The following is a 55,212-nucleotide window of genomic DNA, read 5'->3' as shown; positions in this document are numbered from 1 at the left end:
TCGAGGCCTTCGCCCACGGCCTGCCGCTGCTCACCCGCGACGACCTGCTGGAAGTGGGCACCGGGCGGGCCGTGCCCGGCGCGCCCATGCTGCTCTGCGGGCCGGGGACCGGCCTCGGCACCGCCTTCATCCTGCCGCGCGAGGAAGGCTACGAGGTGATTCCGAGCGAGGCCGGCCACATGCGCCTCGGCGCGGTGACCACCGACGAGGCGCGCATCGTCGCCCACCTGGTGCGCGACCTGGGCCCGGTCTCGGTGGAGCACGTGCTCTCCGGCTCCGGCCTGGTGCGGCTCCACCGCATCCTCTCCGGCGAGCAGCTCTCCTCCCACGCCATCATCAAGGCCGCCCTCGACGGGCAGCGGCAGGAAAAGGAAAGCTGCCACGTCTTCCTGCGCCTGCTCGGCCGGGTTCTGGGCGACCTCGCCCTCGCCTTCGAGGCGAAGGGCGGCGTCTTCGTCGGCGGCGGCGTCGGCCGGGCCATGGCCCACCTGTTCGCCGAAAGCCCGTTCCGGGCGGCGTTCGAGGAGCATCCGCCCTATACCGACCGCCTCGCCCTCGTGCCGATCCATGTGGTGACGCACGCCACCCCCGGCCTCGTGGGCATCGGCGAGATCGGCCGGCGCCTGCTGGTGGATCAATAAAGCGGGCGGCGCCCCTGCCTCAGGCCGCCGCCGCGCAGCCGGCCTCCCGGTCGCAGAAGGCGGTGATGAGGCCGGCAAGGTCCCGCGTCGCGGCGCAGGCCCGCTGGTCCACGAGCAGGGCGAGCTCGGTGGGCGGAATCGGCGGCCACCGGTCGGGCTCGGCCAGCACGCGCAGGCGCGGGCTCACCGCCCACTGGCTCAGCACCGCCACGCCGAGGCCGCCGGCGAGGGCCGCCTCGATGCCGATGAGGCTGGCGCACTCATAGGCGATGCGCCAGGGTCGCCCGGCCGCCTCCAGCGCATGGACCGCCCGGTTGCGGTAGAGGCAGCCCTGGCGGAAGGCGACGAGGCCGGCGCAGGCCTCGTCCGGCTCCACGTCGCGCCCGGTCACCCAGAGCAGTTGCTCGGGCCAGACGGCGGCCGCCGGCCCGGATCCCGGCTCCCGCTTGTGCAGCACCAGATCCAGGTCGCCGCGGGCGAAGGCGGCGAAAAGCTCGCGGCTGAGCCCGCATTCCACCGCAAGGCGCACGCCGGGGCGGGCGCGGGCGAAATCGGCGATCACCGAGGTCAGGGCGGCGAGGGCGAAATCGTCGGGGATGCCGAGCCGCACCACCCGCGCCGGCATCGTCCCGGCGAGCGCGGCCTGCGCTTCCGCGCCCAAAGCGAGGATGCGGCGGGCATAGCCCAGCAGCCGCTCGCCCTCGGCGGTGAGGGCCACCCCGCGCGCCTCGCGCACCAGAAGCTGGTGGCCCAGCTGGTCCTCGAGCCGGCGGATCTGCTGGCTCACCGTGGACTGGGTGCGGTGGACGCGGGCACCGGCGCGGGTGAAGCCGCCGGCATCCACCACGCTCACGAAGGCCTTCAGGAGATCCATGTCCAGCATGGGAGATCCCTCATTCGATTTTCCACTATTAGACATCTAATCATTCAATTTTTCAATTGACATGCCGTGTGCTCTGGTGCGCCGGAACCGATCTGCCCCCGGACCGCCGCCATGCATGCCAGCTTCCCCCTCCCCGCCCGCCGTCTGGATGCGCTGCCGGTGCTCATCGGCCTGTTCTGCCTCATCTGGGCCTCGGCCTTCGCCGTGGCGAAGGTGGCTTTGGCGGATTGCCCGCCGCTGCTGCTCCTGTCCGGGCGCTTCCTCCTGGCCGGCGGGGCCATCCTCGCCGCCTGCGCGCTGCTGCTGCCGCGCGACGGCTTCACCCGGCTCGGCGCGCGGGACGTGGCGGCGCTCGCCCTCATGGGCATCCTCAACAACGCCTGCTATCTCGGCCTGAGCTATGTGGGGATGACCCACGTCTCCTCCGGCTTCACCGCCGTGGTCATCTCCGCCAATCCGCTGCTCACCGCCCTGATCGCCGCCCCGCTGCTGGGCGAGCGGCTGACGCCGCGCAAGCTCCTGGGGCTGTTCATGGGCATGGCTGGCGTGGCCCTGGTGGTGCGCTCGCGCATCGCCTCCGGCCACGAGGACCCGGTAGGCGTGCTCTATGTGCTGGCGGCGCTGGTGACCCTGTCGGCGGCGACGCTGCTGTTCAAGCGGGTGCGCACCCCGGCCTCGCTGTTCGTGGGCAGCGGCATCCAGTCCCTGGCCGGGGGCCTGGCGCTGCTTCCCGTCGCCCTGTGGCGGGAGGACCTCGCCGACATCCACCTCACCCCGTCGCTCGGCATCGCCTTCGCCTATCTCACCTTCGCCGGCTCGGTCGGGGCGTTCAGCCTGTGGTTCTTCATCCTTGGGCGCACCAGCGCCACCCGGGCGAGCGCCCTGCACTTCCTGATGCCGCCCCTCGGCCTCCTGTTCGGCTGGCTGCTGCTGGGGGAGAAGGTGCCGCCCCTCGACCTTGTGGGCATCATCCCCATCGCCCTCGGCATCCGCCTCGTCACCACCGGGAGCGAGCGGGCCGGCGCTCAGAAGCGGTAGAGCGCGCTCAGCACCACGCCGTTCTCCTGCGGCGCGTTGCGGGCGAACCAGGTGCCCACCACCGCCATCTGGACGGTCACCGCCGCGCTCCAGTCATAGGCGGCGCCGAGCTGGACCTTGTAATATTCATAGGAGGTTCCGAAGATCGGCCCCTCCCCCGCCCCTTCCGACACCACGTTGAAGGACTGCGCCAGCAGCTGCCAGCGCTCGGCCACGCGCACGCCCAGGGTGGCGTCGAGACGCAGTTCGTCCGGCGGCGGCCCGAACCGCAGGCGCTGCGCCAGCTGGAGGTCGAGGTAGGCGGACTTGCCGAACACGGTGAAACCGGTGCCGGCGAGCAGCCGCAGATCGAGCTCGGGATCCTCGTAGCCTACCGCCGCCGCGCTCTGGGAATTGCCGGTGCCGGGAAAGCGGCCCACCGCCTGGGCCGAGACCACCCAGTCGCTGGAGGCGAGAAGCCGCACCCGCGCGCCCACGTCCGAATAGCCGGCCCCCGCATAGGAGGACGGTGCCGGCTCGCCCAGGCTGACCGAGAGGAATTGCGGCGCGGCGATGAGGGTGAGCCAGTCGGTCGCGCCGTATTCGATGAAGAGGGTGACCTCCACCTTGCTGTAGGGCCGGCTGGTGTAAAGGTCCGAGGACGGGCCGAACTCCGAGCTGGAATAATAGGCGCCGGCCTGGGCGATGGCCTGCCCGTGCCCCGCCTCCAGGGTCCATGCGCCCGCATGCGCAGCGCCGGGCGCGACGGCGCGGAGGCCGGCGGGCGCCAGCAGGCAAAGCGCCAAGAGGCAAAGCGACAGGAGGGAAGGCCGGCGACGCAGAAGCGCGCGCGCCGCCGCTTGCGCCGCAAGGGCGCACGGCCTTCTCCCGCCAGATCCGACGTGCACCCCCGCGCCCATGTCCGCCCGCCCCGACCAGGTTGCAATTATACGCGGCCGCGCGCTTTGAGCATCCCCCTGACGTAAAGTGACCTTGCGTAAATTTCATCCACCGTCGTCTTGCCGCCCCTTTGCGAACCCACCATATTGAGCCTCGGATCGCCCTGCCCGGCTCAAGGCCGGAGGGGGATCACGGTTTTCTCGAAGGGGATCGACGATGTCCGATTATGATCGCAACGTCGCCGGGCGTTTTAACCCGTCGGTTGCACGCTCGCAGGCCGCGATCGACCAGGGCCTGCGCACGTATATGCTCAGCGTCTACAACTACATGGTGCTGGGCCTCGCCATCACGGGGGCGGCGGCGCTGGGCATCTTCATGCTGTCCACCAGCGCCACGCCCACGGGCCTGGCCCAGGTGGCGCCGGGCATGTACCTCACCCAGTTCGGCTACACGCTGTTCGCCAGCCCGCTGAAGTACGTGGTGATGTTCGCCCCGCTGGCGGCGGTGTTCTTCCTGAGCTTCCGCATCGAGCGCATGAGCGTCGCGACGGCGCAGATCACCTTCTGGGTCTATGCGGCGCTGGTGGGCATCTCGCTCTCCACGATCTTCCTCGTGTTCACCCACGCCAGCATCGTGCGGGTGTTCTTCATCACCGCCGCCTCGTTCGGTGCGCTGAGCCTCTACGGCTACACCACCAAGCGTGACCTGTCGGCGATGGGCACGTTCCTGATGATGGGCCTGTTCGGCATCATCATCGCGTCGCTGGTGAACATCTTCCTCGGCTCGACGATGCTGCAGTTCATCGTCTCCGTGGCGGGCGTTCTGGTGTTCGCGGGCCTCACCGCCTACGACACCCAGCGCATCAAGGAGATGTATTTCGCCGGCGACGACACCGCGGTGATGGGCAAGAAGGCCATCATGGGGGCGCTCGCCCTCTACCTGGACTTCATCAACCTGTTCATGATGCTGCTGCAGCTGTTCGGCAACCGCAACAGCAACTGACGCAGGCCGGATCCGCAGGCCAGATCCGAGGGCCCCGGCGCAAGCCGGGGCCTTTTCGTTTGCAGGGCCCTTCCGTTTGTTCGGCCTTTTCGTTTGTTCGGCCCTTTCGTTGGCGCCCGACCCTTTTCAGCTCCGCCCGCCATGCCGTAAAACGCCGCCATGCCGATCCGTCCCGCCACCCCCGCCGACCTTCCCGCCATCGCCGCCATCTATGACGAGGCCGTCCGCACCGGCACCGCCTCCTTCGAGCTGACGCCCCCGGGCGTCGCCGAGATGGCGCGGCGGCACGCCGCCATTGTCGAGGCGGGCTATCCCTATCTGGTCATGGAAGAGGCGGGGACGGTGCCCGGCTATGCCTATGCCAGCGCCTTCCGCCCGCGCATCGCCTATCACCACACGGTGGAGAATTCCATCTACGTCGCCCCGGCCGCCCAGGGCCGCGGCATCGGCCGCGCCCTGCTGGAGGCGCTCATCGCCGACTGCGAGGCCAGGGGTTTCCGCCAGATGGTGGCGGTGATCGGCGACAGCGCCAACCAGGGCTCCATCGGCCTGCACCGCGTCTGCGGCTTCCACCATGTGGGCGTGCTGGCCGACACCGGCCTCAAGTTCGGCCGGTGGATCGACACGGTGCTCATGCAGCGCCCCCTCGGGCCGGGCGCCGACGGCGTGCCCGAGGAGGCGGACCTGAGTTTCAGCGGGTGATCAGCGTGCCCGCGCCATGGTCGGTGAGGAGCTCCAGCAGCACCGCGTGGGGCACCTTGCCGTCGAGAATGACGACGCCCTCCACCCCCTTCTCCAGGGCGTAGATGCAGGTCTCCACCTTGGGGATCATGCCGCCCGAGATGGTGCCGTCGGCGATCAGCGCCCGCGATTCGGCGATGGTGAGGCGCGGGATGAGCTGCTTGTCCTTGTCCAGCACGCCCGGCACGTCGGTGAGCAGCAGCAGCCGCTTGGCCCCGAGCGCGCCGGCGATGGCGCCGGCGAAGGTATCGGCGTTCACGTTGTAGGTGCCCCCGTCCACCGCCGCCGCCACCGGGGCGAGGACCGGGATCAGCTCGCGGCCGAGGATCTGGTCGAGCACGGTGGTGTCCACCGTGTCCGGCTCGCCGACGAAGCCGAGGTCCACCACCTGCTCAATCTTGCTGTCCGGATCGACGATCACGCGGTTCGCCTTGCGGGCGAGCACCATGTTGCCGTCCTTGCCGCACAGGCCGATGGCCGTGCCGCCCGCCTCGTTGATGAAGCCGACGATCTGCTTGTTGATGGAGCCGGCGAGCACCATCTCGACGATCTCCACCGTGGCCTTGTCGGTGATGCGCAGGCCGGCCGCGAACTCGGACTTGATGCCTAGCTTGGCGAGCATGGCGCCGATCTGCGGCCCGCCGCCGTGCACCACCACCGGGTTCACCCCGGACTGCTCTAGCAGCACGATGTCCTGGGCGAAGTTGCGGGCCACGTCCTCGCTGCCCATGGCGTGGCCGCCATATTTCACCACCACGATGGCGTCGTCGTAGCGCTGCATGTGCGGCAGCGCCTTGGCCAGCAGCTCGGCCTGAAGCTGGGCCTGCAGCTGGGCTTCCGACACGGGAGAGGAAATGGGCTCGTTCATGAGGCGCTCGCTCGTGATCCGCCGCGGGTGGCCACGGCCCACCGCCGCGCCCGCCACCGTCCGGGCGGCGCCCTTCTAGCCGGTTCTCCCGCCGGGTAAAAGGGCGGCTGCCGGCGCCCCGCTCCCGGGCTTTTCCATGCGGGGCCTTTTCTCTGTCGCGGAAAGGTGATCAGAAGCAGCCTCCGGCCGAACACATTCGCACCGTCAACAGGCCGCGAGCGGGCGCAGTCCGCCCCGGCACCATGTCCGTTGCCCGAATCCGCCGACCCTCGAGCCATCGCCAGAGACCAGCCCGGCCATGACGTCCCTCTCCGCGTCCCCTTCCGCGCCCCATCCCGCCCCGCCGGTCCGCCGGCCGCACGATCTGCCGCCGCTCACCATCGCGCTGCTGTTCCTCGGCTGCCTGGCGCTGGTATCCATCCCGATCCTCACCCATCCGATCCCGCCTTTGTCGGATTACGTGAACCACCTGGCGCGCATGCACGTCATCGCCGTGCTGCCGCAGGACCCGGATATCGCCCGCTTCTACTACCTCTCCTGGTCGGTCCTGCCAAACCTGATGATGGACCTTCTGGTCCCCCTCATCGACAAGGTGGTGAACATCTACACGGCGGGCGAGATCTACACGCTGCTGTGCTTCGCGCTCATCACCGGCGGCACCCTCACCCTCAACCGGGCCCTGTTCGGGGTGTGGTCGGCGCTGCCGCTCATCGCCTTTCCGCTGCTCTACAACGGCATCTTCCTCATCGGGGTGATGAACTATTATTTCGGCATCGGCCTCGCCCTGTTCGCGCTGGCCGCGTGGAGCTTCCTGCGCGACAAGGCGTGGCCGTGGCGGTTCGCGGTCTCCACCGCCTTCGTGGTGGCGCTGTTCTTCTGCCATCTGTTCGCGGCGGGGGTCTATGGCGTCGGCCTGCTCGCCTTCGAGCTCGATCGGCTGCGCCAGAGCCGCGGCGCGCCGCTGCGCCCGCGCCTCGTCGCCTTCGTCGCGGCCGGCCTGCCGTTCCTGCCCATCGTGCCGCTGCTGCTCGTGAGCCCCACCTGGGGCCTGTCGGGCGACAATTACTGGGAGCCGCAGGGCAAGATCGACGGCGTCGAAATGGTCATGAACGTCTATTTCGACTACGTGGCCGTGCTTCTCACCGCCGTGGTGCTCGGCGCCGGCGTGTGGGCGGCGCGCCACCGCCTGCTCCAGGTGCACTCGCTGATGCTGCCGCTGCTGCTGGTCGCCGGCATCATCTATCTCGCCATGCCGCGCGTGTTCTTCGCCACCTACATGGCGGACCAGCGCCTGCCGGTGGCCATCGCCTTCTTCGTCATTGCGGCCATGCGCGCGGACCTGCGCCATCGCCTGGCGCGGCGCGGCTTCGCCGTGGTGCTCATCCTGCTGCTGGCGGTGCGCGTCGGCGAGGTGCAGGTGGTATGGGACCGGCTCACCCAGTGGACCGTGTCCTTCCGCCAGTCGGTGAACGAGATCAAGCCGGGCTCGCGCGTGCTGGTGGCCTATGCCGACATCCAGGGCGGCTCGGATCCGCGCGACCTCGGCCTGGTGCATGCCGCCTGCCTCGCCATGATCGAGAAGTCGTCCCTCGTCACCACTGCCTTCACGGTGAAGGGCAAGCAGATCCTGCGCGTGCACCCGCCCTATCGGAACCAGGTGGACACCGAGGACGGAACCCCGCCGCAGATCGAGCAGCTTCTGGTGACCGAGGAGGAGCCGACGGCCGACGGGCCGCGCTATTGGGACCTCTGGCCGCGCACCTTCGACTATGTCTACGTGCTGTTCACCGAGCGCGGCGCGCCCAATCCCGACGACGACCGGCTGAAGCTCGTCTACGAGGGCGAGCGCTTCCAGCTCTACAAGGTGATCCCGCCCGCCGCCCCGCCGTCCTGAGCGGGGAGGACGCGCGGGTTCCGTCACGGCGCCGTCACGGTTCGGTGCAAGGCAGCAGCGCCGACGCCCCGGGAGTTCCCATGGAAACCATCCTCACCAACGCCCGCCTCATCCTCGACGACGCCGTCGTCCTGGGCACGCTGGCGGTGCGCGACGCGCACATCGCCGCCGTGGAGGACGGCCTGTCGCGCCACGCCGCCGCGCAGGACTGCGACGGCGACTTCCTCGCCCCCGGCATCATCGATTTGCACACGGACGCGCTGGAAGGGCACTTCGTGCCGCGCCCCAAGGTGTTCTGGCCGGATGCCCGGGCCGCCGCCCTCGCCCATGACGGGCAGATGGTGGCCGGCGGCGTCACCACCGTGTTCGACGCCATCTGCGCCGGCGGCTTCGACCAGGCGAAGGCGGAGCGGCGCGACCTGTTCCAGGTGATGCTGGACGCGGTGGAGGCGGGCGCCGGCCTGTTCCGCGCCGACCACCGCATCCACCTGCGCTGCGAGATGACCGATCCGGACCTGCTGGACCTGGTGGAGCCGGCGCTGGGCCGGCGGGCGCTCGCCCTCGCCTCGCTCATGGACCACACGCCGGGGGCGCGGCAATGGCGCAACGTGGGGGTGCTGCGCAACTTCCTGCTCGGCATCGGCAAGGAGGCGGCGGAGGCCGAGCGGGAGATCACCGAGCGCACCGCCCGCGGCCGCGCCAACGTGGCGCGCAACTTCGCCCCCCTCGCGCAGATGCTGGGCGGTGCCGGCATCATCCGCGCCAGCCATGACGACACCACGCGCGAGCATGTGGCCATCGCCCGCGATGCCGGCTGCACGGTGAGCGAGTTTCCCACCACCCGCGAGGCCGCCGAGGCGGCGCGGCAGGCGGGGCTCGCCACCATCGGCGGCGCTCCCAACGTGGTGCGCGGCGGCTCCCATTCCGGCGGCGTCGCCATGGGGGAGCTTGCCGCCGCGGGCCTCTTGGATGCGCTGGCCTCCGACTACGTGCCGGCGAGCCTGCTCCAGGCGGCGACGCGCCTGCACCTCGCGGACGGCATGCCCCTGCCGCGCGCCTTCGCCCTCGTCACCCGCAATCCGGCGGAGATGGCGGGCCTCGCCGACCGGGGCCGGCTGGCGCTGGGCCTGCGCGCCGACCTCGTCCGCTTCCGCATCGTCGACGGCACGCCGGTGGTCCGGCAGGTGCTGGTGGAAGGCGAGCGGGTGTTCTGAACGGGCCGGGGCGGGCTCGGAGCCTGTTTGGGAATTCAAAAGGGCCTAACCGCCATCCCGCCCGTCATGCCCGGGCTGGTCCCGGGTATCCACGCCGACCCGCTTGAGGCAGCGTGCGAAAATCGCTCCAGGCCTCCCTGCGTGGATGGCCGGGGCACGCTTGGCCATGACGGCCACAAAGCGCCTGTGAGGGCCGGCCGCGCCCAACGGGGCGAATTTTCAAGCGGGCGCTCAGAACAGCCGGGGCACGATGCCGACCGGGAAGCCGCCGAGCTTCAGGGTGCCCGCCTCGAAGCCGAGGGCGAAGGTGGCGCCCTTGCGCCCCTCCACCGTGCCGGGCTTGCCCACCATGGCGAGCGCGCGGACGATGGGCGCCACCTCGCGCGGGATGGCCCCGGCCTTGTCGAGCCCCTGGACCAGGTCGTTGAGACCGGCGAAGCCGAGATCGAGCTTGCCGTTCAGGCGGCCCTGGGGATCGAGCGAGAGGATCCCGGCGGCGGTGATGGCGATGGCGGGCGCGGTAACCGCGAAGCGGTCGAGCCGGGCGAGGCCGCCCGCCTCCGCCCAGGCGCGCAGGCGCTGCGCCACCGGCATGGGCCGCAGGTCCGCCGAGGCCGTCACCGTGCCCTGGAGCGTCATGTCCACCGGCCCGGCAACGCCGAAATTCGACAACAGCGCGCTTTCCCCGCCGAGGAGGCCGGAGGCGTAGTCCACCCCGTCCGGCCTTCCCTCCACGTCCGGGGTTCGCCGGGCGTGGAACTCGAACAGGCGCGCCGCCAGCAGCGGGGTGGACCCGGAGAAGGAGGATCCCGGCTGCTCGAGCCGGAGGTCGTGGGCCTGCAGCGAGAAGCGCTGCGGCCGGCCGGACAGGTCGCCCACGCCGCTCATCTGCACCAGCGACCAGGTGGCGGCGTAGACCACGCCGGAATTGAGGTCCTCCACCCGGGCGGGCGCCGCGAACTCGGCGACGATGTGGTTCGGCGCCCACACCTGCGCCACCGCATGGACGGTGGCGGCGGTGAAGCGCAGGGCATCCCCGCCGCGCGTTTCCAGCGTCGGCTTCACGCAGCGCAGCTCGAATCGGAACGGAAAGCCGGCGAGGGTGCGCTCGCCGCAATTCCAGATGCGCCCGAGCCGCGCCTCGCGCCCGATCCAGGCGTCGATTTCCCGTTCCGCGCGGTTCGCGGCATAGAACCACAGCCCCGTCCAGACGACGCCGAGAGTCACCAGGAGCGCGAGGGGAACGATGACGAGCCAGGGTTTCGGGCGGGATGGCGGGGCATCGAGGGCAGTCATGCGCGTCCTTGAAGGCTGGGGCGGGAGCACGCCGTCGCTTGCAGCGGTCCGATCCGGCTGTTAGGCGACGGACGAAGGCATCTGTCAACGTCGAGGAGCGTCGCGCTCGGCCATGGTCGAGGAAGATGACATTCCCCCCCGATCGCGGGATGCGCAGGCCGGGCGCCGGCATCCGGCGCGCAGCCCGAGGTGCCGCGCGCGGCTTCCACGCACGGCACTTCGGCGCACGAAACTTCGGCGCGCGACACCCCCGGGCGCGACATCTCCGCGCACGACATCTCCACGCACGACACCTCCGCGCACGACACCTGGGTCTTCGCCTACGGCTCGCTCATGTGGAATCCCGGCTTCGCCTTCGCCGAACGCGCGGAGGCGCGGCTGGTGGGCGCGCACCGCTCCTTGTGCATCTATTCCTTCCACCATCGCGGCACGCCGGAAAAGCCCGGCCTCGTGCTCGGCCTCGACCTCGGCGGCTCGTGCCGCGGCATCGCCTACCGGGTGCGGGCGGAGGACTGGCCGCAGACCCACGCCTATCTCAACGAGCGGGAGCAGATTTCCGGTGTCTACCGGGAGGCGACGCGCCGCATCCGCCTGCTGGACGGCTCGGGCCGGTCGGCGCCGGCGGTGGCCTATGTGGCCAACCGGGGCCATTCCCAATATGCGCGGGGCCTGTCGCTGGAGGACCAGCTCCATCTGGTGCGGCGCTCGCACGGCTCTTCCGGCCCCAACACCGATTATGTGGTCGCCACGGTGGCCGCGCTCGAATCCCTGGGCATCATCGATCGCGACCTCGCCTGGCTCACCCGCCAGCTCCACGGCGAGCGGATCCACCCGCGCACGCCGCCTTCGGGCGAGGACGAGGATCCGCCGGTCTGAGCTGCCGGAAGCGGCCCGTGCGAGGGTCAGGCGGCGTGGCGGCGGTCGAGGCGCCGGTAGAGGCCGCCCCCGCACGACAGGGCCGGAACCCGCGCCGGGCGGTCGAACAGCCGCCGAAGCGCCGGCGCCTGCTGCTCGCCGAAGACGTGGATGTGGATTTCTTCCGCCTTGAGCCGCTCGGCGGCGGCCTTCGCGGCCTCCCCGGCCGGGCCCGCCCACATGGCGATGGACCCCGCCGGCGTGCGCCGCGCGACCACCGCGAGCGCGTCCGGATAGTCCGGTGCGCCGCCCGCCGAATAGACTGAAAACACATGACGCACGCCGTCTTCGTCGCGCCAGAACCGATAGCGCGCACCGAGGGCACCGTGCTTGAGGCCGTTGAGGCCGCCGGCATCCACAAGAGGGACAAGGAGCGAATCAGTTGCGTTCATGAGAACGAAACTAGAACGAGCCCCGGTCTGCGATCAAGAGTTTTCCACAGGGGTGGATAGCGGGGATGACGCGGCCGCCGCGGCGCGCTGCTTCAGCTCCTCCGGCGCGCGCTCGCCGAGCTCGGCGAGACCCTGCTCCAGGAGCCGGTCGCTAGCGCCCTCGATGTCGTGCTGCAGGCGGGCGAGGAACGCCGCCCGGCCGAGGCCCGCCGGTATGGGCGGCAGGATCTCCACGCGGATGGTGCCGGGCCGGAGCATCAGCGCCCGGCGCGGCCAGTAGAGCCCGGAATTGAGCGCGACGGGCAGGCACGGCACCCCGAGGCTGGAATAGATGTGCGCCACGCCGAACTTGTAGGCGGGCGGCGCCCCGGGCGGGCGGCGCGTTCCCTCGGGAAAGATCAGGATCTGCCGGCCTTCGGCGGCATCCTCGCGGGCGCGGCGGGTCATGGCGCGCAGGGCGCTCGACCCGCCCTTGCGGTCCACCGGGATCATCTGCGCCTTGGCCGCGAACCAGCCGAAGACGGGGATGCGCATCAGCTCCTGCTTCAGGATGAAGGTGGTGTCGGAGAACAGCGGCAGCAGCGCGAACGTCTCCCACGCCGACTGGTGCTTGGCGGCGATGAAGAACGGTCCCTCGGGAATGTTTTCCAGGCCCCGGAACTCCGCCCGCGTGCCGGCGATCACCCGCAGCAGCCAGCAATTGGTCGCGGCCCAGTTGAGCACTCCCACCCGCCAGAGCGTGCGGCGGGAGATGAACGGCAGCAGCGGCAGCAGGATGAGGAGGTAGAGCGTCGTCGCCACATAGAAGGCGATCTGGAACAGGATCGAACGCAGGACCGTCACCGCTTGCTCCTCGGATGGCCTCGCGCGCCCCGGACCGAATGGACCGCAAGCCGGGCGCCGGGTTGCGCCCGCCGGCATATCACGGCGCGATGCGCGCCTGAACCGGTCCGGGTGCGGCGCCGCGCGGCACCGGTGCCGGCGCGGGCGCCGGCATTTCGGCGGCGGGGGCTGCGGGGTCCGGCGCCGGCGCGCCGGCCACGGCGCGGGCCGGGCGGATCTTCGCCGCCGCCATGATGTATTTTGCATACTCCTTGACCAGCAGCCGTACCGTGGCGATGTCCTTCCACCACTCTTCCGCCTGCATCCGGTTGGTGACCACCGGATAGGCCACGAGCTCCACCTCCGGCAGCGCGCGGCCGAGCTCCATCATGGCCCGCGGCATGTGCCAGGCCGAGGTCACCACGACGAGCGAGCGGAACGAGCGGCTGCGCGCCCATTCCGCCGCCTCCAGCGCGTTGCCGCGGGTGTTGAGCGCCTTGTGGCCGAGATCGATGCAGCAGCCCATCAGGTGCTCGCCGTCGGGCAGCGCCCGGCGCATCTCGTCCGGCGAGGTGGTGGGATTGACGCCGGTGATGAGCAGCCGGCGGCCCCGGCCGTCCGCCAGCAGGCCCACGGCATCGATGATGCGCGAGGAGCCGCCGGTGAGCACCACGATGGCATCCGCCGGCTTCACGGCGGCGGGCTCGCGGGCCGGGATCTGGGCGGTGAAGGCGAGAAAGCCCGCCCCGCCGGCCACGCCCCCGAGGCCGGCAAGCAGCACCGCCGCCGTCAGGGCGCGGCGCACGCGGGTGCGGCGCCGGGCGAGGGGGTCTTCCCCCGACGCCCCGCCCTTCCTCCTCGGCGCAGCCTCGATCTGCCGCGCCGTTCTGCGATCGGCGTTCGACATGGTCATGTACGAGATCCTGCCGGTGGAATGCGGCGGAGGCGAGGACACCGCCCCGCCGCTTCCATCCGGCATGGATTTCATTGGATCGTCCTCAACGTCCGGTAAACGGTGACGCGGGAGGTGAACGCCGTGGCCAGAGCCACCACCGCCACGGCGGCGGCGATGCCGAGGAAGCCCCATAGTCCCGGATGCAGCCAGCCGAGCACCGTCGGCACCTCCGGATCGTCGCCGAGGCCGAGGGGCGGCAGCATCGCGACGGCGCCGAACACGGCGGCGGCGGCAAGCCCGCCGATGAGCCCGCCTTCCGCGCCGATCTTCAGGAAGTGGCGCTGAAACTGGGCGGCGATGAAGCCGTCGCGGGCGCCGACGAAATGCAGCACCTCCACCACCGCCCGGTTGGTGGCCACCGCCGCGCGGGTGGCGAACACCACCGAGAGCACCGTGGCGAGCCCCACCAGGGCCAGCAGCACCACGCTCACCAGCATCACCCCGTCGGTGACCGCCACCAGGCGGCGCGACCAGCCGCGATGGTCGTCGAGGGTCGCGGTGGGGATCTTGTCGGTGAGCGTGCGCCTGAGCCGGGCAAGGTCGGCGGCGCCCGCCCCGTCGAGCTTGAGCACCACCACCCGCGGCACCGGCAGGTCGCCGAGGTCGAGCCCGGCGCCAAGCCACGGCTCCAGCAGGCGCGCGGTCTCGTCGAAGCTGAGCACATGGACGTCGCCGATGCCGGGGGTCTTGCGGGCGATGTCGGCGGCGGCCTGCACCTGCCCGTCGGTGGTCTTCGGATCGCCGGCGCGGATCTGGATGGTCACCTCCCGCGTCACGTCCGAGCGCCACTGGCTGGCGGTGGCGCGCACGGCGAACGCGGTGCCGATGGTGAGGCCGGCAAGGAAGGTCATGATGGCGACCACCGCCACCAGCGCCCGCCCGGCGATGGTGGCGGACGGCACGATGGAGGTCTGCCCCCGCGCCTTGCCGGCGCGCGGCTCCTCCCCCGCGGTGGGCGCGGCGGGCTTCCGGGTGCTGGCGGGGTCAGTCGTAGACATAGAGGCGGCCGTCGGCGATCACGAGGCGGCGGGCGTCGTACTGGTCCATAAGCGCGATGTCGTGGGTGGCCAGCAGCACCGACGTGCCGGACTTGTTGAGTTCGATGAACAGGCGCAGCAGGCGGCGCGCCAAAGTGGGGTCCACATTGCCGGTGGGCTCGTCCGCCAGCAGGAATTCCGGCCGGCCGATGAGGGCGCGGGCGATGGCGGCGCGCTGCTTCTCCCCGCCCGAGAGCACCGGCGGCAGCGAGTGCATGCGGTCGCCGAGGCCGACCCATTGCAGGATCTCCGTCACCTCGGCGCGGTAGCTCGCCTCGTCCTTGCCCAGCACCCGCAGGGGCAGCGCCACGTTCTCGTAGGTGGTGAGGTGGTCGAGCAGGCGGAAATCCTGGAACACGATGCCGATGCGCCGGCGCAGCACCGCCACCTCGTCCGGGTCGAGGGACGACACGTCGCGCCCGAACAGGGTGATGAGCCCCCGCGTCGGCTTCAGCGAGAGGAACAGCAGGCGCATGAGCGTGGTCTTGCCCGCGCCCGAGGGCCCGGTCAGGAACTGGAACGAGTTCGGCTCGATGCCGAAGGACACGTCCTTCAGCACCTCTGGCCCCATGCCATATCTCAGGCCGACATTCTCGAACCGGACCAACGCCCCACCCTTTGGCCGAATCGCGCCCCAGCGCGCCGGCCAAACATAAACGAAGCGCGACAACCTGCCACCGCCGAGGCTGGCGCGGCGTCCCGGCGCGCCGGGCTCGCTGGACGCCCCGCCCCGGAGGGTCCATTCTCCGCCCGCCCTGCGACGAGGACCCATGCACCCGCCGAACATCACCATTCTCTTCGACGAGAGCCGCATCAGCGCCCGCAACCACGCCTTGGCCGCCGAGATCGCGGCCGCGGCACCCGAGCGGCTGCTGGCCGTGGCGGTGCTCAAGGGCTCGTTCATGTTCGCCGCCGACCTGCTGCGCGCCCTGCACAGCACCGGCCTCGAGCCGGAGGTGGAGTTCGTGCACATCTCCTCCTACCGCGAGGCCACCGTCTCCTCGGGACAGGTGGAGATCCTGAAGGACGTGGAGAGCGACGTGCGCGACCGCGACGTGCTGCTCATCGACGACATCCTGGAATCCGGCCGCACCCTCGCCTTCGCCAAGGATCTGCTGATGGCGCGCGGGGCGCGGCGGGTGCTGGTCTGCGTGCTGCTGGAAAAGCCCGGAAAGCGCGCGGTGCAGATCGAGGCCGACTTCGTCGGCTTCACCTGCCCCGATCTGTTCGTGGTGGGCTACGGCATGGATGTCGCCCACGCCTTCCGGCAATTGCCGTTCATCGGGCACATCCAGGGGCTGGAATAGGCCCCGTCCCGACCGCCGGCCGGTCTCAGGCCAGATCCGCGCCGTTGGCCGCCAGCACCGCCCCCGCCAGGTAGAGCGAGCCGCAGATGAGCACGCGCGGCGGCGGCACCTGCGACGCCCGGGCGATGGAGCCGAGCGCGCTGCCGACATCGGAGGCCACGCGGGCGGGAATGCCGAGGCCGGCGGCGGCGGCGGCCACGTCCTCCGGCTTCAGGCCGGCGTGCTCGCCCGGCACCGGCACGGCGATGGCTTCGCGCACGAGGCCGGCGAACGGCGCCAGAAAGCCGGTGACGTCCTTGGTGCCGAGCATGCCGAGCACCAGCACCAGCGGCCGCGAATAGCGTTCTTCCAGCTCGCACAAAGCGTGGGCGAGGGCGGCGCCGCCGGCGGCGTTGTGGCCGCCGTCCAGCCACACCTCGACCCCGGCCGGGGCGCGCGACAGCAAGGGCCCGGCGGGCAGCCGCTGCAGCCGGGCCGGCCAGTCGGCGCGCAGGATGCCGGCCTCGTGGGCCGCCGGCAGGCGCACGGCCCGAAGGGCGGCGACGGCGAGCCCCGCATTGTCGATCTGGTGCGGCCCCACGAGGCGCGGCCGCGGCAGGTCGAGCAGGCCGTCCTCGTCGGCATAGACGAGGCGGCCGCCTTCTTCCTGCACGTGCCAGTGCTCGCCGCGGACGAACAGCGGAGCGAGCTTCCGCGCCGCCGCGCGCTCGATGACGGCGAGGGCGTCCGCCGGCTGCGTGCCCACCACCACCGGACGGCGCGGCTTGATGATGCCGGCCTTCTCCCCGGCGATGGCCTCTATGGTGGTACCGAGATAATCCACATGGTCGATGGAAACGGGGGTGATGACGCTGGCGAGGGGCTGGTCGACCACGTTGGTGGCGTCGAGCCGCCCGCCGAGGCCCACCTCCAGCAGCAGCACGTCCGCCGGGTGCTCGCAGAACAGCAGGAACGCCGCCGCCGTGGTGATCTCGAACAGGGTGATCGGCGCGCCCGCATTGGCCGCCTCCACCCGGTCGAGGGCATCGGCGAGAGCCGCGTCGGACACCAGCACGCCGCCGCCCGGCGCGCCGAGGCGGATGCGTTCGTTGAAGCGCACCAGATGCGGCGAGGTATAGACATGCACCCGCTTGCCCGCCGCCTCCAGCATGGCGCGCATGAAGGCGATGGTGGAGCCCTTGCCGTTGGTGCCCGCCACGTGGATCACCGCCGGCAGGCGCCGCTCGGGATGGGCCAGGGCCGCAAGCAGCCGCTCCATCCGGGCGAGGGAGAGGTCGATCTTCTTCGGGTGGAGCGCGGCGAGGCGGGACAGGATCTCGTCGGTGGCGCGGGCGGGCTGGGGCAGGGCCATGGTCGATCTTCGGCTCGGGGCCGAGGCCCCGTGGAGCCGCCTCTTCAGGCGGCCTGCGGGCGCGGCAGGCGGCCCTTGGGCGGCAATGCGGGGGCCTTCACCAGCATCCGGCACAGGCGGCCCAGCGTGTCACGCATCTGGTGGCGGTGCACCACCATGTCGAGCATGCCGTGGTCGCGCAGATATTCGGCGCGCTGGAATCCGTCCGGCAGCTTCTCGCGGATGGTCTGCTCGATCACCCGCGGGCCGGCGAAGCCGATGAGGGCGCCGGGCTCGGCGATCTGCACGTCGCCCAGCATGGCGTAGGAGGCGGTCACCCCGCCGGTGGTGGGGTTGGTGAGCACCACGATGTAGGGCTTTTTCGCCTCGCGCAGCTCCTGGATGGCCGCCGTGGTGCGGGGCATCTGCATCAGGGAGAGGATGCCTTCCTGCATGCGCGCGCCGCCGGAGGCGGCGAACATGATGAAGGGCGTGCCCTTCTGCGCCGCCGTCTGCAGACCCTTTACCACCGCCTCGCCGGCGGCCATGCCGAGCGAGCCGCCCATGAAGCCGAAATCCTGGACGGCGATGGTCACCGGCAGCTCGGTGAGGAGGCCGGTGGCCACCTTCACCGCATCCTGGTAGCCGGTCTTGGTGCGGGCGTCCTTCAGGCGATCGATATAGCGGCGCTCGTCGCGGAACTTGAGCGGGTCGGTGGCCACGTCCGGCAGCGCCACTTCCTCGTAGGCGCCATCGTCGAAGGTGGCCTTGAGCCGCATCACCGCGTCCATGCGCATGTGATAGCCGGAGGCCGGGATGACGTAGAGGTTCGCCTCCAGGTCCTTGTGGAACACCATCTGCCCGGTCTCGGGGCACTTCACCCAGAGGTTCTCCGGAACTTCGCGGCGGGCCAGGAAGTCGCGGATCTTCGGACGGACGACGTTGGAAATCCAGTTCACGGGACCATCTCCGGGACGCGCGGGCGGCATCGCGCTGCAGCGCACATATGCCCCGACCTGCTCTAATGGCAAGTCCGTCGCGGCAAAAGTGCGGCGAAGCGGCCGCGACCGACCATTTGCCTCACCGGATGCCTCATCGGTCCTGCCGCGCGCCGGCGCACCGGCACGGGCGGGCGCCGGATGCCCCGGTCAGGCGCGCACGCCGCGCACCGCCTCGGCCAGCTCGTTCACCAGCGCCTCCACGCCCGCCAGGGTGTTGGCGGTGGCATTGCCATCCTGGTCCAGCGTCCGCCGCACCACCTCCACCAAAGCCGAGCCCACCACCACGGCGTCGGCGCCGGCGGCGATGGCCTTGGCCTGCTCCGGCGTCCGCACGCCGAAGCCCACCGCCACCGGCAGCTCGGTGTGGGTCTTGATGCGCGCCACCGCCGCCGAGACCAGGCCCGCATCCGGGGTGGCGGAGCCGGTGATGCCGGTGATGGACACGTAATAGACGAAGCCCGCCGTGTGCTTCAGCACCGCCGGCAGGCGCTTGTCGTCGGTGGTCGGAGTGGCGAGGCGGATGAAGTCGAGGCCGGCCGACAGCGCCGGCAGGCACAGCTCCTCGTCCTCTTCCGGCGGCAGGTCGACGACGATGAGGCCGTCCACCCCCGCCACCTTGGCGTCGGTGAGGAAGCGCTCCACGCCATAGACGTAGATGGGATTGAAATAGCCCATCAGGACCACCGGCGTGGTGTGATCCTCGGCGCGGAAGGCGCGGACCATGTCGATGGTCTTGGCCAGGGTCTGCCCGGCCTTCAGCGCCCGGAGGCCGGCGGCCTGGATCGCCGGGCCGTCGGCCATGGGATCGGTGAAGGGAACGCCGAGCTCGATCACGTCCGCGCCCGCGCCCGGCAGCGCCTTGAGGATGGCGAGGGAGGTCTCGCCGTCCGGATCGCCCGCGGTGACGAAGGTGACGAGGCCGGGCCGGCCTTCCTCTTTCAGCGCGGCGAAACGGTCGGAGATGCGGGTGGTCATGGGCCTGCCTGGATGGGGGAGCGGGAGGGCGAAGCGCCCTATTTCTGGCCGGTGATCGCGCACGCGGCGCGGGTGGCGCGGGAGGCGCCGAGCATGCGCACCTGATCCGATCCGGTCATCCCGCCGACGATGGAGAAGACCGTGGTGGCCGCCTTGCCGAGGGTGCGGTTGCCGGCGAAGAACTCGCAGGCGACGTAGGCCTCCGCCACCGTGGCCGTGCCGGCATTCTTCACCGACACGGAGATGTAGGCCCCGGCGGCGTCGGTGAAGACCTTGCCCGTGGAGAGCACCAGGCCGGGAGCCTGGGTCTGGGTCTGGGCGGACGCGGGCAGCGCGGCGCCGGCGAGAAGGACGGCGAACAGTGCGACGGAAAAAGGCTTCATAGGCGCGCCCCCAAGCTTGTCCCGAGAATTTCGGCCACCTGGGGCACGTCCTTGTCCCCCCGGCCGGAGAGGTTCACCACCATCAGGTGATCCCTCGGCCGCTGCGGCGCGAGCTCGATCACCTTGGCCACGGCATGGGCGGATTCGAGCGCCGGAATGATGCCCTCGAGCTTGGTCAGCAGCTGGAAGGCGTCCAGCGCCTCCTGGTCGGTGCAGGACAGGTAGGTCACGCGGCCCACGTCGTGCAGCCAGGAATGCTCCGGCCCGATGCCGGGATAATCGAGGCCGGCGGAGATGGAATGGGCTTCGGTGATCTGCCCGTCGCCGTCCATCAGCAGATAGGTGCGGTTGCCGTGCAGCACCCCCGGCCGGCCACCGGCGATGGAGGCGGCATGCTCGTGCGTGTCGAGGCCGTGGCCGGCCGCCTCCACCCCGAAGATCTCCACCGAGGGATCGTCGAGGAACGGATGGAACAGGCCCATGGCGTTGGAGCCGCCGCCGACGCAGGCCACGAGGCTGTCCGGCAGGCGGCCCTCCATCTCCTGCATCTGCTCGCGCGTCTCGCGGCCGATGATGGACTGGAAGTCGCGCACCATGGCCGGATAGGGGTGCGGGCCCGCCACCGTGCCGATGCAGTAGAAGGTGTCGTGCACGTTGGTCACCCAGTCGCGCAGCGCCTCGTTCATGGCGTCCTTCAGGGTGCGCGAGCCGGACTGCACCGGCACCACCTCGGCGCCCAAAAGCTTCATGCGGAACACGTTCGGCGCCTGCCGCTCCACGTCCACCGCGCCCATGTAGACCACGCACTTCAGGCCGAAGCGCGCGCACAGGGTGGCGGTGGCCACCCCGTGCTGGCCGGCGCCGGTCTCGGCGATGATCCGCTGCTTGCCCATGCGGCGGGCGAGCATGATCTGGCCGAGCACGTTGTTCACCTTGTGGGAGCCGGTGTGGTTCAGCTCCTCGCGCTTCAGGTAGACCCTGGCGCCCCCCTCGCGGCCGGAGGCCGCGGCCACGCCGCGCAGATGCTCGGTCAGGCGCTCGGCGTAATAGAGCGGCGAGGGCCGGCCCACATAATGGGTGAGGTAGCCCGACATCTCCGCATAAAAGGCGGGATCGGCCTTCGCCGCCTCGTAGGCCTGCTCCAGCTCCAGGATCAGCGGCATCAGCGTCTCGGCGACGAACCGCCCGCCATGGATGCCGAAATGGCCGCGGTGATCGGGGCCGGTGCGATAGGAATTGAGAGCGGTCACGACGCGCGGACTTTCGGTGAGAGATCCTCTGGCCCATCCGCCTTGAAGGCGCGGGCCGACGGGTCGGGGAAGCCGGCCGCGGCGCGGCGGGCCGCCGCGACGAAAGCCCGGATCTTCGCCGGGGATTTCACGCCCGGCGCGTCTTCCACGCCGGACGATACGTCGACCCCGTCCATCCGGACCTCGGACAGGGCCTGCGACACATTGTCGGCCGTGAGGCCTCCGGAAAGCATGAGAGGCCGGCCGACGTCAAGACCGGCCACCAGATGCCAGTCGAAGGGGCGGCCGTTGCCGCCGGGCAGCAGGGCCCCGGGATCGGGCTTGGCATCGAACAGGATGCGGTCGGCCACCTCGGCGTAAGCCGGCAGATTGTCGAGGTCCGCCCGGCTCGCCACCGGCAGCGCCTTCATCACCTCCCGGCCGAAGCGGGCGCGGATGGCGGCGACGCGCGCGGGCGTCTCCTTGCCGTGGAGCTGGAGCAGGTCGGGGGAGAACGCCGCCACCACCTCGGCGAGGAGGGCCTCGTCCGGATCGACGAGGAGCGCCACCGTCCGCGCCCGGCCGCCGACGCGCGCCACCAGGGCCGGCGCCTCGGCCAGGGCGAGATGGCGCGGGCTCTTGGGGAAATGGACGAAGCCGACGAGATCGGCGCCCGCATCGAGGGCCGCATCCAGGGCCTCGGCGGTCTTCAGGCCGCAGATCTTCACCTCGAGACGCCGGTCGTCGCTTCCCATCACTTTGCCCCTTGCGGCTGCCGCCCGCCCGGCGGGCGGCGCGGCGTCGGCGGGACGCAAGGCGTCCCGGTCACGTCTCCACGCGGGTGAACTGCCCCGCCTTGCGGAAGCGCCAGAGATAGGTGGGCAGGACCACCGCGAGCGCCGTGGGCGTGATGTCGAGGCCGCCGAAGGTACGGCCTTCCGCCTGGGCGGCGTCCGAGACCACGTTGTCCGCGCGCAGCATGGCCACCTGGTCGGTGGTGAGCGGCGCGCCCGGCGCCCACTGGGTGAGCCGGGCCATGAGGTTGGCGAGGCCGAACGGCAGGTCCACGAGCAGGCGGCTGTGGCCGATCTCGCGCAGCATCAGCTCCATCAGCTCGCGGAAGGTGCGCACCTCGGGACCGCCCAGCTCGTAGGTGGTCGCCGCCCTGGCCTTGCCGTCCACCGCCCGCAGGACGGCGGCGGCGACATCGCCCACGAAGACCGGCTGGAAGCGGGTCGCGCCACCGCCGATCAGCGGCAGCACCGGGGACAGGCGCGCCATGGCGGCGAAGCGGTTGAAGAAGTCGTCCTCGGGCCCGAACACCAGCGAGGGGCGCAGGATGACGGCCTCGGGTACGGCGGCGCGCACGGCGGCCTCGGCCTCGGCCTTGCTGCGGCCGTAGCCGGAGGGGGAGGCGGCGTCGGCGCCGATGGCGGAGACGTGCACCAGCGGCGCGCCCTGCGCCGCGGCGGCCGCCGCCACGGCGCGGGCGCCGAACACATGGACCGCATCGAACGTCTGGCGGCCGCCCTGCGCGAGCACGCCGACGAGGTTCACCACCGCCTCGGCGCCGTCCACCGCGCGGGCGACGCTGTCGGGATAGCGCACATTGGCCTGGCTGACCTGGATCTGGCCGACGAAGCCGATGGGCTGGAGGAAGCCGGCGAGCTCGGGGCGCCGCACCGCGACACGCACGCGGTAGCCGCGCATGGCCAGCGCCCGCACCACATGGCGCCCGAGAAAGCCCGAGCCGCCGAACACCGTCACCAGGCTGTCGCTCACCGGACGATCGGTCACCGTCACATCGCTCATGCCGAACCCCCGCCTTGCCGGCTCCGCGCCGGCACGCATCGGTGGCGCCGGCCCGCTCATATATAGAGTGCGCGCAGCACATACGCGATGCCGCCCCGCTCCGTAAAGCCGGCTGTTGCCGGCGGCCCGCCCCGCCCGGCGGACACCGGGCCGGAACACGGGGTCCCGCACACATGTATTGACGCGGACGCGCGCCACCCCTATAAGCCCGGCACTTCGCTGGCGGCGATAGCTGCCGGCTTGTTCACCCATTCATGCGCGACGCGGGCTGGCCAAAGGGCCGATCTGCACGGCGCGAACCAGCAAGGACGGCCGATGGCCAATACGCCTTCCGCCAAGAAAGCGGTGCGCAAGATCGAGCGCCGCACTGAAGTGAACCGGTCGCGCCGGTCCCGCGTGCGCACCTACCTGCGCAAGCTGGAGGATGCGCTCGCCGCCGGTGACGCCACCGCCGCCGCAACCGCCTTCCAGGCCGCCGAGCCGGAGATCATGCGCGCGGTGACCAAGGGCGTGATCCACAAGAATACCGCTTCGCGCAAGGTTTCCCGCCTTGCTGCGCGCGTGAAGAAGCTCAGCGCTTGATTTAGATCAATCAATCTTGCTGACCGAATGTAAAGGCCCGGTATTACCGGGCCTTTTTGTTTGCGCGCGCTCCCGGCGCACGCCGCCCGCCGCATCCGGCCGGTCCGTGGTCGCGGCACGCCGTGGGTCGCCGGCGCCGCGCGCGGCGGCAGAACGTCGCAAAGCCGATTCTCGCACGCCGTCAAGAGGCGGATTCCGAGGGTCGTTAGCCGACAATTTTCGCCTGTCGCAAACCGCTCAGAAAAACAACATCCCGGTGAAGAGGTTAGGAGCAAAGGCTCAGTTAGGCCCCAAGGCGGCCCCTTTTCCACGGTACCAGAAGACCCCTCCCCAAAGCGGCGGCTCCGCCCGTCCGGGCCGCGGCGCACGGCGGATTCTCGTTGCAGCGACAGAGGTTTGCCGGCTGATGGAAAGCTCCCGGGGTCGCCCCCGAAAACCTGTCTTGCCCCCGTTATCCCATGGCGCGGGGGAAAGGCGTTGCACCCCCAAGGGGCCCTGTGTATGTTCAATCTCACTCCGGGAGCGACACCGGGTTTACCGACAGATTGAAGATTTCACGGCCTTCGTGGATGAGGAGGGGGCGCAACGTGTCTGTATTCGTTCACGAGCCCCCGTTGACCAGCAGTATTTGGCGTACCTGGAACCCTCTTCCGTCGGAGCTATGCTGAGAGTGGACATCAGGTCCGACTCTCGGCGCGTGTGAGAACAAGCAAAAATCTGCTTCAATCCAAAGGCTGCCGGTGTTTTCCATCGGCGGAAATGGGGCGGCTATGACTTCTGGGATACAAGCGGCAGCGGACATGGCGCACTTCACCTTCATTTCGGCCCGCCCGCGTCCTGTCCGGGCGGCCGGGACGGGAAGCCCGCCGCTCGCGTGTCCCACGGTGGCGACCCCGCCGGCGGCCCAGGCGGGTCGCCCCCTCGGCAGCAGGGACCGCGCATGAAGCTGCGCTGACGCTGCCCGCGTCGAGACAGGCGCCCCGTTTCGTTTCAACCAGATCCGCATGAAGCCGCGCAGCCCGCGAGGGCGCGGGAGGCTTTTGCGCCACAACCAGGGAACCGCCTTGCGGGCGGTCGGAGCTTCTATGCTCAAGCCACATTCGTCGGCCGCCACACGTGCCGGAACCGCTGCCTTTCAGCCCGCCCTTGCGGAGACCGCCGGCATGGATTGCGCTTCATCACCCTGGGAGCGCGTGCGCCAACGCCTGCGCGAAGAGATCGGCGAGGAGAAGTTCTCGAGCTGGTTCGCCCGCATGGACCTCGACGCCCTCACCGGCGAGGCGGTGCGCCTGTCGGTGCCCACCCGATTCCTCAAGTCCTGGATTCAGGACAACTACCTGCCCCGCATCACCGAGATCTGGGCCGAGGAGAGCGGCGCGCGCCGCCGCATCGACCTGTCCGTGCGCAATGCCTTTGCCCGCCCGGTGGCGCTGAAGACCAACGGCGGCCGCGAGGTGGTGAGCGAGCGTCCCGACGCGCGAGCCCCCCAGGCCCGTGCGCCGGAGAACCGCTCCCAGGATGCCCGCGGGCAGGAGACATCGCGCCAGGATCAGCGGGCGCAGCCGCCCCGGACCCAGGAGCAGCGGAACCAGGACGCGCGCAGCGCGGCGGAGAGCCGTGACGCCGCGGCGCTGCCGGCGGCCGGCGACGTCTCCTCCGGCTCGCCGCTGGATCCGCGCCTGACCTTCGAGAGCTTCGTGGTGGGCAAGTCCAACTCGCTCGCCTTCGCCGCCGCGCGGCAGGTGGCCGAGACGGCGCCCGGCGCCGCCCCCGTCTTCAATCCGCTCTATCTCCATGCGGCGGTCGGCCTCGGCAAGACCCATCTCCTGCAGGCGGTGGCCCGGGCCGGCGCGGCGCATGGCCGGCGCACCACCTACCTCACCGCCGAGCGCTTCATGTACGGCTTCGTGGCCGCCCTGAAGACCCATTCGTCCATCGCCTTCAAGGACACGCTGCGCACCATCGACACCCTGGTGATCGACGATCTGCAATTCCTGAAGGGCAACAATCTGCAGCAGGAATTCTGCCACACCCTCAACGCCTTGCTGGATGGCGGGCGGCAGGTGGTGGTGGCCGCGGACTGCATGCCCGGCGAGCTCGAGCACCTCGACGAGCGCGTGCGCTCGCGCCTTGCCGGCGGCCTCGTGGTGGAGCTCGGCGCGCTGGAGGAGGACCTGCGCCTGGAGATCCTGAAATCGCGCTACCAGGCACTCACCGAGCAGCACCGCAGCTTCGCCGTGCCCGCACCGGTGCTCGAATTCCTCGCCCGCTGCGTCGGCCAGAGCGGGCGCGACCTCGACGGCGCGCTCAACAAGCTGCTGGCGTTCAACCAGCTCACCGGCGAGCCGGTGACGCTGGAGATGGCGGAGAATGCGGTCAAGGACCTCATCCGCCCCACCGATCCCAAGCGCGTGCGGGTGGACGACATCCTGCGCGTGGTGGCCAAACACTACAACGTCACCCGCGCCGACCTGCTCTCCCAGCGGCGCACCGCGACCGTGGTGAAGCCGCGCCAGATCGCCATGTACCTGGCCAAGACCCTCACCCTGCGCTCGCTGCCGGAGATCGGCCGGCGCTTCGGCGGCCGCGACCACACCACCGTGCTGCACGCGGTGCGCAAGATCGACGGCCTCGTCGCCACCGACCGGGCGCTGGCCGAGGAGATCGAGGTGCTGAAGCGGCTCGTGCTCGAGCCCTGAGCCCGGTTTTCAACCGCGCCGCCCCCCTGCGCGGCGCATGTTGTTTCTAAAATCGCATCCGACCCTTGCCTTGGCGCGGCTTGAACGGCAATGTCTGCGGCCCGGTGCCCGCCCGTGCGGGCGCCCTGCGCGGCAATGCTTGCGTCGCCGCGTGGCTGCCACCCTGGAGCACGTTCCGTCTGGCCGCGACGGCGGTCGGGCGAGCAACGTTCTCCATTCCCGAATGTCGAGGCGGACCCCGGCGGTGCAAAGCATCTGCCCGCGCGGGTCCGGCTCCGAGCGAAGAGTGAACGGGCCAGGACCATGAAGGTCACCGTCGAGCGCGCCGAGCTTCTCAAATCGCTCAGCCACGTGCACCGTGTCGTGGAGCGGCGCAACACCATCCCGATCCTGGCCAACGTGCTGATCAAGGCCGGCAAGAACGGGCTGGAGCTGAAGGCCACCGACCTCGATCTCGAGGTGGTGGAGAGCGTGCCGGCGGAAGTCGGGCAGGCGGGCGCCACCACCGTGCCCGCCCACGTGCTCTACGACATCGTGCGCAAGCTCCCCGAGGGCGCGCAGGTGCAGCTGGAGGCCGGCGGCGAGCGCGGCACGCTCACGGTGCGCGCCTCCCGCGCCCGCTTCTCCCTCCAGACCCTGCCCGAGGCCGATTTCCCGGACCTGGCGGCGGGCGAATTCTCCCACACCTTCAAGGTGAAGGGCGCGGACTTCCGGCGCCTGGTGGACAAGACCCAGTTCGCCATCTCCACCGAGGAGACGCGCTATTACCTCAACGGCATCTACCTGCACGTGACCGACGGCGCCGCCGGCAAGCCCATGCTGCGCGCGGTGGCCACCGACGGCCACCGCCTCGCCCAGGCGGAGCTGGAAGCCCCGGCCGGGGCCCAGGGCCTGCCCGGCGTCATCGTCCCGCGCAAGACCGTGGCCGAGATCCAGAAGCTGCTGGAGGACAAGGAGGCGGAGGTCACCATCTCCCTCTCCACCACCAAGATCCGGGTGCAGGTGGGCGGCATCGTGCTCACCTCCAAGCTCATCGACGGCACCTTCCCCGACTATGGCCGGGTGATCCCGCAGGGCAACGACAAGACCCTCATCGTCGACAAGGACGAGTTCGCCGCCGCGGTGGACCGCGTCTCCACGGTGTCGAGCGAGCGCGGCCGGGCGGTCAAGCTTTCGCTGGCCGACGGCAAGATGACGCTCTCCGTCACCAATCCCGATTCGGGCAGCGCCACCGAGGAGCTGGAGGTGGACTATGCCGCCGAGCCCCTCGATATCGGCTTCAACTCCCGCTATCTGCTGGACATCACCTCGCAGCTCGAAGGCGACACGGCGGAGCTGAAGCTCGCCGATCCCGGCTCGCCGACCCTGGTGCGCGATTCCACCAAGACCGACGCGCTCTACGTGCTCATGCCCATGCGGGTGTGAGGCGTTGCGGGGGCAGGGCGAGGCCGCGCATCCAGAATCCGGCCCGAGCCCGTCCGCCCGCATGCCCCGCGCCGCCATCGTCAAGCTCACCCTCACCGGCTTCCGCTCCTACGCGGCGGCGCAGCTGGGCGCGGGCGACGGGCCGGTGGTGCTCACCGGGCCGAACGGGGCCGGCAAGACCAACATCCTCGAAGCCCTCTCCTTCCTCTCCCCCGGCCGCGGGCTCCGGCGTGCCCAGCTCGGCGACGTGGGCCGCCGGGCATCGGACCCCACCGGCGAGACCGGCCCCGGCGCCGCCTGGGCGGTGTCCGCCCTTGTGGACGGCGCCCTGGGCGAGGCGCGGCTGGGCACCGGCTTCGACCCGGCCCAGGATGGCGGGCAGCGGCGCTGCCGCATCGACGGCGAGCCCGTCCCCTCCGCCAATGCCTTCCTCGACCATCTCAAGGTGCTCTGGCTGACGCCGGAGATGGACGGCCTGTTCCTCGGCCCGCCCGGCGACCGCCGGCGCTATCTCGACCGCCTGGTGCTGGCGGTGGACGGCGCCCACGGCACGCGGGTGAACGGGCTCGAACGCGCCTTGCGCTCGCGCAACCGGCTGCTGGAGGAGAACGGCTCCGCCCGCTTCCTCGACGCGGTGGAGCACGAGGTGGCCGAGCTCGCCGTGGCGGTGGCCGCCGCGCGGCTGGAAACCGTGGGGCGGCTCGGCGCCGAGATCGCCGCCCATCGCGACGAGGCCTCCCCCTTTCCCTTCGCCGAGCTGGCCCTGGACGGGGAGGTGGAGCGGCTCATCGCCGCCTGTCCGGCGCTGGAGGTGGAGGACCGCTACCGCGCCGTCCTGCGCGAGGGCCGCCCGCGCGACAAGGCGGCCGGGCGCACGCTGGCGGGGCCGCACCTCACCGACCTCGCGGTGAGCCACGGCGAGAAGCGCCTGCCGGCTGCGCGCTGCTCCACCGGGGAGCAGAAATCCCTGCTCATCGGACTGACCCTGTCCCATGCGCGCCTGGTGGCGGCCATGCAGGGGCTGTCGCCGGTGCTGCTGCTGGACGACGTGGCGGCCTATCTCGACGCGGCGCGCCGGGCCGGCCTGTTCGACGCCCTGCGCCGCCTGGGCGCCCAGGTCTGGATGACCGGGGCCGACCCTTCCGCCTTCGCCGCCCTCGACGGGGCCGAGCGTTTCGACGTGACGCCCGGCCGCGTGGCACGGGCCTGACAGCCGCGCCCGAGACCGCCTCAGCCGCGGCCGACGAGGGGCATCTTGGTGGCCATCACCGTCATGAACTGCACGTTGGCCTCCAGCGGCAGGCTCGCCATGTAGACCACGGCGCTCGCCACATGGGCCACGTCCATCACCGGCTCCACCTTGATGGAGCCGTCCGCCTGCGGCACGCCGGCTTTCATCTTCTGGGCCATGGGCGTGTCGGCATTGCCGATGTCGATCTGGCCGCAGGCGATGTCATGGGCGCGCCCGTCCAGCGAGGTCGACTTGGTGAGGCCGGTCATGGCGTGCTTGGTGGCGGTGTAGGGGGCGGAGAACGGGCGCGGGGCGGTGGCGGAGATGGAGCCGTTGTTGATGATCCGCCCGCCGCGCGGCGTCTGCGCCTTCATCACGCGGAAGGCCTCCTGGGTGCACAGGAAGGGGCCGGTGAGGTTGGTGTCCACCACCTGCTTCCACTGGGCGAAGGTGAGGTCCTCCATGGGCACGGCGGGGGCGCCGGTGCCGGCATTGTTGAACACCAGGTCGAGCCGGCCGAACTTCTCCACCGTCGCGGTGAACAGCGCCCGCACCGAATCGGGATCGGTCACGTCGGTCGGCACGCAGAGGACGTCGCCGCCGGAAATGGCGGCGGCGGTCTCCTCCAGGGCTTCCAGGCGGCGGCCGGCCAGGGCGACGGAGAAGCCGGCGCCGGCCAGCGCCACCGCCACCGCGCGTCCCACCCCCGAGCCGGCGCCGGTGATGATGGCGATCTTCCTGCCCTTGCTGCTCATGCTCGCTCTCCCCGCGTCTTGCCGTGCGTTGCCGGAGCGTTTTAAATCGTTTTGAGCCCGCCCGACAACCGCCGCGGCGCAGCTTTGTCCCCGCGGCCGAGCGCCGGCAGCCGGATGGATCAGTCGGGCGCGCGGGCGGCGAGGGCGTCGAAGTCGATATAGTGGCCGGCGCGGTCGCGCTTGGAGGCCAGATAGCGCACGTTTTCCGCCGTGGGGCGCCCGAGCACCCGCTGCTCGGCCACCACATCGAGCCCCGCCGCCGTCAGCGCGGCGATCTTCTGCGGGTTGTTGGTGAGCACGCGCACGGCGCTCACCCCCAGCTGGCGCAGCATCTCGGCGGCGAAGTCGAAGCGGCGCTGGTCGAGGTCGAAGCCCAGCGCGGCGTCCGCGTCGTAGGTGTCGAGGCCCTGCGCCTGCAGGGCATAGGCGCGCATCTTGTTGGAGATGCCGTTGCCGCGCCCCTCCTGGTCCAGATAGAGCAGGATGCCCCCCTCCCCTTCCGCCATGCCGCGCACGGTGTCGCGCAGCTGGTCGCCGCAGTCGCACTTGAGCGAGCCGAACAGATCGCCGGTGAGGCAGGCCGAATGCAGCCGCACCGCCACCGGGGCGGCAAGGTCCGGCCGGCCCACCACGATGGCCACCTGGTCGCGCAGGCCCTCGCCGCCGCGAAACACCACGAACTCGGTCTCGGGCGCGCCTTCCAGCGGCACCGGCGCGCGACCGACGATGGCCAGGCGCGCCACCTGCGCCGCGCGGTAGGCCATCACCTCCGCGCCGGCGACGCGGACAAGGCCGGCCGCCTGCTCCGGCGGCAGCACCGCCACCACCGCCGCCGGAAGCACCAGGGCGAGGCCCAGAAGCTCCAGCGCCGCGAGGTCGAGCGCGCCGGCGGGCGCCACCGGCGCGTCGAGGCGGGCATCGACCTTCAGGGTCAGGGTGGCGATGCGGGCCGCATCGAGGCGGGGCAGCGCCAGCATTCCGGCCTTCTGGCCCGCCTTCTCCCGCGGCGCGCCGAGCCGCAGCAGGCGGGGGGCGGGCAGGACGAGGCGCGCATCGCAGGCGCCCCCGGCCTCCAGGGCCGCGCCGGCATCGGCGCCGAAGGTCTCCGCCGCCAGGACGATCACCGCCTCGGCCCCGTCCTCGACGCGCACCGCGCGTCCCGCCCGCACTTCCGACAGCGCGCGTTCCACCGCAATACCGCCGGACGCGCCCCCGAGGCCGAGACCATCATTCACGAACGCCATGCCGACCTCTCGAAAATGCGATCCGTCCGATTGGAAGAGACGTAACAAAATGCGGATAAGCTGCGTTCCAATCCCATGAACACCTTACGGCGGACCCCGACCGATGGATGACACGACCGGACGGCCGAAACGGGCTTCGCGCCGGCCCGCCGCCGCAGCCTGCGTTCAGGTGGCGATCCCGGCGGCCGCCCACAAGGCGCCGGACGGCCCGCGCGAACGTGATCGACCCTTCGTCATCGCCCAGCTCGGCCAGTCGTTGGACGGGCGGATCGCCACCACGTCGGGGGAATCCAAATACATCAACGGCGCCCATGCCCTCGACCACCTGCATGCCCTGCGCGCGTCGGTGGATGCGGTGGTGGTGGGGGTCGGCACCATCGCCGCCGACAACCCGCTGCTCACCGTGCGCCGCATCCCCGGCCGCAGCCCGGCGCGGGTGGTCGTGGACCCGTCCGGCCGCGCCGATCCCGCCGCCCTCTGCTTCCGCGCCGACGGCGCCCGCCGCATGGTGGTGCGCCGGGCCGGCCTCGACCGGCCGATGGCGGAGGGGGTGGAGGAGATCGTGCTCGCCGGCGCGGCGGCCTTCGCCCCGGCGGCCATCCTCGCGGCGCTGGCCGAACGGGGCATGGGACGCATCCTGCTGGAAGGCGGGCCGAGCACGCTGCGCGCCTTCCTCGCGGCCGGCGCGATCCATGCCCTTCACGTTTTCGTGTCCCCGGTGATCCTCGGCGCCGGGCGGCTCGGCCTCGAACGCGACGCGTGCGACAGTCTCGCCGATGCCTTGCGCCCGCCCGCCCGCGTGCAGGTCTTTCCGGATGGCGACGTGCTGTTCGAATGCGACCTGTCCCGCGCGGCGGATTGCGGCGGGACGCACGAAGACCGAAGGGAGACCGTGAGCCATGAGCCCGACGAGCAGGCCCCCCGAGGCCGCGATCCTGAAGCCCTACGCGCCGCCGGCTAGGTGGCTGCACTGGATCATGGCGGCGCTGGTGCTCGCGGTGATTCCCGCCGGCTTCGTGATGATGAACATGGCGTCCGGCCCGGCGCAGGACCGCCTGTTCGACCTCCACCGCTCCATCGGCTTCACCATCCTGTGCCTCGCGGTGCTGCGGGTGCTGGTGCGCATCCTCAACCCACCCCCGGACGGCCGGAAGGCATGCACCGGCACATGTGGCTGACGGCGGAAGCCGTGCACTACGCCCTGTATGCGCTGATCTTCGTGATGCCGGTGCTGGGCTGGCTCGCCTCCAACGCCTTCGGCTCGCCGGTCAGCGTGTTCGGATTGTTCACCCTGCCCAACATCGTCGGCAAGGACGACGCCCTGGCCGACCTGTTCGGCAACTGGCACCAGCGCCTCGGCTACCTGATGACGGGACTGCTGGTTCTGCACATCGGCGCCGGCCTGTTCCACGGCGTGATCAAGCGCGACGGGGTGTTCTCGCGCATGTGGCCCGGCCTCTCGCGCTGAGCCCGCCGTCGCCGGCCGGGCGGGCGCGCGCACGCTCCGTGTTTCCGTTGACATGCCGGCGAAGCACTCCTACCACTTGTATGGCCGGCCGGTTTGTAATGCAGAACGGGGTTCCAATCGGCTCCGTTCATAGGGGATCAAATCGCATGGCCCTACGCGTGTCCGGAAAGAATCTCGACGTGGGCGAAGCCCTTCGCCAGCGTCTCATTGAGCGGGTCTCCGAAGTCCTCGCCAAATATTTCGATGGCGGATGGTCGGGACATGTCACCGTCACCCGGGACGGCTCCGGTTACCGCTCGGAATGCATGCTCCATCTCGATTCGGGGGTGAACCTGCAGGCGCACGGCGCCGCGCAGGATGCCAATTCCTGTGCCGATTCGGCGGTGGAGAAGATCGAGAAGCGCCTGAGGCGCTACAAGCAGCGGCTGAAGGATCGCCACGGCCACGGCAATGGCGGCGGCGACTATGAGGGCGACTACGCCGCCCAGAGCTATGTGCTCAGCGCCCCCGAATCGGACGTGGAGGAGGAGCTCGAAGGCTGGAGCCCCACCGTGGTGGCCGAGCAGGTGACGCGCCTGCGCAGCCTGTCCGTGGCCGACGCCGTGGTGGAACTCGACATCACCGGGGCTCCGGTGGTGGTGTTCCGCCATGCGGGGCATGGACGGGTCAGCGTCGTCTATCGCCGCGCCGACGGCCATGTGGGCTGGATCGACCCGGCGACCGAGGAACTCCATTGAGGCGCTCCCTCCCCCGCGGATTTCGGCCGGGCACGGCCTGAAGCCCGCGGTTTGGACCCGGCTCGCGGCCCAAGATGGAGTCGCAGCTTGAGACTTGGGCGCGATCCCTTTAGATGGAGGCGAAATGACGACCTCCGTGAGGGATCGCTCCCCGCGTGTTGAACAGAGACGGATCTGGCTTTGCGGGGGGCCGCGGAGCTGTTCCTCCGCAAAGCATCCGGCTCTTGCGGCCGCCGCTTCTTGAGCAACGGCCGCTCGCCGCAGGGATCCGATCCATGCCTCTCGCCGACCTTCTCGCGCCGAACGCGGTATTCCCGATGCTACGGGCGAGCAGCAAGAAACAGGCCCTTCAGGAACTCGCGCACAATGCGTCGCTGCTGATGGGCCGCGACCAGCGCGAGATCTTCGAGACCCTGCTGCAGCGGGAGCGGCTCGGCTCCACCGGCGTCGGCAACGGCATCGCCATCCCGCACGGCAAGCTGTCGGGCCTCACCAAGCTGTTCGGGCTGTTCGCCCGGCTGGAAAAGCCCATCGACTTCGAGGCGCTGGACGGCGCGCCGGTCGACCTCGTCTTCCTGCTGCTCGCGCCGGAAGCGGCGGGCGCCGACCATCTGAAGGCCCTCGCCCGCGTCGCCCGCATGCTGCGCGACCCCGACGTGGTGGAGAAGCTGCGCGCCACCCGCGACGCGGGCGCCATGCATGCCCTGCTCACCGCCACCTCGGCGTCCAACGCCGCGTGAGGCTGCGGCCCGGTCAGGCCGCATCCCCCGCGCGCGGGGTCAATGCACGCTCACCGTCACCAGCTCGTGCTCCATGGCATTGGCCAGCGCCGCCTCGCGGCTGTCGGTCAGCATGATGGGCGTGCCGTCCGCCGCATGCAGCGTGAACAGCGTCATGCCCGGCGCGATCTGCGGCGCCTGGGGAAACAGCGAGGCCACGTCCTCGGAACGGATGGAGCGCACATAAGCGATCTCTCCGCCGCCAAGCACCGCGAGGGCCTCCTGGCTGATCTCATGTTCGATATCGTGTGTCATCTGCCTTACTCCTCACTCCTGGCAACGTGGCTCGCCTCGCCCTTACGGGCGCGAGACGATGGCGATGCGCTTGGCGTGGCGAGCGGGTTCCGGACGCACCAGGTCCACCGAGAGCAGCCCGTTCTTCAGTTCGGCGCCGAGCACGTTCATGCCCTCCGCCAGAACGAAAGTCCGCTGGAACTGCCGGGCGGCGATGCCCCGATGCAGGAAGACGCGGCCCTGCCCATCCTCGACCTGGCGGCCGCGAATGGTCAGCTCCTTCTCTTCAAGGACGACCTCGAGCTGATCCGCCGTGAACCCCGCCACCGCCAGAGTGATTCTCAGGCGCAGCGGCTCCTCGACGGCCTCGATCCTCTCCACATTGTAGGGAGGATATCCCTCGGCGCTCTTGGCCACCCTGTCGAGTGCCCGCTCGACCTCGTCGAACCCCAGAAGAAAGGGGGACGACAGCGAAGACATCCGCGACATCCGTCAAAGCCCTCGTCAAGCGACTTTGCATTGCCGGGCGCGCACCACTCCGGCCGCGCCCGCCGGGGCCCTTACGGCACCCCGACAGGTACGCATATGGGAAGGTCACCCTTCCCCCGCAAGACGCGGCGCCGACGGCCTCACGCGGCCCGGCGCGGTCCCACCGGCGACACCGGGGCGAAGCTGTCGGCGTCGGCCGCCTCCCATTCCGCCGCATAGGGGGTCTCCTCCGGCCCTTCGAGCAGCACGCCCGCGGCGAGGAAGGGATAGATGCGGTCCAGCGGCTTCACCTCGATGGGGCTGACCCGGTGCCACACGTGGTGGGGCAAGAGCTCGCGCGGATGGGACAGGCCCGCCGCCGCCACCAGGTCCGCCAGCGCCCCGACCGTGTGGTGCTGGAAGGAGGTCACCCGCGCCGCCTTCTCCGGCACCACGAGGCCGCGCTGGAGATGCGGGTCGTTGGTGGTGACGCCGGTGGGACAGGCGCCGGTGTGGCAGCGCATGGACATGACGCAGCCCAGCGAGAACATGAAGGCGCGGGCGGCGTTGCACCAGTCGGCGCCGATGGCCATGTTGGCCGCCATGGAGAAGCCGGAGGTCACCTTGCCCGAGGCGGCAAGCCGCACCTCCGAGCGCAGGCCCGTGCCCACCAGCGCGTTGCGCATGAGGATGAGCCCCTCCCGCAGCGGCATGCCGAGATGGTCGGCCAGCTCGTGCGGGGCGGCGCCGGTGCCGCCCTCGGCCCCGTCCACCACCACGAAATCCGGGCGGATGCCGGTCTTCACCATGGCCTTGGCGAGGGCGAACACCTCGCTGGGGTGGCCGACGCACAGCTTGATGCCCACCGGCTTGCCGCCGGAGAGCGCGCGCAGCCGGGCGACGAACTCCATCATCTGCGCCGGCGTCGAGAAGGCCGAGTGGCGGGACGGCGAGATGCAGTCCTCGCCCATGGGCACGCCGCGCGTCAGCGCGATTTCCGGCGTCACCTTGGCGGCGGGCAGCACGCCGCCGTGGCCGGGCTTGGCGCCCTGCGACAGCTTGATCTCCACCATCTTCACCTGGTCGTCCGCCGCGCGCTCGGCGAAATGCTCGGGCGAGAAGGTTCCGTCGCGGTTGCGGGCGCCGAAATAGCCCGAGCCCAGCTCCCACACGATGTCGCCGCCGTGGATGCGGTGATAGGGCGAGAAGCCGCCCTCGCCGGTGTCGTGGTAGAAGCCGCCGTTGCGCGCGCCGAGATTGAGCGCCTCGATGGCGTTGCGCCCGAGCGAGCCGAAGCTCATGGCGGAGATGTTGAGCACCGAGGCCGAATAGGGCCGCGCGCACTCCGGCCCGCCCACCTCCACGCGGAACGGCTCCTTCGCCACCGGGGCGGGGGCGAGCGAGTGGGTCATCCACTCGTATTCGGCGGCATAGGTGTCGAGCTGGGTGCCGAAGGGCTGGCGGTCTTCCTCGTTCTTGGCGCGCGCATAGACGATGGAACGGTCCTCGCGGTTGAACGGCCGCCCGGACTGGTCGTCCTCCATGAGATATTGCCGCAGATAGGGCCGCAGGGCCTCGAAGATCCAGCGCACCGAGCCGATGACCGGATAGTTGCGCAGCAGCGAATGCTCGGACTGGGTGATGTCGAACACGCCCACCAGAACCAGCGGGAACAGCACGCAGAAGATCGCGAGCCAGACCGGATGCCCGCCGAAGGACAGGACGAGGCTGGCGAGGGTGGCGATGACGAGGGCGATGAAGACGCTGTAGCGCTTGAGCAGCATGCGGGTGGCGGGCGAAAGAAAGGTGCCCCGCGGCGCATCCGTTACGGACGCGCCGATCTTGTTTTCGGGATCGGTGGCGACTGGCATGGTGGAGGGTCCTCCCGCCGCCAAGCTAGAGCACGCGCCCGTCGGATTGCACTGCCATCTGGTCGGATGACGCGGTCTCCTTCCCACTTTTGGCGGGCGAGTCACCGATCAGGTTGATTTCAAGCTGATCGGATCGCGCTCCGGGGAAGTCGGCAGCGAAGGCGACAGGCGCCGGCTCAGGCCGCCACCGGCACGCCGGCGGCGAACTTTTCCGCCAGTGCCCGCAGCAGCGGGATCTGGCCCGGCAGCTCGCTCCAGTAGCGCCGGTGCAGCTCCAGATTCACCACGGCGCCCGGCGCGAACCGGCAGCGGCGGGCCACCTCCTCCCAGTCGATGCTGCCCCAGCCGAGGGGCAGATGCAGGTCGCCCTCGCCGAGGGCGGCGCGCTCTGCGTCGTCGATGGCCCAGCTCTCCAGCGGCCGGCCGAAGCTGTCGTGCACGTGCACGTGGCGGGCATAGGGGGCGAGGGCGGCGATCTCGCCCATGAAGTCGACCCGCGCCTCGGTGGCGCGCAGGAAGGCATGGCTCACATCCAGCGTGGCGCGGACGCTCGGATGGTCCAGCGCGTCGAGCTCCGCCGCGAGGCGCGAGGGCAGCGCGGTCTCGCGCATGGGCTCGAAGCGGAAGATGTTCTCCACGCACAAGGTGACGTCCGCCGCCGCGGCCTTGTCCCCGGCGCGGCCGAGGGCCTCGCGCTGGCGCACATAAGCGAGCTCGACGTCGTCCTCGCCGCGCACGCAGCCGGAATGGATCACCAGGCTGCTGGCCCCGAGGGCGCCGGAAATGGCGATGGAGGCCTCCAGCACCGCCTCGTGCCGCGCGAGGCGCGCCTTGGAGGCCATCAGGTTGATGGCGAGGGGTCCGTGCACCGTGTAGCCGAACGGGCGGTCCCGCGTCGCCCGCACGAGGCGGTCGAGACGGTCGGTCAGGACCCGCCCGTCCACCACCAGCGTCCAGGCGAAGACGGGCAGCTCCACGAATTCGACGCCGAGGCGCTCGGCCTCGTCGAGCTTCGTGTCGATATCGTCGAAATCGGGCGAGGTGGCGCGGATCGAATAGCCGATCCCTCGGATCGGGTCGGCAGGGGTGCGGGCGTCCATGTGCGTGTCCTCCCTCGGATGTGGCTGGTTCGCCATGCGGAGCGCAGGCCATCCCTTGAGCCGAAAACGCCCGAGGCCTGAGGCACGCGGCACACAGGCAAAGACCTGGGGCTAAGCAAAAACTGGTCAGGCAAACCGGAGCAGAAGGCCGCAATCACCCGCACGGGGCCGCGCATTCCGGCGCGGGCCGCCACGAGACTACCCCTGCTCCATGACGATAATACTTCCTTGCTGCGCTGCGGAAAGCACTTTGCGCGGCCGACATCAGAAAGGTAACGGGCGCTTCACTTCAGCGGGGCGGCAGCAAGCCAGGCATCGAGGAAGGCGTCGAGCCAGCGGCAGACGGCGCCGTCGTGGCGGTCGAAGCCGGAAAAATGCGCCTCGGCCGGCTGGGCGCCGGGATGGGTGAGCCGGTGGGCGCCGCGCTCGGTCCAGGCGGCCATCATCTCACGCGTCACCTCGGGGTGGAACTGCAGGCCGTATCCGTTCATGCCGTAGCGGAAGGCCTGGTGGGGAAAGGTCCGGCCGGTGGCCAGAAGCTCCGCCCCCTCGGGCAGGTCGAAGCCTTCCGAATGCCAGTGGTAGACATGGTCGGGCCAGGGCAGGAGGGCCGCCCCGGCGGGGGTCGCCTCCAGCGGATAATAGCCGATCTCGCAGACGCCCTCCCGGTGGCCGTCGACCCGTGCCCCCAGGGCCCGCGCCATCAGCTGCGCCCCGAGGCAGACGCCCAGCGTCGGCACGCTCCGCGCGAGGGCGCGCTCCAGCAGCACGGTCTCCTCGCGCAGGAAGGGGTGGGGATCGTTGGCGCTCATGGGGCCGCCGAACACCACCACGCCGCAGTGCCCGTCGAGCGTCTGCGGCAAGTCCTCGCCCAGCGCCGGCCGGCGGACGTCGAGCCCGTAGCCCCGCCGCTGCAGCCGCGCGCCGATGCGGCCGGGGGTGGAGCGGGCCTGGTGGAGGACGACCAGCACGGTTCCCACCGGCGCCGTACCCGCCGAAACGCCCGGCCCCTGCGCCGCCTCGTCGCTGCCGCGGGGGCTCCCCGCGCTGTCCGGCCTACTCCTGTTGCTCACCGCCTGATTCCGTCTCCTCCCGCACCTCGCGCCGGATGCGGATACGGTCGCGCGAGCCCACGTTGAGCAGCTCGGCCGCGCGCCACACCAGATTGTCCTCGAACTCGCTCAGGCCGCCATCGGCATAGGCGACCTCGAACATCATCTCGACGATGCGCATGCGGCCCTCGTCGTCCAGCGCCCGGTTGAGCACGCTGGTGAAGGCGTAAAGATCAACCGCTTCGGCATCCTTGGCAATGGCGAGCTCCACCAGCGCCTCGCTTTCCCCGGCATCGAGGCCGAAGCGCGTGGCGAGGATGTCCTTGAGCACGACCTGCTCGTCCTCGGTCACCGCGCCGTCGATGGACATCACGTGCACCAGGAGCGCGGCGGCGGCGAGGCGGTAGTCGTTCTCGTCGAAGGCGGCGGCCTCGCGCTGTCCGCCGGTGATGTCGGTGATGAAGTCGGAGAGGGTGCGGAACATGCGCCTTCAATCCTCGGCTCGGGGCTTTCCGCCTGTTGCCATGGCGCCCGACGGCGTGCAAGGCCCGCTCGCCCCGGCGCCCGCGCCCCGGGGCGACACAGCGGCGCGCATTCTTCTGGAACATCCCGTCGTGATTCGAGTTGATTTCGCAGCGGAAGGAAGACGATCCACGCTCCAGACGCCACATGGGACCCGGAAGAACGTGCTCTTCGCATGTCCGGTTCGCAGCGCATGCCACTTGTGCCTGCGGTCCCGTCCGACGTGGCCTCATCAACCTGTTCCGTCCGGAAAGTACATGCTCTCTTGAGGAGGACACCTATGAACAAGATGTCAATCTACGCCGCGGCTGCCGCTGCTCTTCTTTCCACCACTGCCATGGCGCAGCAGGTGACGCCCAATCCCGCCGCCCCCGGCGTGCAGGTCACGCCGCCCATGAGTTCGGCCACCGGCTCCGTCGCCTTCATCAACCGGCAGGCGGCCGATCAGTTTCTCGCCTCCCACCTCATCGGCATGACCGTCTATGGGGCCGCCGACGAGAACCTCGGCGAAATCAACGATCTCCTGGTGGATCGCACCGGCAACGTGATGGCCGCTGTGATCGGCGTAGGCGGCTTCCTCGGCGTCGGCGAGAAGAACGTCGCCGTGCCTTTCCGCACCGTGGAGATCACCCGCAACGACAAGGGCGAGCGCCTGGTGCTGCGCAAGACCAAGGACGAGCTGAAGGCCGCCCCGACCTTCGCCAGGTATGATTCGGCTCCGGCCACCACCGGCAGCGTGGGCAGCACGACCCGGCCGGCCACCCCGCCGCCCGCCCCGTCGCGCTGACTGGCCCACGCCTGAAGGCGAGGCGCCGCAACGGCACGGCGGCGAAGGCGGGAGCCCGGCTCCCGCCTTTCGCGCGCCTGCGCCCCCGAGACCTGGATCACCCGTATCGAAACGCCCGGGGCGCGTCGCTGCGGGTGGGCAATTGCGTATCCAGTCAATAGCTTGGCGGCGGCTGCCCGACCGCGCGGGCACGGCGTCCGCTGCCATCCGGTCGGATCGGGCTCCAAGGCGAGGTTGAACCCGGCGGCCCATCGGGGGCATGGTGGCGGCCCCCGCCTCGCAGGAGAATGGATGGATCAGTCCACCCGGGCCTGGCCGGCCCATTCCTCACCATCATCACACAACAAAGACCGCCCGCCTGGCGGCTCGGCTTCGCCGCGCTGGCGCTGGTGGCGGCATTCGGCCTGCGCTACGCCTTCGGCCCCGAGCTGGGCGAATTCGCGCCGTTCGTCATCCACATCCCGGTGCTGTTCATGCTGACGCTGGTCTGCGGCGCGCGCATCGGGCTCGTGGCCCTGCTCGTGTTCGTCGCCGGCGACGGAATGCTGCACGTCTCGCGCGATGCCTCCGCGCTGGCGCCGGGCGCGCCGGAGCCGCATGTGGCGCGCGCCGCCTTCGCCTCCTTCGCCCTCGGCTCGCTCGCCACCTTCCTCACCGGGGTCGGGCTCGGTGCCGGCGTGCGGCGCATCGAGGCCGCGCGGGCGCGCCTCCATTCGGCGGTCGCGGCGCAGCATGCCACCGTGGCGACGCTGGAGGCCCTGCTCGACCACGCGCCGGTGGGCTTCGCCTTTTTCGACCGCCACCTGCGCTTCGTCCGGGTCAACGAGACGCTGGCGCGCATGAACGGCATCCCGGTCGCGGAGCATCCCGGCCGCTCCATGGCGGAGCTGCTGCCCCAGCTTGCCGCCGCCATCACCCCCGGCCTGTCGCGGGTGATCGAGACCGGGGCGGTGATCGCCGACGTGGAGGTGGAGGGAGCCACCCCCGCCGCCCCCGCGGTGTGGCGGCACTGGCTGGTGAGCTATTTCCCGGTGCGCACCCAGGGCGAGAGCATCGGCCTGGTCGGCCTCATCGTGGTGGAGATCACCGAGCGCAAGAAGGCCGAGCGCGACCTTGCCGAAAGCGAGCAGCGCTACCGGCTTCTGGCCGAAGCCCTCCCGAAGATGGTGTGGACCAGCACGCCGGACGGCCACGGCGACTATTACAACCGCCGCTGGGCCGAATTCACCGGCGAGACGCCGGAACCCGGCCAGGTGCGGGAATGGCACACCTTCCTCCATCCCGACGACAGCGCGCCGGCGCTCGACGCCTGGGCCGCATCGCTCGGCAGCGGCGCGCCCTTCTCCCGCGAATGCCGGTTGAGGTCGGCCGCCGGCTCCTATCGCTGGTTCCTGTGCCGGGCGGTGCCGGTGCGGGACGCCAACGGCCGCATCGATCGCTGGTATGGCAGCTGCACGGATATTTCCGAGATCGTCGCCGCGCGCGAGGCCCTCGCCCGCACCAACGAGGACCTGGAGCGCCTCGCCGCCGCGCGCACGGCCGAGCTGGCGACGACGAACCTCCTGCTGAAGCAGGAGATGGAGGATCGCCTGAAGGCGGAGGCGCAGCTGCGCCAGGCGCAGAAGATGGAGGCGGTGGGCCAGCTCACCGGCGGCATCGCCCACGATTTCAACAACCTGCTCACGGTCATCATCGGCAATCTCGAGGCCGCCGAGCGGCGCGTGTCGCCGAACGCGGTCGAGATCCGCCGCTTCCTCGACTATGGCCGCCAGGGCGCGCTGCGGGCGGCGACCCTCACCCAGCGCCTCCTTGCCTTCTCCCGCCGCCAGCCGCTGGACCCGCGTCCCACCGACGTGAACCGCCTCGTCACCGGCATGTCGCACATGCTGCGCAGCGCGCTGGGCGAGCGCGTGATGGTGGAGACCGTGCTCGCCGGCGGCCTGTGGCGCACCGAGATCGACCACAACCAGCTGGAGAACGCCATCCTCAACCTCGCCGTCAACGCCCGCGACGCCATGCCGGACGGCGGCAAGCTCACCATCGAGACCGCCAACGCCTATCTGGACGAGGCCTATTGCGCCGACCTGGAGGACCTCCTGCCCGGCCAGTATGTGGCGGCGTTCGTGAGCGACACCGGCACCGGCATGACCGAGGAGGTGCGCGCCCGCGCCTTCGAGCCCTTCTTCACCACCAAGGGCCCGCGCGACGGCACCGGGCTCGGCCTCAGCCAGGTCTACGGCTTCGTCAAGCAATCCGGCGGTCACGTGATGATCTACAGCGAGCGCGGCGAAGGCACGACCGTAAAGCTCTATCTGCCGCGCCTCGAGGAGACCGCGCCGGCGGAGAACGCGCCCGCCCGGCCGCAGCGGGGGGCGCACGCCCGCCCGGCCTCCATCCTCGTGGTGGAGGACGATGCGCAATTGCGGGCCCTCACCACCGCCACCCTGCGCGACGCCGGGCATCACGTGGCCGAAGCCGCCGACGCGGCCGCGGCCCTCGTCCTCCTCGACCAGGGCGAGACCCCCGACCTGCTGTTCACCGACATCCGCCTCGGCGAAGGCATGGACGGCCGCGCCCTCGCCGAGGAGGTAAAGCGGCGCCTTGCCAATATCCGGGTGCTATTCACCACCGCATATGCCAGAAATGCGCTCGTCCATCACGGGCGGCTGGGTCCCCGGGCCCAGCTCCTCACGAAGCCCTTCAGCCAGGGGGAGCTCGTCGAGAAAGTGAAAGACGTCCTGGAGGAACCCGCCAACCGCGGCACGGTGCTGCTCGTGGAAGACGAGCCGTTTGTCGCCCTCGTAGCCCGGCAGATCCTGGAGGATCACGGCTTCGACGTCACCGTCGCCTCCCATGGCCATGCCGCCCTTGCCCATGCGCGCGCGGCGGCCCCGGGCGCGGTGGTGCTCGCGGTGGTGGACGTGGGGCTTCCCGACATGCGCGGCGACGCCGTGGTGCGCGACCTCGCCGAGATCGCCCCCGACCTGCCGGTGATCATCGCCACCGGCTACGGCACGTCCGATCTGGAGGGCGAATTCGGCGGCTCGGCCCGCATCGCGCTCATGGGCAAGCCCTATGACGGCGCCACCCTGCGGCGGGCGCTGCAAAAGCTCGGCTTCGACGTTCCGGACGAATAGCCCGCCGCCCCGGCTTCAGGCGCCCGGGCCGGGATCGCCCCGGCACCACCCCGAACGCGAACGGGGCGGCGGGTCCCCGCGAGGGATCCGGCCGCCCCGTCGAATTCACACCGACCCGGCCCGGCGCGCGCCGGTCGATCAGCGGCGCAGAAGGAACTGGCCGAGGATGACGCCGACCGCCGCCGCGACGGCGCAGGCGGTGATGGGCTGCTCGCGGATGCTCTCGCGCAGGGTCAGGTACTGGCCCTCGGCCCAGTCGGTGACGTCGGCCGCCGCGCTCCCGGCCTCGCCTGCGGCACCTTCGACGCCGTGGCGGGCCGTCTTGCCGAGGGTCTCCAGCAGGCGGGCGAAATCGGTCCGCAGCTGGTCGAGATCCTCGCGCACATCGGCGAGGCTCGGCTCGGCATCGGCGGAGACGGACTTTATGGTTGCGGGCTTGTCGGCCATTTCGGGAATCTCCGCGGGCAAGAGCTCAGGGGAAGGGGTTTCAGGCGGTGCGGGCAGAGACGGCGCCTTCGGGTTGCGCCCGGGCTTCGTGGAAGAACAGCGCCTGGGCGATGGTCGCCTTCACCGTCTCGGTGAGGAACGGCTTGGTGATGAGATAGGTGGGCTCCGGCCGCTCGCCGGTCAAAAGGCGGTCGGGGAAGGCGGTGATGAAGATCACCGGCACGTTGAAGCTCTCCAGGATCTCGGTCACCGCCTCGATGCCGGAGGAGCCGTCGGCCAGCTGGATGTCGGCCAGCACGAGGCCGAAATTGCCGGCCTTGGCGAGCTCCACCGCCTTGGTATGGGTCGGGGCGACGCCGATCACCTCGTGCCCGAGCTCGGCGACGAGGGTCTTCAGGTCGAGGGCGATCACCCATTCGTCCTCGATGATGAGGACGCGGGTGGCGATCTGCCGGTCGATCTCCCGCTGCGCCGACACCACCTGCACCTCGATGTCGGCGACGCTGGTGCCGAGGATGTTGGCGGTCTCGGCGTAGGAGAACCCTTCCATCGCGGTGAGCAGCAGCGCGATGCGCGAGGCCGGGTCCATGGCCTGAAGCCGGGCGTCGGCCCGCGAGGTCGCTCCGCCCGCGGTCGCCGGGCGGCGGTTCCACACCTCGTGGAACGCCTTGTAGAGGGCGACGCGCGGCGAGACCTGGGCGTCCACCGTGACCTTGCCGTCGAGGATCGCCTGCAGGGTGTTCTGCACCAGCAGATCGCCCTTCGCCTGCGAGCCGACCAGCGCCCGCGTGTAGCGGCGCAGGTACGGAAGCTGCTTGACGAGCGCATTCGGAGCCATGCGATATCCCTTGGAAGCTGGTTCGACGTAGCCAAGCCCGGTAACGCCGGCCTTGCGGTTAAGTTCCGTCCTCTTGGGGAACCTGCTGCATCGCAACGCATTATAGTGCGGACGGCGGTCGCGCGCAGCGACGACTTTGCGGTCCGGTACGAAAGCGCCCGGGCGGAGACCTGATCCGGCGTGCGGCGCTTTGCGGAGCAGTTATGGAATTGAGCAAGGCGAAGGCCGTGCCGGGACGCCACAGGCAGCGCAACGCCATCTTTGCGACGGTGGCGGGACAGCCGCGGTCCCTGTTCGACAGCGTGCGGCGCCGGCTTCTCCTGGTGGTGCTGCTGGCCATGGCCCCCATCGCCGCCCTCAACATCGCCCAGGGCGTGATGCAGCTGAACGGGGCGGAGGAGGAGGCGCGCCAGCATCTGCTCCAGCGCGCCCTCGCCGCCGCCGCGACCCAGGAGAGCATCTTCGCCTCCGCCGAGAACGTGCTCTACGCCCTCAAGAACGTGGAGGAGGTGCGCACCGGCGGCGCCACCTGCCAGGCCACCCTGCGCGGCGCCACGGTGAGCCTGCCCTTCGTCGCCAATATCGGCGTGCTCGATGCCTCAGGGCGGGTGCTGTGCGCCGCGCTCCCGGTGACGGAGGACGAGGTGGCCCACGACCCGTGGTGGCAGGCGGCGGTGGCCCAGCCCGGCTTCAGCCTCTTCGGCCGGGTGCAGAGCCCGGCGGCGGGCAAGCAGGTGCTGGTGGGGACGCTGCCGCTGCGCACCGATGCCGGCCAGCTGGAGAAGGTCCTCGCGGTGGGGATCGACGTGGCGTGGCTCGACAATCAGCTGCGCCAGCAGACCCCCCCCGCCAACGGGGTGGTCGCCCTGTTTTCCCCGTTGGGCGAGGAACTCGTCTCCAATTCGCGCGGCGTCAGCGCCGCCTTGTTCGACGCCGCCAATCTCGAGACCAGCCTCGGCGCCGGCGGCCATACCCTGCACGAGGCCACCGACGCCCAGGGCCAGCGCTGGACCTTCGCCACCGCGAAGCTCGACCGGCGCGGCCTCACGGTGGCGTTCGCCATGCCGTCCGATCGCCTGTTCGGCTGGACCTTCCTCGCCATCGCCGCGAGCCTGGCCCTGCCCGCGGTCATCGTCATCCTGTCCCTTGTCGCCCTGTGGGTGGCGGTGGACCGCATCATCCTGCGCTGGCTGCTCTATCTGCGGCGGGTCACGGCGGTCTATGCGCAGGGCCATTACGGCTTCCGCCCCACGCGCCTCGACGCCGCGCCGAGCGAATTCCGGGTGCTCGGCCACGCGGTGGAGAACATGGCCCTGGCGGTGCGGCTGCGGGATGCGCGCCTGCGCGAGAGCCTCGCCGAAAAGACCGCGTTGGTGCGCGAGATCCACCACCGCATCAAGAACTCCCTGCAGGTGGTGGTGAGCCTGCTCAGCCTCTACGGCTCGGGCATCGGGCGGGGCGACGACCGGCGGCGCTTCGAGCAGCTGCGCACCCGGGTCAACACGCTCGCCCTCGTCCACCGCATCCTCTACGAGGCGAGCGACGGGTCGCAGGTGCTGCTGCGGGAGCTTCTGGGCGAGCTCGCCTCGCTGCTGGAGGGCAGCGTCGAGTGCAATGCGCGCATCACGGTGGAGGCCGAGGACGTGCGCCTGCCCACCGACATGGCGGTGCCCCTCGCATTGATGGTGGTGGAGGTGGTGCTGTCCCTGTCCTTGCCGTCGGGCTCCACCGCCATCGCCCTGCGCGGCGCAGTGGTCGGCGATCGGCTGCAGCTCACGGTGCGCAGCGCCGCCGGCAGCTGGGACGACGCCGCCGAGCCCACCAGCCTCGCCGGCGGCTTCGCCACCCAGCTCGGCGGCAATCTGACGCGGAGCAAGGCCGAGGACGGCGCCTTCCTCGTGGCGGGCGAATTCCCCTGCCGCCCGGTCCCCAAGCCACGGCCGGCGCACGCCTTCTAGCTCCAAGGGTCGAAAACGGTCCCGATCGGACATGCGCGCGGTCCGGGCGGATTGAGCGCCGGGAGGACGGCGCCGCGCTCCCGGGATTCATCCTCTTTCTCAAGGATTTGGTGATCATGCCACGGCGCGCGGCGGGCCGCCGCCGAACGAATGCAATCTGCACCGGAACCGAAGGCGGCCGGGTTCGTTCTTCCTGAGTATCGACGTGGCGATGCATTGCCAGTTCGGAGGAGCACAGCAGATGGACAAGGCTCGATCCAAGGGCACATCCCAACGCGGATTCGCTGCGATGGATGCGGAAAAGCAGCGCGCCATCGCCCGTAAGGGCGGAGAGAGCGTTCCGGCCGAAAAGCGGAGCTTCTTCCAGAACCGCGCCCTCGCGGCCGAGGCCGGGCGCAAGGGCGGACAGAGCGTGGCGGACGAGCAGCGCAGCTTCTCGCGCGATCGCACCCTCGCCTCCCAGGCCGGCCAGAAGGGCGGCCAGAAGAGCAACGCCCAGAGCAATAATGGCGGGGCCAACTGATCCCGCAGCTGGACTGGCCGCATCGCCCGCCGGGGAACCACGAAGCCCGCGCAAACGTTACAGGACAACAGGCCGGCAGGCGCTATGCTCGCTTCCGGAGGCTCGGGACCGAGGGAGGTTTTCTCCCTGGCTCCCCGGCCTCCGCATCGGGCGGGTGCGCCGCCGGACATGACGTGCCGCAGGTGCTGTGCGCCGTCCCGAGGCCCAACCCGATGCCGAAAGACACGCCGCCGATGGATCTGCCCGGAGACCGTCACGCGTATGCAAAGAAGGACCAACCGGACCGAGAGGCTCGCCAGGAGATGGATGCCGCCAGTTTGCGCACCCAGGTGCTGGAGTTCCTGCCGGCCCTGCGCGCGTTCGCCCGCTCGCTGACGCGCAATCGCACCGAGGCGGACGACCTGGTGCAGGAGACGCTGCTGAAGGCCCTCTCCAACATCGACAAGTTCGATCCGGGGACGAACCTCAGGGCGTGGCTGTTCACGATCCTGCGCAACACCTACTACACCGAGATACGCAAGCGGCGCCGCGAGAGCGACGGCATTTCCGCCTTGTCGCAGCTCGACACCAATATCGGGCCCAGCCAGGAATGGTCGGCAACCCTGTCCTCGCTCAAGGAGGCCCTCGGCCACCTGCCCGACGACCAGCGCGAGGCGCTGGTGCTGGTGGGCGCGGCCGGCCTGTCCTATGAGGAGGCCGCCGAGGTGTGCGGCTGTGCCCTCGGCACCATCAAGAGCCGGGTGAACCGGGCCCGCGCGAAGCTTCTCGTCCTCATGGGCGCGGACGATACCGCCGACGTGGTGGCCAGCGACGCCGTCGCCCTCTCCGCCGCCCGCAGCTGACGCCTTTTCCGTCCGTGGCCTGAGGCCGGCGAGGCGCGTTTTCGAGCGAAGTGGCGGCCGGTTCGAAAACGCGATGACGCGAAGACGTGTGGCGCCTCCCCGATTCCGTGAAACGGGGAAACGCTCTAAACGCCCTCCGGCTCCCACCCGGGCGGGGCAAGCTCGAAGCCCGCGAAATCGAAGGCGGGCGCCACGGTGCAGCCCACCAGGGTCCAGGCCCCGAGGCTCTCCGCCGCCTGCCACGCATGCGGCGGCACCACGCCCTGCGGCCGTTCCCCCGATCCGAGGCGCGCGCCGAGCACGAGGTCGCGCCGGCCGCCCGCGTCGGCGATGGACAGGCGCAGCGGCGCGCCGGCATGCCAGTGCCACACCTCCGCGGCGTCGACCCGGTGCCAGTGGGATCGCTCCCCGGCGCGTAGGAGGAAGTAGATGGCGGTGGAGGCCCCGCGCCCGCCCGCCGCGCCATCGCGGAAGGTCTCGCGGAAATGGCCGCCTTCCGGATGCGGCGCGAGGCCGAGGAGCGCGATCACCTCCGCCGCCGACAGGTCCTTCGCATCCGTGCCCGGCGTCGCCCCGGCCGTCATGGCATCAGCCCCTGAAGACGTTCTTGCGGGCACGCAGCTCGGTGAACACCGCCGCCGGATCGGCGCCGGCGAGGCCGAGGCGCTCCGCCATGGCCGGGTCGTCGGCGCGCAGGAAGGGGTTGGCACCGCATTCCTCGCCGAGGCGCGAGGGAATGGTGGGCTGTCCCGCCGCCCGTTTCGCCTCCGCCTCGGCCATCAGCCGGGCGAGCAGGGGATTGTCGGGGTCGACGGAGAGGGCAAAGCGCGCGTTGGCGAGGGTGTATTCGTGGCCGCTATAGACCGCGAGGGTCTCGGGCAGGGCCCGCAGCCGCTGCAGCGAGGCCCACAGCACCGGCGGCTCGCACTCCAGGGGGCGGCCGCAGCCGAGGGTGAACAGGGTATCGCCGGCGAACAGCAGCCCCTCGCCCTCGAACAGATAGGAGGCGGGCCCGGCGGTATGGCCCGGCGTCTCCAGCACGCGGCCGATCAACGAGCCCACCGCCACCGGATCGCCGTCCACCACCGCCACGTCGAGGCCGGGGATCCCGGCCGCCTCGGCCTTCGGCCCGACCACGGTGGCGCCATAGCGCGCCTTCACCGCAGGAATGCCCTGCACGTGGTCGGCGTGGTGGTGGGTGACGAGGATGTGGGTGAGGTTCCAGCCTTCCGCCTCCAGTGCGGCGATCACCGGCGTCGCCTCCGGCACGTCGATGACGGCGGTGGCCTCGGTCACGCGATCGTGCAAAAGCACGGCGTAATTGTCGCTCAGGCAGGGGACGAGGCGGATTTCGGCCGGCACGGTCTCGCTCTCCGGATCGGTGGCAGGAAAACGCAAGGCGGAAAACGCAAGGCGGGGGACGCAAGGCAGGAGGACGCGGGCAGACCGACACGAGGCGTATCGGGGTCGACCCTCCGCTGAGCGGCACGCCCCGGCCCGCACGGAAGTTGCGGACCCGCCGCGCATGATCCTCTATTAGGGCGCGAAGCGGAAGTGCGGTCGCCCGGCGCGCGCGGCCCCGGAGCGGAGCCGATCCGCGCGGCGGGATGGTGTTGGCCCCGGGGCCGGAGGCGGATCCACGGGATCGGCGGCCTCCGGAGCGGCGAACCGGGGGCGCGGCCTGCGCGCATCGGGCGCACCCGGTGCGGGCCGGGATGAGAGGGTCCATGTTTCTCGACGTCGTCGATCTGCGCAATTTCTACGCCCAGCCCATCGGCATCATGACCCGCCGGCTGCTCGGCCGGGCCATCCGCGCCCGCTTCGACAACGTCACCGGCATGGCGGTGCTGGGCCTTGGCTATGCGACGCCCTATCTCGGCGTGTTCCGCGAGGAGGCGGAGCGCTGCATCGCGGTGATGCCGGCGGCGCAGGGCGTGGTGCGCTGGCCCTCGGCCGCGCCCACCCTCGCCACCCTGGCCGACGAGACCCTGCTGCCCTTGCCCACCGCCAGCATGGACCGGGTGGTGGCGGTGCACGCCTTGGAGATGACGCCCAACGCCGCCGAGATGCTGCGCGAGGTGTGGCGGGTGCTCGCGCCCGGCGGGCGGCTGCTGGCGGTGGTGCCGAACCGGCGCGGCGTGTGGGCGCGGCTCGACACCACGCCGTTCGGCAATGGCCGTCCCTTCTCGCGCGGGCAGGTGGTGAGCCTGCTGCGCGAGGCGCTGTTCACGCCGGTGGGCTGGGACGAGGCGCTCTACGCGCCGCCGAGCCCGTGGTTCCTGCGCACGGCGGTGGCCTGGGAGCGCGTCGGGGCGCGGCTGTCGCTGCCGTTCTCGGGGGTGCTGGTGGTGGAGGCGACCAAGCAGCTCTATCGCCCGATCCCGGTGCGCCGGCCCCGCCTCGCCCCCGCGCTCGAGCCGGCGATGGAGCCGGGACTGGTGCCGGGCGCGGCGCCCGCCGGGTGAGCCTCAGCGCTTGCGCGTCAGCAGGAACACCGCCTGCTCGCCGAGCAGGTTCCACACCCACCACGGCATGGTCACCCGCACCCGGTGGCCGGACGAATCCAGCGCCACGGCGCGCTCGATGCCGGCGTCCAGCACCTCCACCAGCGCCACGAAATCGCGGATGGTGCAGAAGTGGATGTTCGGCGTCTCGTACCAGACGATGGGCATGTTGTCGGTCACCGGCATGCGGCCATTGACCAGCAGATCGAGGCGCGAGCGCCAGTGGCCGAAATTGGGGAAGGACACGATGGCCCGGCGGCCGATGCGCAGCATCTGCTCCAGCACCCAGCGCGGCCGCCTTGTGGCCTGCAGGGTCTGGGACAGGATCACGTAGTCGAAGGCGTCGTCGGGATAGTGGGCAAGGTCCACGTCCGCGTCGCCCTGGATGACGGCGAGGCCGCGGGCCACGCCGGCATTCACCCCCTCGCGGGAGAGCTCGATGCCGCGGGCATCGCAGCCGCGGGTGGTGGCGAGCAGCTCCAGCAGCGCCCCGTCACCGGAGCCCACGTCGAGCACGCGGGAGCCGGGCGCCACCATCTCGGCCACCACCACGAGGTCGACGCGGCCGCCTTGCAGGCGCACCACGCCTTCGTCCAGCACGGGTTCACGCAGCGCCATGGTCAGTCCCGCCGCGCCGCCGGCAGGCCGAAGGCCCGCGCGGCGCTGTCGAGGAAGCCGCGGGTGATGGCGGTCAGCTCCGGCTCGTGCAGCAGGAAGGAATCGTGGCCCTTGTCGGTGTCGATCTCGGTGAAGGAGACGCTCGCCCCCGAGGCGTTGAGCGCATGGACGATGGCGCGCGAATCCACCGTGGGAAACAGCCAGTCGGAGGTGAAGGAGACCACGCAGAAGCGCGTCTTGGAGCCCCGGAAGGCATTGGCGAGCACGCCGCCGTGGTCGGCGGCGAGGTCGAAATAATCCATGGCGCGGGTCACGTAGAGGTAGGAGTTGGGGTCGAAGCGCTGCACGAACGATTCCCCCTGGTGGCGCAGGTAGCTCTCCACCTGGAAGTCGGCGTCGAAGCCGAAGGTCGGCATCTCGCGGTTCTGCAGCCGGCGGCCGAACTTGCGGTGCAGGGACTGGTCGGACATGTAGGTGATGTGCGCCGCCATGCGCGCCACGGCGAGGCCGCGATGCGGCCGCACCCCATCGGCGAGATAGCGCCCGCCGCGCCAGTCGGGATCGGCCATCACCGCCTGCCGGCCCACCTCGTGGAAGGCGATGTTCTGCGCCGAATGGCGCGCCGCGGTGGCGATGGGCAGCGCCGAGAAGACGCGCTCGGGATAGCTCGCCGCCCATTGCAGCACCTGCATGCCGCCCATGGACCCGCCGGCGACGCACAAGAGCTTCTCGATCCCGAGATGATCGAGCAGCATGGCCTGGGCGTTGACCATGTCGCGGATGGTCACGAGGGGCATGTCGACGCCATAGGGCTGCCCCGTGGCCGGATTGGTGGAGGCCGGCCCGGTGGAGCCCATGCAGCCGCCGAGCACGTTGGAGCAGATGACGTAGAAGCGCTCGGTGTCGATGGGCTTGCCCGGCCCCACCAGGGTCTCCCACCAGCCGGGCTTGCCGGTGACCGGATTGAGGCTGGCGGCGTGCTGGTCGCCGGTCAGCGCGTGGCAGAGCAGGATGGCGTTGGAGCGCGCGGCATTGGGCTCGCCATAGGTCTGGTAGCCGATCTGCAGGTGCGGCAGCTCGACCCCGCATCGAGCTTCAGCGGCTTGTGGGCGCCGAACCGCGCCACCGGGGAATGCGGATCGTCCGCCTCGCGCCGCGCCTGGGGCGCGGAGGCGCCGGCGTCGGCCGCGGCGGGGGACGTCCGATGCGACGAAGGAAGTCATCGGCGAACCAAGCGACGCGGCAGCGCCCCTGTCAAGCGGGGGCGGGTGCGGCTGCGCCGACCGGCGCGCGGGACGGATGGCGGCACAGGCCGGGACCTTCGCAAAATTGTAAGCCGGCGCGTGGATAAGTAGGCTCCGCGGCGGAGCCTCTGTTGGGGCTCGGCCGGTGCGGCCGCTGCGCGGCCCGGCGGGGGATGACATGAAGGATCCGGTCCAGAAGACCATCGGCTACAGGCTGACGCATACCGCGCGCCTGCAGAAGGCGCTTTCCGCCCGGCTCCTGGCCAATCTCGGATTGTTTCCCGGGCAGGAATCGGTGCTGAAGCTGTTATGCGAGGCGGATGGCCGGACCATGGGCGATCTTGCCTCGGCCCTCAGGGTGCGCCCGCCCACCGCCTCCAAGACCATCGCCCGGCTGACCACCCAGGGCCTGGTGGAGCGGCGCGCCACCGATGGCGACGGCCGCCTGGTGCGGGTGTTCCTCACCGAACTGGGCCGCGAGCGCGGCGCCTCCATCGACGGGGTCTGGGACCAGATCGAGGGCGAGATGGTGGCGGGCCTCGACAACAAGGAGCGCAAGCGGCTGCGCAAGCTGCTGCGCAAGGTGGAGAAGAATCTCGCCTCGCGGCTCGGCACCGACGGCGGCCTCGACGACGAGGTGGAGGCCGGCGACGAGGACGAGGAGGGCTGACGCGGGATCACCGCTCGGCCGGCGTGTCCTTCGACCATCCGCCGAAGGCGGCCGCCCTTCCCTGCGCGCATGGCGCGGCGGCGGCATATGCGAATTGTGCCCCTTCCCTCGGCAAGGGCCGCGCGCTAAACAGTAATTCAAACGATTAGAGTCAGATGCATCACAACAATGCGGGCGGCAGGAAACGGCCCGCCGGGGGAAGAATGTCCAACGCCATCGACCTTCAGGACCGCACCGCCATCGTCACCGGCGGCGCCCAGGGCATCGGCCGCGCCGTGGTGGAGCGCTTTCTTGCCTCCGGCGCGCGCGTCGCCATCCTGGACCGGGACGGCGACCTCGCGGCCAAGACCGCCGACGCCCTCGGCCGCGACCGGGTGCTGCCCGTGATCGCCGACGTGACCCGGCTCGCCGACGTGGAGCGGGCGGTGGGCGAGGCCCATGCCGCGCTCGGCCGCATCGACATCCTAGTCAACAATGCCGGCATCTCCGGCCCCAACCTCAAGCTCTGGGACTATCCCGAGGACGCCTGGCGGCAGGTGATGGCGATCAATCTCGACGGGCCGTTCCACTGCTGCCGCGCCGTGGTGCCCCACATGATCGCGCAGCGCTACGGGCGCATCGTGAACGTGGCCTCCATCGCCGGCAAGGAAGGCAATCCCAACGCCTCCGCCTATTCCGCCTCCAAGGCGGGGGTGATCGCGCTGACCAAGTCGCTCGGCAAGGAACTGGCCGAGTACGACATCGCGGTCAATTGCGTGACCCCGGCGGCGGCGCGCACGGCCATCTTCGACCAGATGAGCCAGCAGCACATCGACTATATGCTGTCGAAGATCCCGCGCGCGCGATTCGTCACCGTGGACGAGGTCGCGGCGACGATCGCGTTCGCCGCGTCCTCCGACTGCTCCTTCACCACCGGCGCGGTGTTCGACCTGTCCGGCGGGCGGGCCACGTACTAGAGGCGATCCCGCGGAACCGCCGGGCGGCTCCGCGGGATCGCCCTCTGAACGATTGGAAAGAAACGGACTTGCGACCCATCTTGCATCGCCTCGGCGATTCGATATGGGCCGATCGCGTGCCAAGGCTCCGACCGCGACAGCCGGGTCCCCCATCCGTCGCGGTCGAACCACCCGTCCTTGATCCACCAGAGGGTGTCCCCGCTTCCTGGAAGCAGGAAACCCTCCATGTCGCCGAGCGGTCGCGTTTTCCCGGCGCGAACCGGTGTCCACTTCGCTCGAAAACGCTCCAGAGGCCGGTGCCATGCGTGTGCCCGAGGGTCCACAGTCCGCCGGGGCGCACGCGTCCGCCTTCGTCGGCATCGGCCTCATGTGTCTCGCGGTCATGACCTTCGCCCTGACGGACACCACAGCGAAATGGCTCGGCGGACACACCAGCGTCTTCGTCGTGGTGTGGGCGCGCTACGTCATCCATTTCCTGTTCTCGCTGGCGGTGTTCAATCCCTGGACGGTGCCGGGCCTCCTGCGGACCCGCCGGCCGCTGCTCCAGATCGGCCGCTCGACCCTGCTGTTCCTGACCACCGCCCTCAATTTCACCGCGCTCCAGTTCCTGCAGCTGGACCAGACCGTATCCATCATGTTCTCGGTGCCCTTCTTCATCGCGCTCTTCGCCGGGCCGCTGCTCGGGGAGCGCGTGGGCGTGCGGCGATGGGTGGCCATCCTCGTCGGCTTCATCGGCATCCTGCTGGTGGTGCGGCCGGGCGGCGGCGGCATTCACCCGGCGGCGCTCCTCTGCCTCGGCGCGGCGGCCACCTATGCCCTCTACGCCATCACCACGCGCATGCTGGCGCGCACCGATTCGAGCGCCACCACGCTCTTCTATTCCTCGCTGGTCGGCTCCATCGCCGCGAGCCTGCCCTTGCCGCTGGTATGGGAAACCCCGCGCGAGCCCCTGATGATCGGCGCCATGCTCGGGCTCGGGATCGTCGCCGGCGTCGGCCACTTCCTGCTGATTCTCGCCCATGCGCGGGCCCCGGCGGCGACGCTGGCGCCGTTCATCTACACCCAGATCGTCAGCATGATCGCCCTTGGCTGGCTGGTGTTCGGGCAGGTCCCGAGCCCGTGGACCCTGGCCGGCGCATGCGTGGTGATCGCTTCCGGCGGCTATCTGCTGGTCATGGAGCATCGCAGCCGGCCGGCCGGCGCCTGAGGTCGGTGGGGGATCCGGCCTCCCGGCGCGGCATGCATGATCCGAGGGCCAGGGGTGCCGATCATCTTCTCGGTTTCGCCAAAAACCGCCCTATGCTTTGCCGATCCGCATCAGCCCGCAGGATTGTCATGGCCGCCGCCCGTCTTCTCGTCGTCGAAGGAAATACCGCGGAGGCGCGGGCGCGGCAGGTGGCATTCGGCGGTCAGGTGGCGAGCGAGGGCTACGCCCAGCTGCTGCGCGAGCTTTTCCCCGGCGCGGTCACGGTCGACATCTGCTATCCGGCCGACCCGGGCGCGAACCTGCCCGATGCCGGCGGCCTGGAGGGTTATGACGGCATCGCCGTCACCGGCTCCTCGCTCAACATCTACAATGGCGGGCGCGAGATCGGCCAGCAGGTCGACCTGATGCGCACCGCCTTCACCACCCGGGTTCCCATCTTCGGCAGCTGCTGGGGCCTGCAGCTGCTCACCGTGGCGGCGGGCGGCCGGGTGCGGCGCAATCCGCGCGGGCGGGAAGTGGGATTCGGGCGGCGCATCCGGCTGACGCCGGACGGCGGCGCCCATCCCCTGTTCGCCGGCAAGCCGGCGGTGTTCGATGCCATGACGGTGCATCTGGACGAGGTGGAGGCCCTGCCCGAGGGCGCGCGCCTGCTCGCAACCAACGACCATTCGCAGGTGCAGGCCGCCGCGTTTCCCGCCGG

At 70.7% G+C, this 55,212-nt stretch carries 54 protein-coding genes and 2 pseudogenes (2 of these 56 cut by a window edge); 26 read left to right on the top strand and 30 right to left on the bottom strand.

The window, feature by feature from the left end; all coding sequences use genetic code 11:
- Positions 1-641 carry the 3' portion of a glucokinase gene (locus EZH22_RS08420; RefSeq protein ID WP_203195222.1) on the top strand. The gene continues 301 nt to the left of window position 1, outside the view, so the window shows 641 of its 942 coding nt (coding positions 302-942); its start codon lies beyond the left edge, outside the window; the stop codon is at positions 639-641.
- A gap of 19 nt (positions 642-660) precedes the next feature.
- Here the strand turns inward: EZH22_RS08420 and EZH22_RS08415 are convergent, their stop codons facing one another.
- Positions 661-1,524, bottom strand: a complete 864-nt coding sequence (locus tag EZH22_RS08415) for a LysR substrate-binding domain-containing protein (protein WP_231711374.1) — start codon at positions 1,522-1,524, stop codon at positions 661-663.
- 111 nt (positions 1,525-1,635) lie between these two features.
- On the opposite strand from EZH22_RS08415, the gene EZH22_RS08410 reads away from it, so the two are divergent.
- Positions 1,636-2,562, top strand: coding sequence for a DMT family transporter (locus EZH22_RS08410; RefSeq protein ID WP_203195221.1), 927 nt, complete (start codon positions 1,636-1,638; stop codon positions 2,560-2,562).
- On the opposite strand, the gene EZH22_RS08405 is transcribed toward EZH22_RS08410, so the two are convergent.
- Complete coding sequence (locus EZH22_RS08405) at positions 2,550-3,347, bottom strand: hypothetical protein (protein WP_203195220.1); 798 nt, start codon at positions 3,345-3,347, stop codon at positions 2,550-2,552. The two genes, EZH22_RS08410 and EZH22_RS08405, sit on opposite strands and share 13 nt — an antisense overlap.
- Positions 3,348-3,657: 310 nt before the next feature.
- Between EZH22_RS08405 and EZH22_RS08400 the strand changes: the two genes are divergently transcribed.
- Together EZH22_RS08400 and EZH22_RS08395 are read left to right on the top strand one after the other, a co-directional pair.
- Positions 3,658-4,443: a Bax inhibitor-1/YccA family protein gene (locus EZH22_RS08400; RefSeq protein ID WP_203195219.1), complete on the top strand. Its 786-nt coding sequence runs from the start codon at positions 3,658-3,660 to the stop codon at positions 4,441-4,443.
- 159 nt (positions 4,444-4,602) lie between these two features.
- Positions 4,603-5,145, top strand: coding sequence for a GNAT family N-acetyltransferase (locus EZH22_RS08395; protein WP_203195218.1), 543 nt, complete (start codon positions 4,603-4,605; stop codon positions 5,143-5,145).
- On the opposite strand, the gene argB is transcribed toward EZH22_RS08395, so the two are convergent.
- Complete coding sequence (gene argB / locus EZH22_RS08390) at positions 5,135-6,052, bottom strand: acetylglutamate kinase (RefSeq protein ID WP_203195217.1); 918 nt, start codon at positions 6,050-6,052, stop codon at positions 5,135-5,137. The two genes, EZH22_RS08395 and argB, sit on opposite strands and share 11 nt — an antisense overlap.
- A gap of 298 nt (positions 6,053-6,350) precedes the next feature.
- Between argB and EZH22_RS08385 the strand changes: the two genes are divergently transcribed.
- Together EZH22_RS08385 and EZH22_RS08380 are read left to right on the top strand one after the other, a co-directional pair.
- Positions 6,351-7,946, top strand: a complete 1,596-nt coding sequence (locus EZH22_RS08385; protein ID WP_203195216.1) for a hypothetical protein — start codon at positions 6,351-6,353, stop codon at positions 7,944-7,946.
- A gap of 80 nt (positions 7,947-8,026) precedes the next feature.
- The gene (locus EZH22_RS08380; RefSeq protein ID WP_203195215.1) at positions 8,027-9,160 is read left to right on the top strand and encodes an alpha-D-ribose 1-methylphosphonate 5-triphosphate diphosphatase; all 1,134 of its coding nucleotides are present in this window, start codon (positions 8,027-8,029) and stop codon (positions 9,158-9,160) included.
- A 231-nt stretch (positions 9,161-9,391) separates the two neighbouring features.
- Here EZH22_RS08380 and EZH22_RS08375 read toward each other — a convergent pair whose 3' ends face one another.
- A complete protein-coding gene (locus tag EZH22_RS08375) occupies positions 9,392-10,456 on the bottom strand; it encodes a DUF2125 domain-containing protein (RefSeq protein WP_203195214.1) in 1,065 nt (354 codons plus the stop codon).
- Between the two features lie 261 nt (positions 10,457-10,717).
- Here EZH22_RS08375 and EZH22_RS08370 point away from each other — a divergent pair, with 261 nt between their 5' ends.
- Positions 10,718-11,332, top strand: a complete 615-nt coding sequence (locus tag EZH22_RS08370) for a gamma-glutamylcyclotransferase (RefSeq protein ID WP_203196452.1) — start codon at positions 10,718-10,720, stop codon at positions 11,330-11,332.
- Positions 11,333-11,358: 26 nt separating this feature from the next.
- Here EZH22_RS08370 and EZH22_RS08365 read toward each other — a convergent pair whose 3' ends face one another.
- The 5 genes from EZH22_RS08365 to ftsE all read right to left on the bottom strand — a co-directional run bounded on the left by EZH22_RS08365 (position 11,359) and on the right by ftsE (position 15,184).
- Positions 11,359-11,763 (bottom strand): hypothetical protein, encoded by a 405-nt coding sequence (locus EZH22_RS08365; RefSeq protein ID WP_203195213.1) that lies wholly within the window; start codon positions 11,761-11,763, stop codon positions 11,359-11,361.
- A gap of 33 nt (positions 11,764-11,796) precedes the next feature.
- Complete coding sequence (locus EZH22_RS08360; protein WP_231711373.1) at positions 11,797-12,606, bottom strand: lysophospholipid acyltransferase family protein; 810 nt, start codon at positions 12,604-12,606, stop codon at positions 11,797-11,799.
- Between the two features lie 79 nt (positions 12,607-12,685).
- A complete protein-coding gene (locus EZH22_RS08355) occupies positions 12,686-13,498 on the bottom strand; it encodes a YdcF family protein (RefSeq protein ID WP_203195211.1) in 813 nt (270 codons plus the stop codon).
- A 71-nt stretch (positions 13,499-13,569) separates the two neighbouring features.
- Positions 13,570-14,538: a cell division protein FtsX gene (locus EZH22_RS08350; RefSeq protein ID WP_203195210.1), complete on the bottom strand. Its 969-nt coding sequence runs from the start codon at positions 14,536-14,538 to the stop codon at positions 13,570-13,572.
- The gene (ftsE, locus tag EZH22_RS08345) at positions 14,525-15,184 is read right to left on the bottom strand and encodes a cell division ATP-binding protein FtsE (protein ID WP_203195209.1); all 660 of its coding nucleotides are present in this window, start codon (positions 15,182-15,184) and stop codon (positions 14,525-14,527) included. The genes EZH22_RS08350 and ftsE overlap by 14 nt, the downstream gene beginning before the upstream one ends.
- Before the next feature lie 163 nt (positions 15,185-15,347).
- On the opposite strand from ftsE, the gene hpt reads away from it, so the two are divergent.
- Positions 15,348-15,884: a hypoxanthine phosphoribosyltransferase gene (gene hpt / locus EZH22_RS08340; protein WP_203195208.1), complete on the top strand. Its 537-nt coding sequence runs from the start codon at positions 15,348-15,350 to the stop codon at positions 15,882-15,884.
- 25 nt (positions 15,885-15,909) lie between these two features.
- Here the strand turns inward: hpt and EZH22_RS08335 are convergent, their stop codons facing one another.
- The 7 genes from EZH22_RS08335 to EZH22_RS08305 form a co-directional block, all read right to left on the bottom strand.
- Entirely contained in the window at positions 15,910-17,235 is a 1,326-nt protein-coding gene (locus tag EZH22_RS08335; RefSeq protein WP_203195207.1) for a bifunctional folylpolyglutamate synthase/dihydrofolate synthase, read from the bottom strand.
- Between the two features lie 44 nt (positions 17,236-17,279).
- Positions 17,280-18,173 carry an acetyl-CoA carboxylase, carboxyltransferase subunit beta gene (accD, locus tag EZH22_RS08330; protein ID WP_203195206.1) on the bottom strand — a complete coding sequence of 298 codons (894 nt, stop codon included), beginning with the start codon at positions 18,171-18,173 and terminating at the stop codon, positions 17,280-17,282.
- A 189-nt stretch (positions 18,174-18,362) separates the two neighbouring features.
- Entirely contained in the window at positions 18,363-19,190 is an 828-nt protein-coding gene (gene trpA, locus EZH22_RS08325; protein WP_203195205.1) for a tryptophan synthase subunit alpha, read from the bottom strand.
- Between the two features lie 38 nt (positions 19,191-19,228).
- Positions 19,229-19,573 (bottom strand): hypothetical protein, encoded by a 345-nt coding sequence (locus EZH22_RS08320; protein WP_203195204.1) that lies wholly within the window; start codon positions 19,571-19,573, stop codon positions 19,229-19,231.
- The gene (trpB, locus tag EZH22_RS08315) at positions 19,570-20,823 is read right to left on the bottom strand and encodes a tryptophan synthase subunit beta (protein WP_203195203.1); all 1,254 of its coding nucleotides are present in this window, start codon (positions 20,821-20,823) and stop codon (positions 19,570-19,572) included. Before trpB ends, EZH22_RS08320 begins: the two co-directional genes overlap by 4 nt.
- Positions 20,820-21,557 carry a phosphoribosylanthranilate isomerase gene (locus EZH22_RS08310; protein WP_203195202.1) on the bottom strand — a complete coding sequence of 246 codons (738 nt, stop codon included), beginning with the start codon at positions 21,555-21,557 and terminating at the stop codon, positions 20,820-20,822. The genes trpB and EZH22_RS08310 overlap by 4 nt, the downstream gene beginning before the upstream one ends.
- A 70-nt stretch (positions 21,558-21,627) precedes the next feature.
- Positions 21,628-22,614, bottom strand: coding sequence for a complex I NDUFA9 subunit family protein (locus EZH22_RS08305; RefSeq protein ID WP_203195201.1), 987 nt, complete (start codon positions 22,612-22,614; stop codon positions 21,628-21,630).
- Between the two features lie 315 nt (positions 22,615-22,929).
- Here EZH22_RS08305 and rpsT point away from each other — a divergent pair, with 315 nt between their 5' ends.
- The 4 genes from rpsT (at position 22,930) to recF (ending at position 28,530) form a co-directional block, all read left to right on the top strand.
- The gene (rpsT, locus tag EZH22_RS08300; RefSeq protein ID WP_203195200.1) at positions 22,930-23,196 is read left to right on the top strand and encodes a 30S ribosomal protein S20; all 267 of its coding nucleotides are present in this window, start codon (positions 22,930-22,932) and stop codon (positions 23,194-23,196) included.
- A 1,163-nt stretch (positions 23,197-24,359) separates the two neighbouring features.
- Positions 24,360-25,895, top strand: coding sequence for a chromosomal replication initiator protein DnaA (gene dnaA, locus EZH22_RS08295; protein WP_203195199.1), 1,536 nt, complete (start codon positions 24,360-24,362; stop codon positions 25,893-25,895).
- Between the two features lie 303 nt (positions 25,896-26,198).
- Complete coding sequence (dnaN, locus tag EZH22_RS08290; protein ID WP_203195198.1) at positions 26,199-27,320, top strand: DNA polymerase III subunit beta; 1,122 nt, start codon at positions 26,199-26,201, stop codon at positions 27,318-27,320.
- A gap of 61 nt (positions 27,321-27,381) precedes the next feature.
- Positions 27,382-28,530 (top strand): DNA replication/repair protein RecF, encoded by a 1,149-nt coding sequence (gene recF / locus EZH22_RS08285; RefSeq protein ID WP_203195197.1) that lies wholly within the window; start codon positions 27,382-27,384, stop codon positions 28,528-28,530.
- A 20-nt stretch (positions 28,531-28,550) separates the two neighbouring features.
- Here recF and EZH22_RS08280 read toward each other — a convergent pair whose 3' ends face one another.
- Positions 28,551-29,306, bottom strand: coding sequence for an SDR family oxidoreductase (locus tag EZH22_RS08280; RefSeq protein ID WP_203195196.1), 756 nt, complete (start codon positions 29,304-29,306; stop codon positions 28,551-28,553).
- Positions 29,307-29,425: 119 nt separating this feature from the next.
- Positions 29,426-30,550: a GTP cyclohydrolase II RibA gene (gene ribA / locus EZH22_RS08275; protein WP_203195195.1), complete on the bottom strand. Its 1,125-nt coding sequence runs from the start codon at positions 30,548-30,550 to the stop codon at positions 29,426-29,428.
- A gap of 103 nt (positions 30,551-30,653) precedes the next feature.
- On the opposite strand from ribA, the gene EZH22_RS08270 reads away from it, so the two are divergent.
- The 4 genes and pseudogenes from EZH22_RS08270 to ptsN all read left to right on the top strand — a co-directional run bounded on the left by EZH22_RS08270 (position 30,654) and on the right by ptsN (position 33,495).
- Positions 30,654-31,511 (top strand): RibD family protein, encoded by an 858-nt coding sequence (locus EZH22_RS08270; RefSeq protein ID WP_203195194.1) that lies wholly within the window; start codon positions 30,654-30,656, stop codon positions 31,509-31,511.
- A pseudogene (locus EZH22_RS32580) lies at positions 31,450-32,018 on the top strand (cytochrome b). Before EZH22_RS08270 ends, EZH22_RS32580 begins: the two are co-directional and overlap by 62 nt.
- Positions 32,019-32,164: 146 nt before the next feature.
- Positions 32,165-32,755, top strand: coding sequence for a ribosome hibernation-promoting factor, HPF/YfiA family (gene hpf / locus EZH22_RS08255; RefSeq protein WP_203195191.1), 591 nt, complete (start codon positions 32,165-32,167; stop codon positions 32,753-32,755).
- Between the two features lie 275 nt (positions 32,756-33,030).
- Positions 33,031-33,495, top strand: coding sequence for a PTS IIA-like nitrogen regulatory protein PtsN (gene ptsN / locus EZH22_RS08250; protein WP_203195190.1), 465 nt, complete (start codon positions 33,031-33,033; stop codon positions 33,493-33,495).
- Positions 33,496-33,534: 39 nt separating this feature from the next.
- On the opposite strand, the gene EZH22_RS08245 is transcribed toward ptsN, so the two are convergent.
- The 6 genes from EZH22_RS08245 to EZH22_RS08220 form a co-directional block, all read right to left on the bottom strand.
- A complete protein-coding gene (locus EZH22_RS08245; protein WP_203195189.1) occupies positions 33,535-33,789 on the bottom strand; it encodes a BQ00720 family protein in 255 nt (84 codons plus the stop codon).
- Positions 33,790-33,831: 42 nt separating this feature from the next.
- Positions 33,832-34,257, bottom strand: a complete 426-nt coding sequence (locus EZH22_RS08240) for an Hsp20 family protein (protein WP_203195188.1) — start codon at positions 34,255-34,257, stop codon at positions 33,832-33,834.
- 140 nt (positions 34,258-34,397) lie between these two features.
- Positions 34,398-36,107, bottom strand: coding sequence for an FMN-binding glutamate synthase family protein (locus EZH22_RS08235; RefSeq protein ID WP_231711372.1), 1,710 nt, complete (start codon positions 36,105-36,107; stop codon positions 34,398-34,400).
- Positions 36,108-36,283: 176 nt separating this feature from the next.
- The gene (locus tag EZH22_RS08230) at positions 36,284-37,207 is read right to left on the bottom strand and encodes a sugar phosphate isomerase/epimerase family protein (RefSeq protein WP_203195187.1); all 924 of its coding nucleotides are present in this window, start codon (positions 37,205-37,207) and stop codon (positions 36,284-36,286) included.
- 284 nt (positions 37,208-37,491) lie between these two features.
- Positions 37,492-38,187: a glutamine amidotransferase gene (locus EZH22_RS08225; protein ID WP_231711506.1), complete on the bottom strand. Its 696-nt coding sequence runs from the start codon at positions 38,185-38,187 to the stop codon at positions 37,492-37,494.
- Positions 38,188-38,263: 76 nt separating this feature from the next.
- The gene (locus EZH22_RS08220; RefSeq protein WP_203195185.1) at positions 38,264-38,743 is read right to left on the bottom strand and encodes a tellurite resistance TerB family protein; all 480 of its coding nucleotides are present in this window, start codon (positions 38,741-38,743) and stop codon (positions 38,264-38,266) included.
- Positions 38,744-39,061: 318 nt separating this feature from the next.
- Here EZH22_RS08220 and EZH22_RS08215 point away from each other — a divergent pair, with 318 nt between their 5' ends.
- Together EZH22_RS08215 and EZH22_RS08210 are read left to right on the top strand one after the other, a co-directional pair.
- The gene (locus tag EZH22_RS08215; protein WP_203195184.1) at positions 39,062-39,568 is read left to right on the top strand and encodes a PRC-barrel domain-containing protein; all 507 of its coding nucleotides are present in this window, start codon (positions 39,062-39,064) and stop codon (positions 39,566-39,568) included.
- A gap of 287 nt (positions 39,569-39,855) precedes the next feature.
- Entirely contained in the window at positions 39,856-42,705 is a 2,850-nt protein-coding gene (locus EZH22_RS08210; RefSeq protein ID WP_203195183.1) for a response regulator, read from the top strand.
- Between the two features lie 138 nt (positions 42,706-42,843).
- Here EZH22_RS08210 and EZH22_RS08205 read toward each other — a convergent pair whose 3' ends face one another.
- Together EZH22_RS08205 and EZH22_RS08200 are read right to left on the bottom strand one after the other, a co-directional pair.
- The gene (locus EZH22_RS08205; RefSeq protein ID WP_203195182.1) at positions 42,844-43,152 is read right to left on the bottom strand and encodes a hypothetical protein; all 309 of its coding nucleotides are present in this window, start codon (positions 43,150-43,152) and stop codon (positions 42,844-42,846) included.
- Positions 43,153-43,192: 40 nt separating this feature from the next.
- Positions 43,193-43,990, bottom strand: coding sequence for a response regulator (locus tag EZH22_RS08200; protein ID WP_203195181.1), 798 nt, complete (start codon positions 43,988-43,990; stop codon positions 43,193-43,195).
- 203 nt (positions 43,991-44,193) lie between these two features.
- On the opposite strand from EZH22_RS08200, the gene EZH22_RS08195 reads away from it, so the two are divergent.
- From EZH22_RS08195 to EZH22_RS08185, 3 genes are all read left to right on the top strand, one after another.
- The gene (locus tag EZH22_RS08195; RefSeq protein ID WP_203195180.1) at positions 44,194-45,948 is read left to right on the top strand and encodes a sensor histidine kinase; all 1,755 of its coding nucleotides are present in this window, start codon (positions 44,194-44,196) and stop codon (positions 45,946-45,948) included.
- A gap of 241 nt (positions 45,949-46,189) precedes the next feature.
- The gene (locus tag EZH22_RS08190; RefSeq protein WP_203195179.1) at positions 46,190-46,471 is read left to right on the top strand and encodes a con-10 family general stress protein; all 282 of its coding nucleotides are present in this window, start codon (positions 46,190-46,192) and stop codon (positions 46,469-46,471) included.
- A 302-nt stretch (positions 46,472-46,773) separates the two neighbouring features.
- On the top strand, positions 46,774-47,313 hold the full coding sequence (locus EZH22_RS08185; RefSeq protein WP_203195178.1) for a sigma-70 family RNA polymerase sigma factor: 540 nt from the start codon (positions 46,774-46,776) through the stop codon (positions 47,311-47,313).
- Positions 47,314-47,438: 125 nt separating this feature from the next.
- On the opposite strand, the gene EZH22_RS08180 is transcribed toward EZH22_RS08185, so the two are convergent.
- Together EZH22_RS08180 and gloB are read right to left on the bottom strand one after the other, a co-directional pair.
- The gene (locus EZH22_RS08180) at positions 47,439-47,897 is read right to left on the bottom strand and encodes a cupin domain-containing protein (RefSeq protein WP_203195177.1); all 459 of its coding nucleotides are present in this window, start codon (positions 47,895-47,897) and stop codon (positions 47,439-47,441) included.
- A gap of 4 nt (positions 47,898-47,901) precedes the next feature.
- Positions 47,902-48,675 (bottom strand): hydroxyacylglutathione hydrolase, encoded by a 774-nt coding sequence (gloB, locus tag EZH22_RS08175; protein ID WP_203195176.1) that lies wholly within the window; start codon positions 48,673-48,675, stop codon positions 47,902-47,904.
- 365 nt (positions 48,676-49,040) lie between these two features.
- On the opposite strand from gloB, the gene EZH22_RS08170 reads away from it, so the two are divergent.
- On the top strand, positions 49,041-49,778 hold the full coding sequence (locus EZH22_RS08170; RefSeq protein WP_203195175.1) for a class I SAM-dependent methyltransferase: 738 nt from the start codon (positions 49,041-49,043) through the stop codon (positions 49,776-49,778).
- A 3-nt stretch (positions 49,779-49,781) separates the two neighbouring features.
- Here the strand turns inward: EZH22_RS08170 and metW are convergent, their stop codons facing one another.
- Complete coding sequence (gene metW, locus EZH22_RS08165; protein WP_203195174.1) at positions 49,782-50,435, bottom strand: methionine biosynthesis protein MetW; 654 nt, start codon at positions 50,433-50,435, stop codon at positions 49,782-49,784.
- Positions 50,436-50,437: 2 nt separating this feature from the next.
- Positions 50,438-51,561, bottom strand: a pseudogene (metX, locus tag EZH22_RS08160) (homoserine O-acetyltransferase MetX).
- 296 nt (positions 51,562-51,857) lie between these two features.
- On the opposite strand from metX, the gene EZH22_RS08155 reads away from it, so the two are divergent.
- The 4 genes from EZH22_RS08155 to EZH22_RS08140 all read left to right on the top strand — a co-directional run.
- Positions 51,858-52,349, top strand: a complete 492-nt coding sequence (locus tag EZH22_RS08155) for a MarR family winged helix-turn-helix transcriptional regulator (protein ID WP_203195173.1) — start codon at positions 51,858-51,860, stop codon at positions 52,347-52,349.
- A 203-nt stretch (positions 52,350-52,552) separates the two neighbouring features.
- Positions 52,553-53,305, top strand: a complete 753-nt coding sequence (locus tag EZH22_RS08150) for an SDR family NAD(P)-dependent oxidoreductase (protein ID WP_203195172.1) — start codon at positions 52,553-52,555, stop codon at positions 53,303-53,305.
- Positions 53,306-53,606: 301 nt separating this feature from the next.
- Entirely contained in the window at positions 53,607-54,512 is a 906-nt protein-coding gene (locus tag EZH22_RS08145; RefSeq protein WP_203195171.1) for a DMT family transporter, read from the top strand.
- A gap of 128 nt (positions 54,513-54,640) precedes the next feature.
- Positions 54,641-55,212 carry the 5' portion of a type 1 glutamine amidotransferase gene (locus EZH22_RS08140; RefSeq protein WP_203195170.1) on the top strand. 298 nt of this gene lie beyond the right edge of the window, so the window shows 572 of its 870 coding nt (coding positions 1-572); its start codon is at positions 54,641-54,643; its stop codon lies off the right edge, out of view.

Source organism: Xanthobacter dioxanivorans (assembly GCF_016807805.1).
In the GTDB taxonomy this organism is placed as follows: Bacteria; Pseudomonadota; Alphaproteobacteria; order Rhizobiales; family Xanthobacteraceae; genus Xanthobacter; species Xanthobacter dioxanivorans.
This window is presented reverse-complemented; position numbering and strand designations above follow the sequence as displayed.

Bases quoted from the DNA above. Each gene is read 5' to 3' on its own strand.
- EZH22_RS08415 (WP_231711374.1), bottom strand. From the start codon at position 1,524: ATGCTGGACATGGATCTCCTGAAGGCCTTCGTGAGCGTGGTGGATGCC.
- EZH22_RS08410 (WP_203195221.1), top strand. From the start codon at position 1,636: ATGCATGCCAGCTTCCCCCTCCCCGCCCGCCGTCTGGATGCGCTGCCG.
- EZH22_RS08400 (WP_203195219.1), top strand. From the start codon at position 3,658: ATGTCCGATTATGATCGCAACGTCGCCGGGCGTTTTAACCCGTCGGTT.
- EZH22_RS08395 (WP_203195218.1), top strand. From the start codon at position 4,603: ATGCCGATCCGTCCCGCCACCCCCGCCGACCTTCCCGCCATCGCCGCC.
- argB (WP_203195217.1), bottom strand. From the start codon at position 6,052: ATGAACGAGCCCATTTCCTCTCCCGTGTCGGAAGCCCAGCTGCAGGCC.
- EZH22_RS08385 (WP_203195216.1), top strand. From the start codon at position 6,351: ATGACGTCCCTCTCCGCGTCCCCTTCCGCGCCCCATCCCGCCCCGCCG.
- EZH22_RS08380 (WP_203195215.1), top strand. From the start codon at position 8,027: ATGGAAACCATCCTCACCAACGCCCGCCTCATCCTCGACGACGCCGTC.
- EZH22_RS08375 (WP_203195214.1), bottom strand. From the start codon at position 10,456: ATGACTGCCCTCGATGCCCCGCCATCCCGCCCGAAACCCTGGCTCGTC.
- EZH22_RS08365 (WP_203195213.1), bottom strand. From the start codon at position 11,763: ATGAACGCAACTGATTCGCTCCTTGTCCCTCTTGTGGATGCCGGCGGC.
- EZH22_RS08355 (WP_203195211.1), bottom strand. From the start codon at position 13,498: ATGACCATGTCGAACGCCGATCGCAGAACGGCGCGGCAGATCGAGGCT.
- EZH22_RS08350 (WP_203195210.1), bottom strand. From the start codon at position 14,538: ATGTCTACGACTGACCCCGCCAGCACCCGGAAGCCCGCCGCGCCCACC.
- hpt (WP_203195208.1), top strand. From the start codon at position 15,348: ATGCACCCGCCGAACATCACCATTCTCTTCGACGAGAGCCGCATCAGC.
- EZH22_RS08335 (WP_203195207.1), bottom strand. From the start codon at position 17,235: ATGGCCCTGCCCCAGCCCGCCCGCGCCACCGACGAGATCCTGTCCCGC.
- trpA (WP_203195205.1), bottom strand. From the start codon at position 19,190: ATGACCACCCGCATCTCCGACCGTTTCGCCGCGCTGAAAGAGGAAGGC.
- EZH22_RS08320 (WP_203195204.1), bottom strand. From the start codon at position 19,573: ATGAAGCCTTTTTCCGTCGCACTGTTCGCCGTCCTTCTCGCCGGCGCC.
- EZH22_RS08310 (WP_203195202.1), bottom strand. From the start codon at position 21,557: ATGGGAAGCGACGACCGGCGTCTCGAGGTGAAGATCTGCGGCCTGAAG.
- EZH22_RS08305 (WP_203195201.1), bottom strand. From the start codon at position 22,614: ATGAGCGATGTGACGGTGACCGATCGTCCGGTGAGCGACAGCCTGGTG.
- rpsT (WP_203195200.1), top strand. From the start codon at position 22,930: ATGGCCAATACGCCTTCCGCCAAGAAAGCGGTGCGCAAGATCGAGCGC.
- dnaA (WP_203195199.1), top strand. From the start codon at position 24,360: ATGGATTGCGCTTCATCACCCTGGGAGCGCGTGCGCCAACGCCTGCGC.
- dnaN (WP_203195198.1), top strand. From the start codon at position 26,199: ATGAAGGTCACCGTCGAGCGCGCCGAGCTTCTCAAATCGCTCAGCCAC.
- recF (WP_203195197.1), top strand. From the start codon at position 27,382: ATGCCCCGCGCCGCCATCGTCAAGCTCACCCTCACCGGCTTCCGCTCC.
- EZH22_RS08280 (WP_203195196.1), bottom strand. From the start codon at position 29,306: ATGAGCAGCAAGGGCAGGAAGATCGCCATCATCACCGGCGCCGGCTCG.
- ribA (WP_203195195.1), bottom strand. From the start codon at position 30,550: ATGGCGTTCGTGAATGATGGTCTCGGCCTCGGGGGCGCGTCCGGCGGT.
- EZH22_RS08270 (WP_203195194.1), top strand. From the start codon at position 30,654: ATGGATGACACGACCGGACGGCCGAAACGGGCTTCGCGCCGGCCCGCC.
- hpf (WP_203195191.1), top strand. From the start codon at position 32,165: ATGGCCCTACGCGTGTCCGGAAAGAATCTCGACGTGGGCGAAGCCCTT.
- ptsN (WP_203195190.1), top strand. From the start codon at position 33,031: ATGCCTCTCGCCGACCTTCTCGCGCCGAACGCGGTATTCCCGATGCTA.
- EZH22_RS08245 (WP_203195189.1), bottom strand. From the start codon at position 33,789: ATGACACACGATATCGAACATGAGATCAGCCAGGAGGCCCTCGCGGTG.
- EZH22_RS08240 (WP_203195188.1), bottom strand. From the start codon at position 34,257: ATGTCGCGGATGTCTTCGCTGTCGTCCCCCTTTCTTCTGGGGTTCGAC.
- EZH22_RS08235 (WP_231711372.1), bottom strand. From the start codon at position 36,107: ATGCCAGTCGCCACCGATCCCGAAAACAAGATCGGCGCGTCCGTAACG.
- EZH22_RS08230 (WP_203195187.1), bottom strand. From the start codon at position 37,207: ATGGACGCCCGCACCCCTGCCGACCCGATCCGAGGGATCGGCTATTCG.
- EZH22_RS08220 (WP_203195185.1), bottom strand. From the start codon at position 38,743: ATGTTCCGCACCCTCTCCGACTTCATCACCGACATCACCGGCGGACAG.
- EZH22_RS08215 (WP_203195184.1), top strand. From the start codon at position 39,062: ATGAACAAGATGTCAATCTACGCCGCGGCTGCCGCTGCTCTTCTTTCC.
- EZH22_RS08210 (WP_203195183.1), top strand. From the start codon at position 39,856: ATGGATGGATCAGTCCACCCGGGCCTGGCCGGCCCATTCCTCACCATC.
- EZH22_RS08205 (WP_203195182.1), bottom strand. From the start codon at position 43,152: ATGGCCGACAAGCCCGCAACCATAAAGTCCGTCTCCGCCGATGCCGAG.
- EZH22_RS08200 (WP_203195181.1), bottom strand. From the start codon at position 43,990: ATGGCTCCGAATGCGCTCGTCAAGCAGCTTCCGTACCTGCGCCGCTAC.
- EZH22_RS08195 (WP_203195180.1), top strand. From the start codon at position 44,194: ATGGAATTGAGCAAGGCGAAGGCCGTGCCGGGACGCCACAGGCAGCGC.
- EZH22_RS08190 (WP_203195179.1), top strand. From the start codon at position 46,190: ATGGACAAGGCTCGATCCAAGGGCACATCCCAACGCGGATTCGCTGCG.
- EZH22_RS08185 (WP_203195178.1), top strand. From the start codon at position 46,774: ATGGATGCCGCCAGTTTGCGCACCCAGGTGCTGGAGTTCCTGCCGGCC.
- EZH22_RS08180 (WP_203195177.1), bottom strand. From the start codon at position 47,897: ATGACGGCCGGGGCGACGCCGGGCACGGATGCGAAGGACCTGTCGGCG.
- EZH22_RS08170 (WP_203195175.1), top strand. From the start codon at position 49,041: ATGTTTCTCGACGTCGTCGATCTGCGCAATTTCTACGCCCAGCCCATC.
- metW (WP_203195174.1), bottom strand. From the start codon at position 50,435: ATGGCGCTGCGTGAACCCGTGCTGGACGAAGGCGTGGTGCGCCTGCAA.
- EZH22_RS08155 (WP_203195173.1), top strand. From the start codon at position 51,858: ATGAAGGATCCGGTCCAGAAGACCATCGGCTACAGGCTGACGCATACC.
- EZH22_RS08150 (WP_203195172.1), top strand. From the start codon at position 52,553: ATGTCCAACGCCATCGACCTTCAGGACCGCACCGCCATCGTCACCGGC.
- EZH22_RS08145 (WP_203195171.1), top strand. From the start codon at position 53,607: ATGCGTGTGCCCGAGGGTCCACAGTCCGCCGGGGCGCACGCGTCCGCC.